The organism is Ruthenibacterium lactatiformans, from assembly GCF_000949455.1.
GTDB lineage: Bacteria > Bacillota > Clostridia > Oscillospirales > Ruminococcaceae > Ruthenibacterium > Ruthenibacterium lactatiformans.
In genome coordinates, this window is record NZ_JXXK01000032.1 from 1 (window position 1) to 42,205 (window position 42,205).

49 protein-coding genes, 1 tRNA gene and 2 pseudogenes are annotated in these 42,205 nt (G+C 48.0%); 6 read left to right on the top strand and 46 right to left on the bottom strand.

From position 1 onward, the window contains the following. The 39 genes and pseudogenes from TQ39_RS16125 to TQ39_RS16320 all read right to left on the bottom strand — a co-directional run. Nucleotides 1-1,070: ArdC family protein (locus tag TQ39_RS16125; protein WP_242853525.1), on the bottom strand; the 1,070-nt coding region annotated here is incomplete at its 3' end. A gap of 55 nt (nucleotides 1,071-1,125) precedes the next feature. Further along, a complete protein-coding gene (locus TQ39_RS16130; RefSeq protein WP_050006297.1) occupies nucleotides 1,126-1,818 on the bottom strand; it encodes a hypothetical protein in 693 nt (230 codons plus the stop codon). After that, complete coding sequence (locus tag TQ39_RS16135; RefSeq protein WP_050006298.1) at nucleotides 1,805-2,113, bottom strand: hypothetical protein; 309 nt, start codon at nucleotides 2,111-2,113, stop codon at nucleotides 1,805-1,807. Before TQ39_RS16135 ends, TQ39_RS16130 begins: the two co-directional genes overlap by 14 nt. A gap of 7 nt (nucleotides 2,114-2,120) precedes the next feature. After that, nucleotides 2,121-2,801: pseudogene (locus tag TQ39_RS16140) on the bottom strand (DNA topoisomerase); the annotation flags it as partial. A 32-nt stretch (nucleotides 2,802-2,833) separates the two neighbouring features. After that, on the bottom strand, nucleotides 2,834-3,031 hold the full coding sequence (locus TQ39_RS16145; RefSeq protein WP_003864557.1) for a hypothetical protein: 198 nt from the start codon (nucleotides 3,029-3,031) through the stop codon (nucleotides 2,834-2,836). Between the two features lie 248 nt (nucleotides 3,032-3,279). Next, nucleotides 3,280-4,644, bottom strand: a complete 1,365-nt coding sequence (locus TQ39_RS16150; protein WP_029677266.1) for a virulence-associated E family protein — start codon at nucleotides 4,642-4,644, stop codon at nucleotides 3,280-3,282. Next, a complete protein-coding gene (locus TQ39_RS20505; protein ID WP_003864559.1) occupies nucleotides 4,568-5,206 on the bottom strand; it encodes a CHC2 zinc finger domain-containing protein in 639 nt (212 codons plus the stop codon). Before TQ39_RS20505 ends, TQ39_RS16150 begins: the two co-directional genes overlap by 77 nt. Before the next feature lie 197 nt (nucleotides 5,207-5,403). Further along, nucleotides 5,404-5,874 (bottom strand): hypothetical protein, encoded by a 471-nt coding sequence (locus TQ39_RS16160; protein WP_008394496.1) that lies wholly within the window; start codon nucleotides 5,872-5,874, stop codon nucleotides 5,404-5,406. Nucleotides 5,875-6,147: 273 nt separating this feature from the next. Then, entirely contained in the window at nucleotides 6,148-6,297 is a 150-nt protein-coding gene (locus tag TQ39_RS21735) for a hypothetical protein (RefSeq protein ID WP_242853526.1), read from the bottom strand. 50 nt (nucleotides 6,298-6,347) lie between these two features. Continuing rightward, on the bottom strand, nucleotides 6,348-6,605 hold the full coding sequence (locus TQ39_RS21740) for a DUF5104 domain-containing protein (protein WP_242853527.1): 258 nt from the start codon (nucleotides 6,603-6,605) through the stop codon (nucleotides 6,348-6,350). Nucleotides 6,606-6,765: 160 nt separating this feature from the next. Beyond that, complete coding sequence (locus TQ39_RS16170; protein ID WP_050006300.1) at nucleotides 6,766-7,230, bottom strand: hypothetical protein; 465 nt, start codon at nucleotides 7,228-7,230, stop codon at nucleotides 6,766-6,768. A gap of 319 nt (nucleotides 7,231-7,549) precedes the next feature. Continuing rightward, nucleotides 7,550-8,782 (bottom strand): plasmid recombination protein, encoded by a 1,233-nt coding sequence (locus tag TQ39_RS16180; RefSeq protein ID WP_050006302.1) that lies wholly within the window; start codon nucleotides 8,780-8,782, stop codon nucleotides 7,550-7,552. A 387-nt stretch (nucleotides 8,783-9,169) separates the two neighbouring features. Beyond that, on the bottom strand, nucleotides 9,170-9,919 hold the full coding sequence (locus TQ39_RS16185) for a hypothetical protein (RefSeq protein ID WP_050006303.1): 750 nt from the start codon (nucleotides 9,917-9,919) through the stop codon (nucleotides 9,170-9,172). Nucleotides 9,920-10,135: 216 nt separating this feature from the next. Further along, the gene (locus tag TQ39_RS16190) at nucleotides 10,136-10,426 is read right to left on the bottom strand and encodes a hypothetical protein (protein ID WP_007488503.1); all 291 of its coding nucleotides are present in this window, start codon (nucleotides 10,424-10,426) and stop codon (nucleotides 10,136-10,138) included. Then, complete coding sequence (locus TQ39_RS16195) at nucleotides 10,404-10,652, bottom strand: hypothetical protein (RefSeq protein WP_007488504.1); 249 nt, start codon at nucleotides 10,650-10,652, stop codon at nucleotides 10,404-10,406. Before TQ39_RS16195 ends, TQ39_RS16190 begins: the two co-directional genes overlap by 23 nt. Nucleotides 10,653-10,761: 109 nt before the next feature. Continuing rightward, complete coding sequence (locus TQ39_RS16200; RefSeq protein ID WP_007488505.1) at nucleotides 10,762-11,145, bottom strand: TnpV protein; 384 nt, start codon at nucleotides 11,143-11,145, stop codon at nucleotides 10,762-10,764. Further along, nucleotides 11,142-13,064 (bottom strand): recombinase family protein, encoded by a 1,923-nt coding sequence (locus TQ39_RS16205; RefSeq protein WP_050006304.1) that lies wholly within the window; start codon nucleotides 13,062-13,064, stop codon nucleotides 11,142-11,144. Before TQ39_RS16205 ends, TQ39_RS16200 begins: the two co-directional genes overlap by 4 nt. Further along, nucleotides 13,061-14,536 (bottom strand): DNA topoisomerase, encoded by a 1,476-nt coding sequence (locus TQ39_RS16210; protein ID WP_050006305.1) that lies wholly within the window; start codon nucleotides 14,534-14,536, stop codon nucleotides 13,061-13,063. The genes TQ39_RS16205 and TQ39_RS16210 overlap by 4 nt, the downstream gene beginning before the upstream one ends. Nucleotides 14,537-14,538: 2 nt before the next feature. Beyond that, complete coding sequence (locus tag TQ39_RS21005; protein ID WP_050006306.1) at nucleotides 14,539-14,718, bottom strand: hypothetical protein; 180 nt, start codon at nucleotides 14,716-14,718, stop codon at nucleotides 14,539-14,541. A gap of 3 nt (nucleotides 14,719-14,721) precedes the next feature. Beyond that, nucleotides 14,722-15,465 carry a DUF4366 domain-containing protein gene (locus TQ39_RS16220; protein WP_050006307.1) on the bottom strand — a complete coding sequence of 248 codons (744 nt, stop codon included), beginning with the start codon at nucleotides 15,463-15,465 and terminating at the stop codon, nucleotides 14,722-14,724. Continuing rightward, on the bottom strand, nucleotides 15,458-15,739 hold the full coding sequence (locus tag TQ39_RS16225; protein WP_050006308.1) for a DUF4315 family protein: 282 nt from the start codon (nucleotides 15,737-15,739) through the stop codon (nucleotides 15,458-15,460). The genes TQ39_RS16220 and TQ39_RS16225 overlap by 8 nt, the downstream gene beginning before the upstream one ends. A 20-nt stretch (nucleotides 15,740-15,759) precedes the next feature. Further along, nucleotides 15,760-17,979, bottom strand: coding sequence for a CD1108 family mobile element protein (locus TQ39_RS16230; RefSeq protein ID WP_050006309.1), 2,220 nt, complete (start codon nucleotides 17,977-17,979; stop codon nucleotides 15,760-15,762). A 35-nt stretch (nucleotides 17,980-18,014) separates the two neighbouring features. After that, nucleotides 18,015-18,644, bottom strand: coding sequence for a hypothetical protein (locus TQ39_RS16235; protein WP_050006310.1), 630 nt, complete (start codon nucleotides 18,642-18,644; stop codon nucleotides 18,015-18,017). A gap of 1 nt (nucleotide 18,645) precedes the next feature. Next, nucleotides 18,646-21,096 carry a VirB4-like conjugal transfer ATPase, CD1110 family gene (locus TQ39_RS16240; RefSeq protein ID WP_050006311.1) on the bottom strand — a complete coding sequence of 817 codons (2,451 nt, stop codon included), beginning with the start codon at nucleotides 21,094-21,096 and terminating at the stop codon, nucleotides 18,646-18,648. Beyond that, on the bottom strand, nucleotides 21,038-21,463 hold the full coding sequence (locus TQ39_RS16245; protein ID WP_050006312.1) for a PrgI family protein: 426 nt from the start codon (nucleotides 21,461-21,463) through the stop codon (nucleotides 21,038-21,040). Before TQ39_RS16245 ends, TQ39_RS16240 begins: the two co-directional genes overlap by 59 nt. Beyond that, nucleotides 21,405-22,031: an MT-A70 family methyltransferase gene (locus tag TQ39_RS16250; RefSeq protein WP_050006313.1), complete on the bottom strand. Its 627-nt coding sequence runs from the start codon at nucleotides 22,029-22,031 to the stop codon at nucleotides 21,405-21,407. The genes TQ39_RS16245 and TQ39_RS16250 overlap by 59 nt, the downstream gene beginning before the upstream one ends. A gap of 12 nt (nucleotides 22,032-22,043) precedes the next feature. Further along, on the bottom strand, nucleotides 22,044-22,913 hold the full coding sequence (locus TQ39_RS16255; protein ID WP_050006314.1) for a VirB6/TrbL-like conjugal transfer protein, CD1112 family: 870 nt from the start codon (nucleotides 22,911-22,913) through the stop codon (nucleotides 22,044-22,046). 21 nt (nucleotides 22,914-22,934) lie between these two features. Next, nucleotides 22,935-23,150 (bottom strand): Maff2 family mobile element protein, encoded by a 216-nt coding sequence (locus tag TQ39_RS16260; RefSeq protein WP_050006315.1) that lies wholly within the window; start codon nucleotides 23,148-23,150, stop codon nucleotides 22,935-22,937. Between the two features lie 103 nt (nucleotides 23,151-23,253). Continuing rightward, complete coding sequence (locus TQ39_RS16265) at nucleotides 23,254-23,469, bottom strand: Maff2 family mobile element protein (protein ID WP_050006316.1); 216 nt, start codon at nucleotides 23,467-23,469, stop codon at nucleotides 23,254-23,256. Nucleotides 23,470-23,562: 93 nt separating this feature from the next. After that, nucleotides 23,563-25,335 carry a VirD4-like conjugal transfer protein, CD1115 family gene (locus tag TQ39_RS16270; protein ID WP_050006317.1) on the bottom strand — a complete coding sequence of 591 codons (1,773 nt, stop codon included), beginning with the start codon at nucleotides 25,333-25,335 and terminating at the stop codon, nucleotides 23,563-23,565. Beyond that, nucleotides 25,332-25,823 (bottom strand): PcfB family protein, encoded by a 492-nt coding sequence (locus TQ39_RS16275; RefSeq protein WP_050006318.1) that lies wholly within the window; start codon nucleotides 25,821-25,823, stop codon nucleotides 25,332-25,334. Before TQ39_RS16275 ends, TQ39_RS16270 begins: the two co-directional genes overlap by 4 nt. Nucleotides 25,824-25,956: 133 nt before the next feature. Further along, on the bottom strand, nucleotides 25,957-26,817 hold the full coding sequence (locus TQ39_RS16280; protein WP_050006319.1) for an ATP-binding protein: 861 nt from the start codon (nucleotides 26,815-26,817) through the stop codon (nucleotides 25,957-25,959). Next, the gene (locus TQ39_RS16285; RefSeq protein ID WP_050006320.1) at nucleotides 26,814-27,584 is read right to left on the bottom strand and encodes a replication initiator protein A; all 771 of its coding nucleotides are present in this window, start codon (nucleotides 27,582-27,584) and stop codon (nucleotides 26,814-26,816) included. Before TQ39_RS16285 ends, TQ39_RS16280 begins: the two co-directional genes overlap by 4 nt. 353 nt (nucleotides 27,585-27,937) lie before the next feature. After that, nucleotides 27,938-28,918, bottom strand: a complete 981-nt coding sequence (locus TQ39_RS16295; RefSeq protein WP_050006322.1) for a ParB/RepB/Spo0J family partition protein — start codon at nucleotides 28,916-28,918, stop codon at nucleotides 27,938-27,940. Further along, complete coding sequence (locus TQ39_RS16300; RefSeq protein ID WP_050006323.1) at nucleotides 28,915-29,694, bottom strand: ParA family protein; 780 nt, start codon at nucleotides 29,692-29,694, stop codon at nucleotides 28,915-28,917. The genes TQ39_RS16295 and TQ39_RS16300 overlap by 4 nt, the downstream gene beginning before the upstream one ends. Nucleotides 29,695-29,712: 18 nt before the next feature. Then, nucleotides 29,713-30,021, bottom strand: coding sequence for a DUF6050 family protein (locus tag TQ39_RS16305; protein ID WP_050006324.1), 309 nt, complete (start codon nucleotides 30,019-30,021; stop codon nucleotides 29,713-29,715). 109 nt (nucleotides 30,022-30,130) lie between these two features. Continuing rightward, nucleotides 30,131-31,465, bottom strand: a pseudogene (locus TQ39_RS16310) (DEAD/DEAH box helicase family protein); the annotation flags it as partial. A 42-nt stretch (nucleotides 31,466-31,507) separates the two neighbouring features. Continuing rightward, on the bottom strand, nucleotides 31,508-32,401 hold the full coding sequence (locus tag TQ39_RS16315; RefSeq protein WP_050006325.1) for a DUF5655 domain-containing protein: 894 nt from the start codon (nucleotides 32,399-32,401) through the stop codon (nucleotides 31,508-31,510). After that, nucleotides 32,394-32,621 carry a helix-turn-helix domain-containing protein gene (locus tag TQ39_RS16320; RefSeq protein ID WP_050006326.1) on the bottom strand — a complete coding sequence of 76 codons (228 nt, stop codon included), beginning with the start codon at nucleotides 32,619-32,621 and terminating at the stop codon, nucleotides 32,394-32,396. Before TQ39_RS16320 ends, TQ39_RS16315 begins: the two co-directional genes overlap by 8 nt. 350 nt (nucleotides 32,622-32,971) lie before the next feature. On the opposite strand from TQ39_RS16320, the gene TQ39_RS16325 reads away from it, so the two are divergent. From TQ39_RS16325 to TQ39_RS21010, 6 genes are all read left to right on the top strand, one after another. Continuing rightward, entirely contained in the window at nucleotides 32,972-33,715 is a 744-nt protein-coding gene (locus TQ39_RS16325; protein WP_050006327.1) for a hypothetical protein, read from the top strand. Between the two features lie 478 nt (nucleotides 33,716-34,193). Next, nucleotides 34,194-34,454 (top strand): hypothetical protein, encoded by a 261-nt coding sequence (locus TQ39_RS16330; RefSeq protein ID WP_050006328.1) that lies wholly within the window; start codon nucleotides 34,194-34,196, stop codon nucleotides 34,452-34,454. 5 nt (nucleotides 34,455-34,459) lie between these two features. Then, nucleotides 34,460-34,789: a plasmid mobilization protein gene (locus TQ39_RS16335; RefSeq protein ID WP_050006329.1), complete on the top strand. Its 330-nt coding sequence runs from the start codon at nucleotides 34,460-34,462 to the stop codon at nucleotides 34,787-34,789. 229 nt (nucleotides 34,790-35,018) lie between these two features. Further along, nucleotides 35,019-35,405 (top strand): replication initiator protein A, encoded by a 387-nt coding sequence (locus tag TQ39_RS16340; RefSeq protein ID WP_050006330.1) that lies wholly within the window; start codon nucleotides 35,019-35,021, stop codon nucleotides 35,403-35,405. Next, nucleotides 35,392-35,793 carry a cysteine-rich VLP protein gene (locus tag TQ39_RS16345; RefSeq protein ID WP_050006331.1) on the top strand — a complete coding sequence of 134 codons (402 nt, stop codon included), beginning with the start codon at nucleotides 35,392-35,394 and terminating at the stop codon, nucleotides 35,791-35,793. Before TQ39_RS16340 ends, TQ39_RS16345 begins: the two co-directional genes overlap by 14 nt. Before the next feature lie 142 nt (nucleotides 35,794-35,935). Further along, nucleotides 35,936-36,112: a hypothetical protein gene (locus TQ39_RS21010; protein WP_156146376.1), complete on the top strand. Its 177-nt coding sequence runs from the start codon at nucleotides 35,936-35,938 to the stop codon at nucleotides 36,110-36,112. 54 nt (nucleotides 36,113-36,166) lie between these two features. Here TQ39_RS21010 and TQ39_RS21475 read toward each other — a convergent pair whose 3' ends face one another. The 7 genes from TQ39_RS21475 to TQ39_RS21295 form a co-directional block, all read right to left on the bottom strand. Continuing rightward, on the bottom strand, nucleotides 36,167-36,742 hold the full coding sequence (locus TQ39_RS21475) for a helix-turn-helix domain-containing protein (protein ID WP_207641409.1): 576 nt from the start codon (nucleotides 36,740-36,742) through the stop codon (nucleotides 36,167-36,169). After that, nucleotides 36,691-37,107, bottom strand: a complete 417-nt coding sequence (locus tag TQ39_RS16355; RefSeq protein ID WP_050006333.1) for a sigma-70 family RNA polymerase sigma factor — start codon at nucleotides 37,105-37,107, stop codon at nucleotides 36,691-36,693. The genes TQ39_RS21475 and TQ39_RS16355 overlap by 52 nt, the downstream gene beginning before the upstream one ends. 132 nt (nucleotides 37,108-37,239) lie before the next feature. Beyond that, complete coding sequence (locus TQ39_RS16360; RefSeq protein ID WP_338092840.1) at nucleotides 37,240-38,856, bottom strand: amidohydrolase; 1,617 nt, start codon at nucleotides 38,854-38,856, stop codon at nucleotides 37,240-37,242. 165 nt (nucleotides 38,857-39,021) lie between these two features. Next, nucleotides 39,022-39,112: transfer RNA gene (locus TQ39_RS16365), tRNA-Ser, on the bottom strand. Between the two features lie 97 nt (nucleotides 39,113-39,209). Then, on the bottom strand, nucleotides 39,210-40,337 hold the full coding sequence (locus TQ39_RS16370) for an anaerobic sulfatase maturase (protein WP_050006335.1): 1,128 nt from the start codon (nucleotides 40,335-40,337) through the stop codon (nucleotides 39,210-39,212). A 128-nt stretch (nucleotides 40,338-40,465) separates the two neighbouring features. After that, on the bottom strand, nucleotides 40,466-41,443 hold the full coding sequence (gene bsh, locus TQ39_RS16375; protein ID WP_050006336.1) for a choloylglycine hydrolase: 978 nt from the start codon (nucleotides 41,441-41,443) through the stop codon (nucleotides 40,466-40,468). Continuing rightward, on the bottom strand, nucleotides 41,389-41,667 hold the full coding sequence (locus tag TQ39_RS21295) for a hypothetical protein (RefSeq protein ID WP_167541545.1): 279 nt from the start codon (nucleotides 41,665-41,667) through the stop codon (nucleotides 41,389-41,391). Before TQ39_RS21295 ends, bsh begins: the two co-directional genes overlap by 55 nt. Nucleotides 41,668-42,205: the final 538 nt, after the last annotated feature.

Genomic DNA, 42,205 nt, shown 5'->3' on the forward strand with positions numbered 1-42,205 from the left:
CAGGCCGGATCCCGACTCAGCAGCTGTTCTTTGATTTCCGTGATGTGCTGCTCCATTTCAGCTTCACCACCGACACGATCCCGGTATTCATACGGGTCAGCCAGCTCTGCAAACCGATCAAGGTCAACTGCAAGCTGCTCCGCCCTGTTTTCTCTGACTGCTTCCTTCTCCACCACGATTTCCTGCACATGGCTGTCAATCTCTGTGATCATTTCATGAGCGGCCTGCCGGATGGTGCCAAGTGAGGCTTTCAGCTCTGGTGTTTCTTTTCCTGCCGACCAACCGGCAATATAGGAAAAGCTATAATCCGAAGTGTCAATCCCGTAATGCTGGCAGATGGTATAGGCCACGCTTTCAGCCTCTACCTCCTTTGCGTTCCGGGAGAGCTTCGGATCGCCCTCTTTCTGGTTCTCCATTGCATGGAGCTTTTGATGTGCCATCTCATGAATGGCTGTTTTGATGGTCTGCACTTGACTCATATCTGACTGGATGGCAATGCGGTGTTCCAGCTGATGATAATAGCCTTTCGCTCCGCTTGCGATCTCTTCAAAGTCCATCGGCACCGGGCAGGTGCGTTTCAAGGCCTCAAAGAAGTTGTCGTATTCCGCCACAGTGCCTGTCAGCTCGTCCACTCCAATGGAAGGAATCTCCCGGCCTTCGGTCTGACTTACATCAAACACATTGGTGATCCGGAAGGAGAGATGGGTCACTTCCTTGCGCTCTTTAATGGGATTTCCCTGTGCATCCAAAACCGGCCTGTTGGTGTTTGGATCAATCTTATCCATCTCCACCTGTCTCTTGTAGGGAGCCGGTGCAAGGATTTTGATTGCCTTCTCGCCCTTTTGAACCTGACGGCCAAATTCTTTCTGCCACGTGGTATATCCAGCCACCAGTGTGGCATCCGGGCGCTGCTGGGCAATCAAAAGGGTATTATTCAGAGAGTAATTGTGGAACTTAGACATAGTACGCAGATATTCCATATACCGTTCACTCTCGAACAACTCCTGAATGCCCTGTTCAAGCTGATCTGTGATTTCCTTGATCTTATCCTGCTTTACATTTTGCGGCATGTCTGCCTCCTTTCCGAAAAGAAGCGCCCTCCATTTTCAGGAGAGCGCCGTTTTCTTAGATTTCCATTGCTTTTGCCTTTACCGCCTGCTTGGGTGCCTTGTGAGCCTTAACTTCGGCCTGTTTCTGGTGCAGATGCTCCAATACTGACTTCTTTTCCAGACTGCCAAGGAGTTTATTCAAGTCCCCCTTGGGCAGCCGTTCATGGAGCCTTGCTTCCTTCTGCATAATCAGAGAAAGGGCTTCCGGATCCTTTGGCAGGTCAGTCACCTTGAATACCTGTGCAAAGTCAAAATCCACACGTCCGTGGGCATAATCCTCAAAAGGAACCTTTACCGCCGAACCATCCTTAAATGTGACTTCGCAAAATTCAGCAGGAATCGCAGCATCCTTGACGTGAAGGCTGTGTTCCCGGTAGTCCAGCTCATACAAATTGCCCATGAGCTTTCCGTCTTCAATACCGGTGAGCTTCACTGCAAATGCTTTGATGGGATCACGGGTCTGTTCCTCATAGAAGCGCCATGTATTGAACCCTCTGGTATCTTTCAGGAAGATGTTCTGCTCCGGGAAGCAGTAAGTACCGGAAGGACGGGACATCCAAACCAGCCGTTTATCTTCGGGAGAAGTGCTTTTGGCTGCCGCCTGCAGAACCTCCTTATCGATCTCAAAATCCGACTGGTAATGCACCGTATGACTCTTCATCACGGCTTCCAGCGCCTTGATGACATCCACATGCTCATACTTTTTCATCTACTTCACCATCCTTTCTGCTGGGCGGGCGGCGGTTGGCAGCCAACGCCCGTTCCCGGTCTTTCTTTCTGCGCTCTTCACTGTAGGGAGTGCGGATGGAAATTAACTTCTTTTCCACCATATACGTTTCACCACCTTCCCGGTTCCTCTTCACGAACTGGCACTGATCCGGATAGGACTTTGCAAGTTCGGCCAGACGCTTTTTCCAGCGGACATTATGGGTATACACATCCGCCTTTGTATCTCCTTCATTGAAGAGGATTATGGATTCCTGTTCATAGCTTGACAGTCTCATTGGCACCTCACTTTCTCGGAAATTCCAGTTTATAATTCACATACTGGCCGGTATCGTCCAGCACGAGAGTAGCATCAAAGGTCTTGCCGGTACGCTGGGAATAAAGACCTGTCACCGCAACCTTACCGTCTTTCAGCAGGGAGACGGCCATCTTCTTAGTGAGCTTTTTCTTCATGCCGGTCAGAAACTTGCTGTCTTTCCAGAGCGCAAATTTGCACTCCCGATTGGAGCAATAGTAATTTTTCTGGCCTTCATAAACAGGCTTGCCGCAGCGTGGACAAATGCCGATCTGCTCCTTCTCCGGTCTGGAACCGGCAAACCGGTTCTTTTCATCCTCTGAGATGAAATGATAGGTCTTTACCAGCTCCGTAATCATGGAGACGATCCCTGCCATGAAGTCATCCGCAGAGGCCTGCCCACGCTCGATCTGCATCAGCGTATTCTCCCAGTCTGCTGTGAGTTTTGGTGACTTCACCACGTCCGGCATAACTACTGCCAGATTGATCCCATCCTTTGTGGGAAGGAGCTGCTTGCCTTTGCGCTCCACAAAACCGCTTCCAACCAGCTTTTCCAGAATGGCTGCACGGGTAGCCGGAGTACCGAGACCTTTCTTTTCCGTGTCCTCGTCAAATTCCTGATTTCCGGCGGTCTCCATAGCGGAAAGAAGTGTGTCTTCTGAAAGCTTTTGTCAAGGGGGTGCGTGGATATTTTTCATATTACTTACGCAGATTCTCTCTCTGCTTCTGCCTGAATAATGCGTTTCAACCTGTCCTCCGCAGTCAAACCGCTACTATGGTCAAAAAACACTTTGACTTTATAATTTGTTTTGCCTTGCTTAATCACAAAAACTCCATCCGGTTTGTTTTTCTCCGAATGGTTATTTTGGGTGGGTAGTGTACTGTTCACAATATTTGTCATACGATATTCCTCCTTAAATGAAAAAAGCCCGACAAGGAAAGGTCTGACAACGAAGTTCCGACAACGGACATCAGAAAACCTTTTTTCTTTATCGGGCGATACTATCTTTTTACTATTTCCTTTTTCTTTATAATATTGGTTGTCATGGTTGTCAGAGAGGGAAAAGTGCCGCAATATCAAGGCTTTCGGGATTTTTACCCGACAACCAGACCGACAACCGGCTCGACAACCGAAGCGACAACTGGCTTTTATTTTTGCTTCAACCATTCTTCCGGAAGCCCTAACTGTTCCATTTCCTCTGTCGGGATTTCTTGAAAACCATCCATGCTGTTGTCAGGCTCGTTGTCGTTCCTGATACGCTCCCAGCCTTTTTGTCTGCGGTAAGGCTCTGGAAAATACCTCGGATTGCTGAACGCCCTCCAGCCTGTGACAGCGTTATTCATAATGTCATTGATCTCTCGCAGTTCCCATTGTTTCGGTTCGTCATAATCATGCCCCAGTGCTTCTTTGTAAAGCTGTTTGGAGCAGACTATGCTGCCGGAATAGCGTTCCAGATAATCTAAAATCTGTCCTGCCTTTGTGTCCTCCGGCATAAAGTCCTTTTGGTGGGCTTTCAGATAAGCGTTCATAGCCGGACTGAATCTCAGACGGAAATTGCCGCTTCTGTAAATCTCCATAGCTTCTGCCCACATCTGATTGATATACTCTCTGGAAGCCTGTTCATCCGCCAAAATATGAACCTCAGCCCTTTCAGGATAGACCATAACCGGAACGAAGCGGCGGTTGCCTGTTCGGTCAAGGGGAAGAAAGTCAAGGGTATTAGAAGAACCTCCAAACACACATTGTCGTTTTCTGTCTGCCGGATGTGTTTCATAGGGTATCTTATAGGTTTCCTTTTGTCGGCTCAGAAAGGACTTGATTTCTTCAATGCTCTTAGCGTTGGCAGTTGCAATCATTTCCGACATTTCAATAATCCAATGCCCCTGCATTTTGCGGTACACATTTTCATCATCCAGCTTTTTCAAATCATCAGAGAACCAGTCATCATTGACCGCAAGCAAACGGAAGAAAGAGGACTTTCCGGCTCCCTGACCGCCTACAAGACAGAGCATTACCTCAAATTTACACCCCGGCTTAAAGGCTCGTGAGATAGCACCCAACAGAAACAACTTCAATGCTTCATAGGTGTAATCATCTGTATCAGAACCGAGAAAGCGGTGCAGACAGAAGCGTATGCGTTCCGTTCCGTCCCATTGCAAGGCATTGAGAAAATCACAGACAGGGTGGTAACGGTTTTCATTGGCAATAACCGCAACTGCGTCTATGATTTTCTTCTCTACGGTCAATCCATAGTTTTCTTCAAAATATAGGAGCAGATATTTCACATCCACATCCGTCAATGTCGGGCTGTCACGATACCAACCGAGGGGCTTCACAATGTCGATTCTTTCGGTCAGAAGATTTTTTCGGATAGCCCCTTTCAAAAGCGGGTCATATTGCAGAACACGCTTATAATTTGCGGCAGTATTATAAACCTTACCTTTCTCGCTCTGCTCTAAGCTGTTTCGGATTTCTTCTACTGTGCATGGTTCTGTCTGCTGACAGTTCTGCAATTCGCTGTTCAAGTTTTAACACCTCCTTTCTCTGTTCTGCCACAAGTGCTTTTCGTTCCTCCAATGAACCATACAGAAGAATATCAAGCAGATATTCGATATAGTTCTTCTTATGCAGTGCTTCTGCAAACAGGGGATTCCATTCCTCATCCGGCTGTTTAGGAGCGTATTTCTTTTCCCATTCTCTAAGAAGATGAAAATAATCCGTCAGCACCTTGTAGCAATGATTTTCTCCTTTTTGATACTTCTGTTCCGGTGTCGGCTCACGAATACGAGGGCGGACACTGGGCTTTTGTCGGCTGTCATAGTTAAGACCAAAATCTTCAGCAAGTTTGACAGCAGCTTCCCTCAGCCCGATACCGAATAGCTTCGCTGTGAGATCAACAGCGTCTCCGGTTGCTCCGCAGCCAAAACAGTAATAGCGTTCATCCAGCTTCATACTGGGGGACTTATCTGAGTGAAACGGACAGCACGCCATACCTGTGCGACCCACTTTCAAGCCATAGGCTTCTGCGGCTTGTCGGGCAGTAACATTTTCTTTTACAACTTCAAATACATTCATGTGACTCCTTTCCTGAAACGAAAAAAGCACCTGTCATTTTCAAAACGAAAACAGCAAGTGCCTTAGAGTTCCATATTTAATTTTAGGTGCAAAAAAGCAGGAGACCTTTTCAGATTTCCTGCTTAGCAAAGCTGTGAAGATTTAATTGTGGTTGGGTTGCCAGTTATACAAACTGGAAATTTTCTTTTTAGAATGAATTATTTAATTTCTACAATAGCACCATATTTCGTATGCGGAAGATATTGTACCTTTAAATAAGTATTTTTATCAATATACCTTGAAAATACTGTGATTTCGATTTCATCATCTTTAACTTTATCATATAGAAAAACACTTCTTCTTTCAGAAGATATATCTGCACCACCATGAGATTGTTCAGTTACATATCCTTCTGCATAACTATACTGTTTGTTTATGATGTAAGGCATATCTAAAACAAAATCTTTCAAATATAAGATTAAAAGAATAGCTACTATAACAAGAATGGTATTAGCCAATCGAAGAAATATTATATCATTTTTTCCAGTATATTCTTTTTTTATCGCTTCTTTATCAAAAAATATCGAATAGATAAGTTTTCTTTTTTTAATTAGATAGATAATGCAAGCAATTAACGCTATAACAAATAATGAAACTCTTATAAACAATCTAAATATAGCAAAATCCATAATATCATCCCCTTAAACTTCAAGTTTGTTGCTTACATTATACTTCATCAACCTAAAGAATGGAAGATTTTTTCTTACCTCTCAAAGCAAAAGCACCTATCATTTTCAAAGTGAAAACAGCAAGTGCTTTAGAGTTCCATATTCAATTTGGGGTGCAAAAAAGCAGGAGACCTTTTCGGATCTCCTGCTTAGTAAAGCTGTGAAGATTTAATTGTAGTCAGTTTTTCTTATACCATCCGAAATTTATACTTTAATGTTCTCTCATAACAAAAATCAATTTTGTCCTCCAACAAAAATACCGTTTGGGGGATTATCCCATATAAAATTATCCTCAGCCACTTCGCTCTCCAATGCAATTTCAATTTTATACAAACCTACTGCCTTACTATCACTATCATTTTGACTATACATATAGAAATTCATGTGATACTTTTCGCTTGATGTAGATATATTATACATTCCGTCAAGTTCAATTATTTTTTTCCGTGATCACTGTCACTTGAAGAGGCACAATCTCCTTCAAATGTTTGTATATCTCCTTTTAAATACTGAAACAATTCATTGATTTTCACATCAATATTTTTGATATTTTTTCTACTATTTTCTGAAAATAGTTCTTTCAGTTTCTGCGTATCCTGTTTTCTACATGCTTCTATTATTTGCTCCATCATTTTATCTGCTTCCTCTTGTTCTGATGTAAACCAATCAGACATATATTTCTCTCTATTCATACATCCTCCTATACTAAAAATTATAATACAACAACTAATTATCGTTATAACCTTTTTCATAAAAATCTCTCCTCTTACCAAGTATATATTACCACTTTATTTAGTGTATCAAACTCAAACATTACAAAAAACACCAAGAAAACTAAGTGTTTAAACCATTTCATCTTATCCGCTCCTTTACTATTCCATATTTTGAATGAGGGAGATACTCAACTACTAAGTGTTCTCCTTGATGAATACCTGTACTATATACTATTACAGATTTTTCCTGTCCAGTATCATCCTTTATTGATATACTTCGCTCTTCTAGCCTTTCCTCATCACTATAATTCCAAGACTCTACTATTCCTTCTGTAACTGTATACTCTTGCTTGACTAACGTCGGAATATCTAATATAGCAGGAATAACTATGCAATAAACCATAAATATCAAACCTATCCCAGAAATAATTTTAATAATTTTATTAATATTTTTTTCGTGATTTCGTATCCAATCTCTGGTGTCACCAGGTGCCTGCTCCCATTTTATAAGTCTAACCTTCTTCCATATCCAATATAGGTATATTATTAAAAAGATAACTATAACTGTAACTTTTCCATACAAGCAAAGTAAAATTATTTCCATGAGAATTCCTCCTTCTACATTATCGGACACTCTATCATTTCATTTAATTTTTCCTCTCTTAGTAACTCCGAAAGCTTTTGTAAATATTCTGTAACATAAGAGATTTCTGTTTTTTCTAATGGTTTCTCTTTATCTTTTAGCCTTGATTTAGTAATAGGAATTAATGTATTCGTAACAAAATCCGGAAATGCAGAAATAGCTTCTAACGCAAAAAATTTCTTACTATCATTATACTTCATCAACCTAAAGAATGGAAGATATTTTCCTGCTCCCTAAAGCAAAAGCACCTGTCATTTTCAAAACGAAAATAGCAAGTGCCTTAAAGTTCCATATCCTGTTTTTTGCTTTTCGCCGGAATTGTCCGGCTGACTTCACGCTCTGCCATTTCCTTCTTCTTGCGGCTCAACTGCTCTATAATGGAACTTTTGGCTTTCTTCTTGATTTGCTCCGTTCCGGCTTTTTTGACCTCCGGTTTCATCAGCGTAGTTTGGATTTTCTGAATAGTTGATTTCATAGCATTTGTGATTCTGGCAATCACGCCATCCAATCGTTTCACTGCATACTCAACTTCTTTCTTTGAAGCCTTACGCTCAGGGGAGAGAACCCACGCCTTAGACTGCTCCACCAGCTTAATATCCTCCTTGTGCGTTTCCAGTTTTACAGTATCAGCAACGACCTCAACCGCCTTGTCATAGGCAATATCGGCAACCTCGTCCACCAAAGCTTCCACATCTTCAATCTTCATCGTGAGTTCTTCCAACTTTTGCTCCTGTGCTGCCAGTTGCTCCTTTTGCTTGAAAAGAATATAGTCCTGTTTTTCCAGATATGCACGACCACCATATTCCGGTTCTTCTTCCAGTTGTAAGCCATGCTTTTTCGCCACATCAAACAGCAGCACTCGGCAAGCTGAATCGAAAGTCATCTTGCGGTTGTTTTTTCTTCCGACTGGCTTCTCCGGTTCCGGCAGTTCAAACCCCAATGCTTCCAAAGCCTTTTCCTGTTGTGGGGCAATCTCTCCATATTGATTTTCACAGTCGAACACATGACGCTCGTGAATATGAGGGGTGCTTTCATCCAAGTGCAGCGCCCAATTCAGGATATGGACATGAGAGCCGAAACGCTCATTTACGATTTCCATAAATTCTGTGACAATCTCAATGAGCAGTTCCGGTGGAACATGATTATCAAGTGTTCCAATCTGATAGACCGTTTCCTCTGGACAGGTCTTTTTGCTTTTGAGTAAATCACCGGTTTCCTTATTCCTTTCAGGGTGTCGGTTCTTCACATTTCTTTCGTTTTGTCCGGTTACAAAATCACGATACCGCTGACGATAAAAAAGCTGTTCCACATCTTCAAAAGTGGCAGACAGCTCATTTTCCTTATCGGGATTTTTGAAATTGCGGAAGCCATTGTAACAGTCCCAATAGAGATTTTGTTTGGCTCGTTCTTCGTCAATGTGTTCGCTGTTGGCAATGTCAAAACTGCGGTCATTGTGCTTCGGATTATAAACGCCATTCTTTCCAGCTCGTCCATTGTGCCTTGTTAATTTCACATGAGTTCCTCCTTTTCTTTTTGATTTCCCCGACAGGGGAGAAGGGCAGCGAAGCTGATTCCTTGCGGCTTTCTGCGTCAAGTAATACCCAGTACTAAGTGGCGAAACGCCACTTAACTGGGCAAGGCTGCCGCCCTTGACCTGCACAGGGGTATTGCATTCCCTGTACCCATGCACAAAGGGTTGCACCCTCTGTACTCCCGCCCGAACAAACTGACTTCGCCCCGTCCCAAGCTCTGTCAGTTCCTTCGGTTTTACAAAACAGTCCACCGGACTATTTTGCAAAAAGAAAAACCGACGCATGATCGCTTTACGCTCAATACATCGGTTTCTTCATCTGACCTTAACGGTCATATTCAGTTGTGGCAGATTAGACAATTTGAAAAATTACTCTGGCATATCTACTGAATAACTTAGATTGTTTCCTCTCTTGTCGCTCTTTAAATCATCATAATACCATAGATACATCGTTCTGTCATATACATTGATTTCAATAACACCATCTGGCTTTTGACCTTCTACTTCTAATGAGTAAATTTCCTTATCATGTGCATAGCCAAAAACAAATCTGGTATCTGGATAATTTGGATTCAAGTCCTGTTGAAAATCACTTAATTTTAAAGATGAATGAATTAGTTCTGTAATATCAGATATAAGAATGCTATCCGCTTTAGTTGTAACCGGTGTAGCATTCATAAACGCATATTGTACAGTTGCTTCCTCCACCTGTTTTTTGCAGCGTGCCATCACAAAACCTTGAACGGGATCATTATCGCTTCCTGCCCGATAGAAAATCGTATCATACTGTTTGCCATTCCATATATGCAATATTTCATCAACATGATTAAGAAAATCTTCTGGAACAGAAAATTCTTCATTTTCAGTATTCAAAGGAGAATTCAAAATAGCTTCTTCGACAGAACTATAATATATGAGTTCAGAATCCTTTTTATCGTAATCGCTCAAATTGAATTCGACATATGCATTGTCTTTATTGTCATCTTCCGGAACATAAGTATAGCGACCATTTTCAATATGGTCATCATAATCAACAAACAGTCCAATACATATCAGTGCTGCAAAAATCAAAAAGACTATTCCTATAATGATTAGCAATATTTTCAAAAATTTTTTCATACAAAAGTCCACCTTCTTGCTTCATTTCAGTAAATTATATCATACCGATATGAACAATTCAATTTACACTCTATCAAGTAGTTTTTTTACTTACCTGTAACGCACATTTCTGCAAAATCCATAGTCCCCGATACTTTCCTCACAGGCGATAGGCAACGGTCAAAACATCAGGTCTGCACCTGACATTTTAACCGCATATCAGCCCTGATTATCACATTATCCCTGCTGGCTGTTCAGCCCATGCTTTTTCGCATATTCGCTGGCTTTCTGTCTGCGTTCCTCACTGTAAGGCGGCAAGAAACGGATAGACAGACGGGACTTTGCCAGCTCATAAGAAACACCGCCTTGAACATTGGATTTTTCCAGTCGGCAAAGGTCAGGGTACTTCTTAGCAAAAGCAGCCAACCTCTTTTTCAATCCGGCGTTGTGGGTGTAGATATTTGCCTTGTCCTCGCCCTCATTAAAGAGAACGATTGTTTCTTTCTCAATCTTCGTCAGTCTCGCCATAGCAGCCCTCCCTATGGTTTTTCAACACACGCAGCTTGCAGTAAAAGCAGCGATACCACCTTTCAACACCCTCAGCACTCAGCTTGACGGAAAGCATATAAAACAGCTTCTTCGCCACTGGATCGGGTGCAAGGGCAGCCACCATACGCAAACGCTCAACAGTTGCTTTCAGGTTCGGACAGCCAAAGGCATAAAGGGCTTCCATTTCATTCCGGTTCATCTTCATTGTGTTTTCCTCCTTAAAGTTTGATAAATGAAAAGCGACAGACACTTCATAAGGAAATACCTGTCGCTTCGTTTACGATATAAATTTGTTGGTTTTGGACTTGATAAAATCAGCAGTAAATCATTTCCTGTCTGATGATTTCTTCGGCTCGGTTACGGATAGAGTTCATGGACTGTACCCACAATATCTGATTGTCTGCTTTCATGGTTTCGGTCACACCCTCGGCTTGTTTCATCTGCTCAATGATAAGGCTGCACCTTTCCGTTGCCTGTTCGTTCAGGTCAGCAAGGTAAGTATGCAGTTCGCCGGATAAACAGAGGGCAGAGAACCTTGCAGGGTGGTACTGCTCTAAATATGTCCTGTGCAGTCTGCCCCACATACCGATAGGGCGGTGTTCCTCCGGCAGCTTCAAGTCCGGCACATAGTAATCGCCCACAAGAACATAGTCCAGACCGTTGCTTTCGTCATGGATTCGTGGTTTCAATTCTGTCATGCTATTTTTTCTCCTTTCACTTTTTGCCGATTTGATTTGCTTGTGGCGTTCTGTTCAGCACACAGCTTGCTATCAGAATTATTTTCTTCTGCTATACGCTCATGCTCCGCAAATTTTTTTGATTTCTCACGAATCTTTTTCATATACTTACGATTGGATTCTCGTTTTCTGCGAAGTCGATCTGCTTCTTTTTCAGCAGCAATCCTTTCTTCCTCTGTTGGTTCATGCTGCTCCACAGGTACTTGAAATTGCCCGACATAGTTAAGATATATCTCCACCTCTGTGGTGCGGTCTGCACCTTTTCCCTGTGGCTCGTGAACCAGTATTTTATCTATAAATTCATTTATCATGGCAGGAGTAAGCTCTGTAATGTTCTCATACTTTTTAACCAGCTTTAGAAAACGCTCCACATTATTTTGACCGCCTATAATTCGTTGCATATCAGCGGTGTCAGTCTCAATAATCTTGTTTAGCTCGTTCTGCTCATTTTCATAATCAGTAAGCATACTCTGAAAAAGCCTGTCCGGCAATCTTCCAATTACGTTATCTTCATAGATTTTCCTGATAAGCATATCCAGTTCGTGAACTCGCTTCTGATTTCTTTCAATGCGTTTTTTTACAGTTTCAGAAACAGCAATATCTTTCATCGCCGATTCTTCTTGCAGAGAATAGACAAACTCCTGCTCATTCAAAGAAACATAATGGCAAGTCTCTTGTATGGTTTTCAGAATGATGCTTTTAAGTGCTTTTGTTGAAATATGGTGGCAAGTACAATGCCGGTCATACTTCTGATAAGCAAGATTATAAGTGGAACATTCATAACAATCTGCCGGATTTGAATGGCTTATCCGCTTTTCGCCTTTGGTAGTATAGTATATTCTTTCACGCCCTTTTCGTTGCCTGTGATTATACATCGGCGCACCACAGTCAGCACAGTAAATCTTTCCGGTTAGAACATTAGGCTCACCCATAGGGTCTGCTTTTCTTACATTCTGTCTTAACTTTTGAGCAAGCATCCATGTTTCTTCATCGACAATAGGCTCTTGTGTATCATCAAAAACCACCCAATCTTCCTTATCTGCCCTTTTCGTCTTTTTGTCCTTATAGGAATTTTTGAATGTCCTGAAGTTGACAGTCTTTCCGATATACTCTGGTCGGGCAATCAGAGTAGTAACCTGATTTCCTCGCCACATATACGGATTTTCTTTGTCATAGTTGCTTGCATGATTTCCAAGTCCCTTTTTGCCAAGATAATAAGATGGTCTTTCAATTTTTTCTTCTGAAAGTTCTCTTGCTATCTGATAAGGTCCTTTTCCCTCAATAGTCATGCGATAAATTCTGCGGACTACTTCAGCAGCTTCTTCATCAATAATCCAATGGTCGGGGTTTTCGGGGTCTTTCAAATAGCCGTATGGTGGGATATTACTTGTATGAGCGTTGCCGGAAGAACCTCTGGATTTCAGTACAGCTTTAATTTTCTTACTTGTGTCCCTGACAAACCACTCATTCATGATATTCAGAAAAGGGGCAAACTCACTGGTTTCTTGACGGTCACTGTCAATACCATTATTGATTGCTATAAATCGAACTTCCTTTTCTCTAAACAGAATGTCAGTGAAAAAACCTACTTGCAAATGGTCTCTGCCGATTCTGGACATATCTTTGCAGATACAGGCAGTGATTTCTCCGTTTTTAACACCTTCAACAAGTCTGTTCCATGAAGGTCTGTCAAAGGTCGCTCCACTCCAACCATCATCGGTAAAATGAACAAGATTCGTAAAACCATGTTTCATAGCATAATCTTCAAGCATTTGCTTTTGATGAACTATACTGTTACTCTCTCCAGCATTATCATCATCACGAGACAGTCTTTCATACAAAGCAGTAATGCCATTGCTTTTATCTTTTTTTCTTCTCATGCTGAACTCCTTTCTTCAATTCCTATCCACTCCTTACGCTCACAAAATATCACATCTGTGTATGCTTTGGGTGGGGAGGTGAAATGCTCGCTGAGCTTGGCGGAAACAGAAGAAAACGCCTGTCCTTCCGTCACAGCAGGAAGAACCGGCGCAGCGTCTTCTTTTCCATTTTTCTCTTTGAGCGTAGCCTTAAAAGCAGACTCAATCGCTTTCCACCCTTCGCTCAGCACAGTCTTACCGTTGGCTGAAAAACTCTCTCCGGCACATTCCACCGTAATAGCCGTTTCTGAATAAACCTGTTTCAGAGCCGTAGCGCACAGAAGCCGCATGGATGCCAGCATCAAGATGTCACGCTCTCCAGCAGGCAATCCCTGCAACTCCTGTTTGCTGATCTCTGCTGTAGGGATGATAGCGTGATGATCAGAAACTTTGCTGTTGTTGATGACACGAGAAATATCAGGCTCATAGTCCAGTCCAGTTGCAAATGATACCTTCTCATTCACCAACTGAATCAAATTTGCCGCTGTCTCTGCCATATCTTCCGTCAGAAACTGGCTGTCCGTGCGTGGATACGTAACCAGCTTTTTCTCATACAGGCTCTGGGTATAATCCAGTGTCTTCTGTGCTGTATAGCCGTAATAGCGGTTGGCCTCTCTCTGTAGAGTGGTCAAATCGTAGAGTTTCGGAGGACTGACACTCTTTTCAGCCTGCTTAACCGACACGGCGGTTGCGGTCTGTCCCTGACAAGAATTCCGGATCCGTTCTGCCTCTTTCTGGTCAAAAATCTTATCCTTGGTCACATCCAGACCATCACAATCCAGATGAACATTGAAGTATTTCTGCTTCTGGAACCCGTCAATCTGAGCGCTCCGCTCCACTAACATAGCAAGCGTAGGTGTCTGTACCCGGCCAACCGTCAGTTTCTGATTATACAGTGTTGTAAATAACCGGGTGCCATTCATGCCGACCAGCCAATCCGCCCAAGACCGGCACAGCGCCGACTGATAGAGAGCATCATACTGGCTGCCGTCTTTCAGGTTGGCAAAGCCGTCCCGGATAGCCGCATCCTCCATTGAACTGATCCAAAGACGCTTGAAGGGCTTCTTACACCCGGCTTTATGATAGACCAGCCGAAAGATCAGCTCGCCCTCACGTCCAGCATCGGTTGCTTCAATCAGCTCGTCCACATCGTCACGGAACATCAGCTGTTTCAGAATCTCAAACTGCTTTTTCTTATCACCCGCCACTTCATACTTCCAGTCTTCCGGAACAATGGGCAGATCATCATAGCTCCATTTCTTATAGCGTTCATCATAGGCATCCGGCTGAACAAGGCCGACCAAATGGCCGACACACCAACTCACCAGATACCCGCTGCCTTCCATGTAGCCGTCCTGCCGTTTATAGGCACCGATCACCTTAGCAATGGACTGGGCAACACTGGGCTTTTCTGCGATCACAAGTTTTGGCAAAGTTATTCCTCCTTCTTTTTCATGAGCTTTTTCAGGCAGTAACCGATACATGGTCTCGGCACCGCATAGGGACAGCCATAGCAGGGATGATCGGAGGGCAGGCTGTCTGTATACCTGCCCTCCGTTTTCTCCCGTCCCGGCTCCCGCATCATATATTCATAAGTGCTGCCGGTCAGGTTCAAGGATTACTCACCGTCCTTCGGTTCGGCCTCATCCTCTTCAAATTCCGGTTCAGTATCCTCTGTGGCCGCAGCTTCGTCTTCGTTTACGTAGTCTTCATCATCGTAGAATTCCATGTCATCCTCCACGGAATTGCCCTCCTTCTTAGGCTTCACGATTTTGATATAGTAGAACGCACCAATCACACCGCCGCCAATCACCAGCAGGATCACGTAAAGAATGGTGTTGCTGCCTTTCTCAGGTTCAGGCTCCACCTCAGCGTTCGGCTCTTCGGAAGGCTCCGGTTCTGCTGTACCGCTGCTATCTACCGGTTCCTCGTCTTTCAGACCAATATCCGTACTGGTGGAAGTTCCCGTACCGGTGCTTTCCGTACCATCCGCCTCAGCAATCGCTTTCAGCAGGTCTTCCTCGTCAATCAAATTCAGCATGTACACATTCTCAGAAGTGCTGGCCTGATCAATGACCAGATAGAAATAGTTACCGTTGCTGGTCTGGAAGGTATAAAAGAGTTTGCCATCTTCCTCCGTTACTTCATCCACCAGCGTGGCGTTTCCATCCGGCGTAAGAGGTGTCTGTTCCTCAACCGTGACCGGTTCCTCAGCAGTCTCCGTTTCCGTAAAAATGGGATCCGTGATTGGCTCCTGCGTGGGATCCGTGCCATCCGCAAATGCAGTCACGCTCATGCTCATACACAGCGCTCCGGCCACCGCCAAGCTGCCCAGAACCTTTCTCCATCTTTTCTTATTCATTCTCGTCTACCTCGCTTTCCTTGTCCTCAGCCTGATCCGGCTGGTTTACCTCAGAAACAAAAGAAGCGGGGATACCCCCGCCACTCTGCATCTTTTCAATCAGCGCCATGACATCCATATCTGGTTTTTTCATGGAACGGATTGCCTTCACGATCTCCAGATCCTCCAGCATTTTCTTTTCTGCCCGAAGGTCTTTCAAGGCTGCCTGCGTCTCCGCCAGTCTGGCCTCCATCTTCTGGATGCTTGCATCCACTTTCTTGATTTTCGGATTCATACAAATACCTCCATTTTTCATCAGTTTATACGGCCAAAGCACAGGAAGTGCTGCTGCCAGTAGTTGGTTTCAATGCTGGCATACTGGATGGGATTTCCACAATGAATCATCATATTGTTTCCCACATAAATGCCAACATGGCTGGCACCCGAAGTGTTATAAGTGCCTTGGAAAAAGATCAGATCTCCCGGTTTTGCATCACTGGGAGAAACGTAGGTGCAGCATCCCATCAGACCATTTGCCGTCTGTCTGCCAACATTGCCAACAGAGTGATTGATTACCCAGCTGACAAAGCCGGAGCAGTCAAAAGATGTAGACGGGGAAGAACCGCCCCAGACGTAGGGATAACCCAAATACTTCTCCGCCTCCGTGATCATGGCTCTAAAATCAGCATCCTCCAACGCTTCCGGAGGAATTTCATAGCTGATGCCACCACCAGCCACATTACCGGCCACGATGTTCTCACCAAAAAGATAGGAACGATTGCCAAGGCTTGCCTGATAGGTCTGGTAATATCCTTTTTGTTCCTCCGTCATCAGCGGCTGCACCACTGAATCCAGCCCCTTATTGGTAAGCGTGATATTCAGGATGTAGTAATTGTACGGAACCTCCACCTCATAGGTGTAAGTTTCCGTTGATGTGGTGCCGTCTGGTTCATGTACGGTATGATGGCCTGTCCGTGTCTCCGTTCGATACCGGACTTCCACAGTCTCCGAAACGGACAGGGTATACTGGCTTTCAAACAGTGTCTGCAACTCACTTTGCACCTGCGCATAGGTGAAATTCCCATACTTTGCGGTCAGATATGAAACCAGAGCATAGGGATCATGGGTGATCTCGTCCACCGTATAGCGGTATTCATCATAGCCCGGATAGGTGCTTTCAATGTTATCCAGTTGATTTTGCAGCGCATTCTCCAGACTGGTGTACTGGTTGTCGGTACTGGTGATTTCATCATCAGAGCTGAGATACGTGGAGGAAACCACACCACCGCCACTTTCACCGATGATAGCTGTGCAAGATCCAAGGCCGCTGATCATCAGCACTAAGAGAAGCAGGATCGCAATGACCGCCACGATGACACTCTTATTCTTCCTGATGACAGAAATCACAACATCTTTGACTTTGGTTGTGCCAGAAGAAACTGCCTTACCCGCAGCGTCCACAGCAGCACCGTTCTTGGTTGACCGGTATGCAGCCTGATACTGTTTTTTGATTTTGTGTTTCTGATAAAGCTGCTTCCATCCCTTTTTGCGAAGCTCCGGCTGTTTCTCCGCAGCCTGCTCAAACAGGAGCCGGGTATTGGCTTTCTCTGCCTTCATCTCCAGCTTGGACACCTTCTGATAGGGCTTGGCCTTGTGCTTCTCCAGCTTGTGATTGACTGTCCGGACAGTGCCTTCCGCCGTAAGCTCCGCTTTATGGGCAGCTTCAACTGCGGAATTGTCCTGCTCTGCATCATGGATTTTTCCATGAATCACTGTCCCCGCAGCAGCAACGGCCTTGCCGCCAACTGCCTTTCCAGAGGAAGAGAGCTTGCTTCCGCCAAGCGGCTTCACTTCATCATCGAAAGAGAGCCTATGCTTGACCTTTCCAGTCTCTTCCTCAAACAGGCGCTGATGGCGCACTACCTTCCTTTTTGGCAGAGCATCCTGTGCCTGCTCCAATTTTTCATTGACCGCCTGAGATTTCTCTTCCAGCTTCTGCATCCGTCTGGACTTCATGGTTTTCGCTGAACCAGTCTTGGCTTCTTTGGCATTGCTTCCAGTTTTGGACGCTTCCCCGGCCTTCGTGCCTTCCACAGAATCCACTGGGATTTCAATGGCCGTACCCGAAACGTGACCACGACCAATCTGACTCTCTACTGCCGCCACGGCAAGGCCACCCTTACGGGTAGCCTCACCGGCAACAATTTCTCTGGAAGAAGGGATCGGTGTTGCATCTGTACTCTCCGCAATCGGTTCTTGGGTACTCTGCTGTTCCGCAGCTTTTCCCGGTTCCATCTTTTTCCCCGCTGAGTGCTTTTGATACAGCTTTGGATTTTTGCCCTCGCCAGTCACTGCCTCTCTGCGATCCGCAGAAAAGTCCAACTCGGTTTCCCGGTGTTGTTCCAAATCTGCATCCAGCAGCCGGTCACTGATTCGGCTTTCTGTTCCCTTGGTCAGATTTTCCTCCACGAGACCGTCACGAGTCATCCGCTGCACCTTTTTATCACGGGAATGCAATTCAAAATTGTCACTCAATCGTCCTCACCTCCCATCTGAGTGACCACAGGCAATCAGCGCTCCATTTCACTCCAGCGCTCACAGATTTCATCCGCCATACACTGGATCATGGACATCAGCTGCTCTACAGCCTGCTTCGTGACCGGTTCTCCGGAGAAGACTGCCTTCATAACTTCCATCATGATGTCAATACCTTCGCACAGGCAGAGCATGTCATCCACTGCCTTGTCGTAGGCATTCATGGTGAAGATCACGCCACCGCCAGACTTCTCCAGCTTTTCCAGAGTGCGAAGCATTGCCAGCTGGTGTTCCGGCAGGATCTCCTTCAAGAGATCATCAAAGCAGGAACCACAGCACTCCGTACAACCGGCACAGGGATTCTCCATCGTCTGAGCTACATCCATCTTGTTCTTATCCATCTTCATTGCATCCTCCTTCATTTCCTTGTTGCGCTCGTCCATCATCTGGATGGCTGCGGTAAACATGTCGCACATCTCTTCGGCCTCTTCCCGGATATGGAGATAGGCCTTGTGATGCTTTTTCAGTGCGCTTTCCATGTGGTACATGTCAATCAGCGCCTCCAACATCTGGCGCAGCAGCTGATTGTCCTCTTCCAGCACCCGCAGAGGGGCGCTGGAGGAAGGCATGGTGTTAGTCAGGTTCTTGTTGTTAGTCACGTTCATGTCAGATACCTCCGTTTTCTTTGTTGATTTCATCCGGCTTCGTGGTCATGATGGCATACAACGCTGTATCCTTCGGGAATTTATCCTTGAAGGGAATGATGGTGTTGCCATAAAAAAGCAGCCCTTCACCTTCATTGCTGTTCGTCACATAGGACAGCTGGTGAGGACTGATGTTGAGCTGCTTGGCGAGGATCTGCCGGTCTCCGCCTGCCTGATTCAGCATGTAGATAAAGTCTGAATTCTCGAAGATGTTCTCAATCTCACGGGAAGACAGCAGATCCTTGACATTTTGCGTAATACCGGTCGGAATACCGCCCCATTTTCTGAAACGCTTCCAAATCTCCACGCTATAAGCGGCGGTCTGCTCGTCTTTCAGGAGCAGATGGAACTCGTCCATGTAGTATCGGGTGGATTTATGCTCGGCACGGTTGACCGTCACTCGGTTCCAGACTTGATCCTGTACCACCAGCATCCCAATCTTTTTCAGCTGCTTGCCCAACTCTTTGATGTCAAAGCAAACCAGCCGGTTGGTGATGTCCACATTCGTGCGGTGATTAAAGACGTTCAAGGAACCCTTCACGTAAATTTCCAATGCTGTAGCAATCCGCTTTGCCTCTGCCTCTTCCTGAGAGAGGATGCAGTTATACAGATCCTCCAGAATCGGCATGTTCTCCTTTGTGGGATTTTGCAGGTATTCCCGATACACCAGCCTCACGCAACGGTCAATGATGGTCTTTTCCACTGGCTCCAGACCGTTCTTTCCACCCACGATCAGCTCACACAGGGACAGGATAAAGTCCGCTTTCAGGCTGATAGGGCTTTCATCTTCCGAATAATTCAGGTTGATGTCCATAGGATTCACGTAATCGGTGCTGTTGGGGGAGACCTTGATCACCTGTCCATGCAGCGCCTTTACGAGGGGATAATACTCACCCTCCGGATCGCAGATAATGACATCATCCTGCGTAATCAGGAACGCATTGGTCATCTCACGCTTGGCCGAGAAGGACTTGCCGGAACCGGGTGTGCCAAGGATCAGGCCGTTGGGATTTTTGAGCTTTTTCCGGTCTACCATGATCATGTTGCTGCTGACCGCATTGATCCCGTAGTACAGAGCCTCACCGCCTTGAAACAGTTCCTGTGTGGTAAACGGAACAAAGATGGCTGTGGCCGATGTAGTCAGCCCTCGCTGAATCTCAATCTGGTTGATACCGATAGGGAGGCTGCTCATAAGTCCCTGCTCCTGCTGGAAGTCCAGACGTTTCAAAGCACAGTTATATTTCTGAGCCACACCGGCAGTCTGAAAGATGATGTTATCCAGCTTCTGTTTACTCCTTGCCGTGTTCATCACCAGCACCGTGACAAGGAACATACGCTCATTGCGGGACTGGAGGTCTTCCAAGAGTTTCTTGGCCTCGCCGCCATAGGTCACAATGTCAGAAGGCAGCACATCCATGTCATACCCGGAGCGTACCGCCTTCTTCTGTTCCTCAATCTTCATTTTGTCAATGTCGGTAATCTTCATCTTGATCTGCTTGATGGCTTTGGCCTGATCGATGCTTTGAACATGCAACGTCAGCATGATGCTGTTATCCATGTCAAGGAAGTCTGCCAGCATCTTATCGGACAGCTCCGGCGCAAGGATCTGGAGAAAGGACACTGCGCCGATGGTCTTTCCCATGCGGAAATACTTACCGTCACGGAAGTCAAAAGAGGTCGGTGCAACAAAATCCTTTGTGGAGAGGCCGGTACGGGCAACCATATCAAAGTTGAAGATGAAGGGATTCTCCAGCTCTGGGTTCAAGGTCTCATACAGGAGCTTCAAACGCTCATACCCGCTAAGGGAATGGGTTTCCACGCCCATATTTTTCAGGTTGCTGATGATGTCGGCCTCAATCCGCTCCAGCTTGGGCTTTGCCACCCGGATGCTCTCTGCCTCCACACCAAAGGTCACGTATTTATAGCGCATGAGACCGTTATTGCCCTTCGCCAGCTGGTTTTTAAGCATCGAGGCATATTCCTCCCGGATCCCGTCAAACTCGTCCTTCTGAGAAGGAATGTCGATGGTCTCCGCCATTTCAGCTACATTGGCGTACTGGCTAATGCAGCTGAGCTGCAAATGAATACTGGCATCAAAGTAATTGTAAAAATCGCACCAGTATTCAAAGGCAGCAGTCTTATCCTCATTCTGTGCCAGCTGATAATTGATGTCGAAGAACTGGATGCACTTGGTATAGTAGTGATTATTCACCCGGCAAATGCCGTCCTTAAACATCTCCTGATAGGGCAAGGTCTGCTGGGCGCTCTTCGGCACCTTTTTGGCCTTTTTCTCTTTCAGCTTAGCCTTCACCAGTGCTTTCTTCTGTTCACCGGAAAGGATATTGCCATATTCCTTACCGTCTCTTACCTTTGTCCTTGCGGACGTGACGGGTGCCGGACTTTTGACCGGCATTTTCTGTTTCTTTCCCAAGTCCTAATACCTCCTGTTCGTAGATTTCCTCTTGGATTTTGGCGTAAAAGTTTTCCGTCTTGTACGGCCTCACACCCGGAACCATCATCTTGCACCGGATCACATCCATGATGATTTTCTCCAGCGGTCTGCCGTCCTTCTCGTAAATTGCAAACATGAAGAACGGCAAAACCATCAACACCATGATCGATGCTGCGGTTGTCGTTCCCAGAGAGTCCTTTGTCAGAAGATAGAACAGCACGCCCAAGCCGCCACCGCAGCCAAAGCAGATAAGCTGCCGCTTCGTCAGGTTAAACAGCACTTTGTTCTTGACTTTCGTCAGATCCTTCGGAACCTGCACATAAGCCATTTTCATCACCCCTTTCTTGGAGAAGTGCCACATCACACTCCACTTCATTGCCCCAGACATCCCAGCCTTCCGGCTTCTGTCTGGCGAACAGCTCAATGCGGGGAACATCCCCCATCAGCTGCTCAATGCGGTCACGGGCTTCCTGTGGCTTTTTGCTGTGTTCCTCAATATGGCTGAGAATCACCTGATGCACTCCGGCTGATACCCGCTTAGGGCTGCCTTTGGTTGCCAAGATGCAAAGCTCAGCATTTGCCCGTGTCCAATAGCCCATTCCCCAAAAGAGGGAATCACTCTTCTTGTTCTGCTTGATCCACACAAAGGCTACCGTCTTAAAGGAAAATCCCCATGCTTCCAGCACTGACAGTCCTTCCAAAAGACAAGGGAACGTCACCCACAAAAACAGGGCGCAGTCTTTCGCTGCCAGCTGTTCCACCGGCAAAGCACGGATGTCCTCAATGCTCATGGTTGGGTAATGACTGTCAGCACTACGCCCAGCCCCTTTCTTGGAATAAACCTGATAGTGCCAAGGTGGATCCGCATAAATCACGTTGTACTTTTTTTCTTCCATCCGACTGCCTCCTTAATGTGCGTTCAGGATCGACTTACTGAGTGAGCCGGTCTTGAAAAGTGCAAAGCACAAAACCACTGTATAGGCCGCAATGGAGAACAGCGCCGAGTGGATGTTACTGGATACCGTCATGCTGTTGACCAGCACGGCATAGATACCTACGCAGACCATGATGAAAAAGCCCTGAATTGCCAGAGCTAAAAGGCCTCTTGCGTAATTGTTTCCGATGGAACCCCATTCACGGTTTGCGAATGTGGCAAACGGAACCGGTGCCACAGACGTGTAGAGATAAATTTCAATCATACGCCCGTATAGGATCACCGTAATGAGTATCGAGATAATCTTCATACACATACTCACGAGCATCGTTTCCAATGCCAGCTGCAACAACTCTCCCAATTCCAATGCTTCCATGGAAGATTCCATTGTTGCAATCGTTGATGCAATATCAATATTTGTCTGTCCGTTGATCACCCCCGCAGCAGCACTGACGAGGTGTTGCCCCACGTCAAAGAATGCCATCGTGATGTCAAAGGTATGGGAGACCAAATAAACGGCCACCCATGCCTTGAAAAACCACTTGAAGAACATCCAAGTGTCCATATCGTGCATGTTGTTCTTTTCCGTAATCATGGAAATCAGCTCATAACACAGCACGAATGTGATGATCAGCCCCGCAATGGGGATAATCACGGAATCAGACAAATTTCTGATCATTGAGAAGATACTTCCGTTCCATGCCTGCGGTGTCTGTCCGACCTGCGAGGCAATGGTGGAAGTCTTGTCATTGACATCGGTGAACATGGTAGTCAGATTACTCTTAATGAACGCAATCAGAAGCTCTTTTAAGGCTTCCTCTATCTGTCCAAAAAGATCAAACATCTGCTACGTCCTCCTTTTTTCTTAGCCAAACAAACTGGTCAACATCGGCACCAGCGTGGTTCCGATCAGCGCTACGCCACCACCGGCCATCAACTGTTTCATAGCCTGACTTTTGGCTCCGGGATTGTCATTGCCATATCCTTCCATCAGATTGACCACTCCCCAGATACCGAGACCTGCCCCAAGGGCGATTACCAAGGTCTGCAAAACACCGACTGCGCTCTGAAAAAATGCCATAATTCATATCCTCCTTAATGTGTTGGTTGATTGGTTGTATCAGAGAAGGGCGCAACTTCCGGTCAATTTGACCAGAAGTCCGCCCCAACTCACGAGTGAGTAATTAGCCAAACAGGCTGGTCAGCATCGGCACCAGTGTGGTGCCGATCAGCGCCACGCCACCACCGGCCATCAGCTGCTTCATACCCTGACTTTTGGCTCCGGGATTGTCATTGCCATATCCTTCCATGAGGTTGACCACCCCCCAGATACCGAGACCTGCGCCAAGGGCGATTACCAAGGTCTGCAAAACACCGACTGCGCTTTGAAAAAATGCCATAATTCATATCCTCCTTGTTGTGTTGGCCTGAAACAAAAAAAGAGGGGAATGTTCCGTATCGTCAGAACATTCCCCTCAACTGAGTCAGGCAAGTTATGCGGTTTCTTCTTCGGGAAGCACAATTTCATGCACCTCCACCGGTTCATCCTTGCGGAGAACCAACTTGTGGCTCAGATACTTTTCAATATCAAACGCCAGCTTAGGGTTACTATCAGAAAGCTCCTTGTACCGCTTATGAGCGGTAATGTCAAACTTGCTGCTGAGGAATGGCCTCACGCCTCTCAGCTGCAAGATACACTTGGAACCATCCATGACTGCAAGTTCATCTTTTGACATAAGGTCTTTTCCAGTTTTTTGATAATTTATGCCGTAGGAACGGCTCTGGCCTCTTGTGTCAGAAGTGTTGTACAGATCGATGGTCTCTTTCCCAAGGATCTCTGATATTTCTTTCAGGGTGGAGCTTTCTTTGCCACCCAAAAACAGTGTGGTATCACAGTTTCCCACAATGGTGTCGCAGTTATCTTTGTAGATGGCCTTCAACTGGCTCTGTGACTGCAAGATAATAGAGGCCGATATTTCACGGCTTCGGATTGTGGCAATCAGCTTTTCAAACTGCGGGATCTGGCCGATGTTTGCAAACTCGTCTAAGAGGCACCGCACATGTACCGGCAGGCGGCCTCCATAGACATCATCTGCCCGGTCACACAGCAGGTTGAACAGCTGCGTGTACATGATACTGACGATGAAATTGAAGGTGCTGTCTGTATCAGAAATGATAACGAACAAGGCCGTCTTCCTGTCACCGATTAAATCCAGCTCCAGTTCATCGTAGCTCATGATCTCACGAAGCTCCGCAATGTCAAAGGGAGCAAGTCTTGCACCACAGCTAATCAAGATCGATTTTGCTGTTTTGCCCGCCGCCAATTTGTACTTGCGGTATTGCTTCACGGCAAAGTGTTCCGGATCCCTCTGTTCCAGCTCTTCAAACATCAGGTCTACCGCATTTTTGAAGTTTTCGTCATCTTCCCGTGCTTCGGAAGCGTTGATCATCTCCAGCAGCGTGGTGAAATTCTTTTCTTCATCCGGTGCTTCATACCAGATATACCCGATGTACGCCTGATACAGCAATTTCTCCGCCTTCACCCAGAAATCTTCTCCGGATTTATCCCCCTCACCCTTGGTATTGGTGATGATGGTATTCACCAGTTTCAGAATATCCTTCTCTGAGCGGATATACATGAGCGGATTGTAGTGCATCGACTTTTTGAAGTTGATGGTATTCAGGACTTTGATTTTGTAGCCGCCTCTTCTCAGCATGTGGCCGACCTCAACAAGGACAGTGCCTTTCGGATCAGTAACCACGTAGGAGCTGTGCATTTGCATGAGATTGGGCTTAACGAAAAAGCGAGTTTTGCCGGAACCTGAACCACCGATGACGAGGACGTTTTTGTTCCGTGCATACTTGGGAGCCTTTGGGCGGCTGTTCATGGTGAGCTTTTCTGTAGCTGTCAGGATAATGTTGTTCTCTGGGACAGGATCGATATAGGGCTTGATGTCTTCTGCCGTACCCCAACGGGCGGAACCGTACTCCATACCTTGCCGGTACTTTTTCTTGTTTTTTCCCTTAAAGTAAACCACTGCCCGGAATAGAGCCGCACCGGTAAAGCCGATCAGCAGATCCACCGGATGAAAGCTGGGAAGTATATTGGAGAAGGCGTGACTAAAATGCAGCATCACGCCATAGAGCTTCATGCCGATCTCCGTAGCATCCACCATCCGGTAAAGCCATGCGATCTTATCTATCACATACCAGACCACCACATAGGGCAAATTCAAGATTAGGAGCTTTTTTACATCCAGTTTCACAGTTCCTGCCCCCGATCTTTTGTTTTTGCCCGCTCACGCTGCTTCTGACCACGGACTTTCGCCAGAGCCTTGGCAAGCGTCTTTCGGATGGAAGGCTTCTTGCTTTTGACCATCTCCTTGGCGCTGTACTCCTTGAATGCAGCTGTCATTACGTCCACATCCCTTGCCTTGAAAAACACAAGGTACTTAGGCGGAGACTGAGTAGCATCCTTTTTCAGCGCAAAGTCGATCCCGTACTTTTTGGCCGTTCTCTCAAAGGACTTGATGTTGCCATCCGTCACTTCGATATTGGTCAAACCGGTATTCTGCTTCATCAGCTGGGCAATGGTCTGTTCCCCTTGAACGGTCTTATTGCCATTCAGGAACTCCAGCATTGCCTTTTTGAGTGCTTCCCCGGTCATCTTGCCTGCACGGACAGAGAGAGCAATCACCTTCATGCCCACCTGCGTTCCTTGCTGCACCATTCTTTCATTGATTTCATCCTGCATCCGTTTCCCTCCTTCCGTTCAGATTTGCAGAAATGCTTTGAATAAAAAAATCCGCCATAGCCGGGACATACCGGTTTCTGACGGATTTTTCTGCCAAGGCGGATACACCCGCTGCCATAGCCAAAGTTTCATACTATTTTTCACCTCCCATGCTGTCAGCAAAAAGGCCAACCAGAAGCTCCCGGTTGGTCTGTGCGATTTCGGTTCTATAGTTTTTTCCAGTAAAGGCAATCGGCTGGCAGCGTTCCAGTATCCGGTCATAGATACGGGCATGAGCCACATCCGACGGATCCGGATGCTTCATCTGCTGGAGGCCAAGATTGGTTGTAATAATCATGGGCTTCCCGCTGCGGTATCGGCTGTCAATCACATTGAAGACCTGTTCCAAGGCATACTCCGTGTTGCGTTCAATTCCAAGGTCATCTATGATCAGCAGCGAATACTGGTTAAAGCTGTCGATATACTTGTTCCTGTCTTCATTGAACATTCCGGAAAGGCTATTCAAAATCTTAGAGAAATTGGTCATCAGCACTGGGATCCCTTGATCCAGCAGAGCATTTGCAATGCACCCGGCAAAGAAAGACTTGCCGGTTCCCACCTTACCGAAGAGAAGTAGACCAATATTCTGCGCATAAAACTCCGGCCAATGCTCTACATACGCCCGTGCCTTCTCCATAGCGGGATTGTCTCCTTTGTCGTTGGCAAAGGTATATGACCTGAGCGCCGGATCCTGTAATCCAGCCGCTTTCATCCTCTGAATTTGTTGGATACGCTCCAAGCGTTTGCGCTCTTCCTCTTCCAGCCGGTGTTGCTCTGCTTCACAGGCGCACATGCAATGAACCGTATGGCTTTTCCCAAACAGCTCAACCCGAACCTGCTTTTTCGTATGGCACTTTCCACAATAGAGAAGTCCATCCTCTGGATTTTGGTAATCTCCCGGTTCTGCCGGGATATTTTCATTCTGAGCGATCAGGCGCTCAACCTCGCTTCTCATACACAATCACCTTCCTCATAGCTGTAATCAATACCTCCCTTCACTGGCTGCTTCTTTTTCTGATCCTGTCTCGCCCAGCGGCGTATGGTAGCCAGATAGTCCTTGTAGCTCTTACCTGTGGAAGCCATGTATTCTGAGACACGTTCAATACGTTCCTGATAATCAGCAGGGAACTCCACCTTTAGCTTTTCCATATCCGTATCCGACAAAAGGACATTATGATACCGGCCATATTGGTGGCGCTGCTCTCTCTTCTCAGTCTTATTTATCTCAGTATTGTTTATCTCAGTATTATTAGTGCCGGAAAAACCGGTCTCTGGATCCCGTTTTTTGCGGCCTCCAGAAACCGTTTTTTCCGGTGTCAAGAGTCCGCTGCTTAGCGGAGTCTGGTATCCGCCGCTCGACAGGAAGTGTTTGACATAGATCATATCGGGTTTTCCAAAGCCCTGACGTACACGATGAATCAGTCCAATTCCTTTATTGGTATCCAATTCCGAGAGCATCTTGGTACACTTATCTGCACTGCATTGGAAGCATTCACACATGCTCGCCACAGTAAAGTAAATGAAAACCCGGCCTTGCTCGTCTATCCAGCCATTCTTGCAGGACAGCGCCATACGATCCAACATCATGCCATAGAGCAACTTGGCATCGGTCGAGACATCCTTGAATTCCGGCTGTTCAAAGAGTGCCTTGGGTATCCGATAGAAAGCATATTGTTCCGCCTCCATGCCATAGTGGAACGGAAATCGGTTCTCCGCATTCATCTCAATCCTCCTTCCTCAAAACTCATGCCGGTTCATATTGCTGCACCCACCGGTCTCAGCGTGGAGATAGCCTGCTTACCTGAATAGGGGCAGACCGAATACACACAGCACTGGTGCTTCCATTGTGGCCGATGGAATCGGCAGCTCTTACACTCCGGGCATACCCCTGTATTCTTCTTGGTCTCGAAGTGGTCGAAGCCGGGGACATCCTTCATCATCCTCTCGAAGGCTCTTGTAGAGCCACTTGTAAACGTCATGATCGTTTCCTCCTTCTGAAAATTGGCAAAAAAATAAGCCGTCCACTTCGTACTGCTACGAAATGAACGGCTCTGTGTCTTTGTGACTTATTGAGTTTATTGGGCTACTGCATAGTATCGCTCCAGTGCTTCCACGATGACCTGCTGGATATGCTCCGCTTTATCCTCCGGTTTGAAATACTTGGAGAACAACGTGACATCCATTTTGATGGTCTGAAACTTGGGAACCGGTGCTTTGTCTTCCAGCCACCCCAGCATCATTTGCTGGATCGTCTCTTCGGTCAGACTGTCTCTTTCGCTCCGAAGTACCGCTGAGGTTTTACCATTCAGACGGTATCCCAGCTTTTCGGCGGAATCAAACACCCAGTTCTGTGCGGCACTGCTCAGGTAGGAAAGGTTGATTGCCACCTGCATGGTGATTTCCTTGTTGTCCATCATGCGCTTATATGGCTCAATCAGCTGATTTACCCGGATTAGCCTTGCAATGGAGCTGTCAGAGAGGCCGTATTCCTTGGCAAGCCTGCCCCGGCTGTCCAACTTCTGTTCAATTTGACCGGAAGTTGCTTCTCCATTCTCCAGAAGCTCCAGTTCTCTGCGAATGTCGTTCCTGCTGCCTTGGGAAATAATCTGGTTGTACTGAACCGCAAGGACAGCTGCCTGCTCCGAAGGGTACATATCAGAGAAAGAACGCTGCTTCAAATTAGTCTCGACAACATAAACCAAAGCATCTTGATCTGTCAGACCTTCTTTGATGATAGCTGGTATCCGGTCAAGTCCAGCCAGCTTAGCAGCTGCCATCCGGTTATGACCGGCCAGCATTTCATACTTGTCATCCGCTAGTTTGCGGACAATGACCGGAGTAAGTACACCGTTCTCCCGAATACTCTCCACCATGTCATCCAAGCGTTCACCCTCATAGAGATAGAACAAATGCTCATGATAGGGAGCAATCAGCTCCATATTCAGGTTCACAACCCGGTTGGGGGAAATGCTAACCGGCTCCTGCTCTTCATAATCAGCGGTCAACAGGTCAACCGCATCTGTGACAATTCTTCTTCTCGGAGCATCTTTCTTCATAAGGCCACCAGCTCCTTTGCAAATTCCCGATAAGCTATGCCAGCAGTTGCTTTGGGGCTGTACTGCTGAATGCTCATGCCATAGTAAATAGATTCTCCAACTTTCACCGTTGCCGGTATTGTGGTGTTGAAGATGGGAACCACTTTGTTGTATTCATCGTAGACCTGATCCTTCAAGACCTTGCACAGGTTCGTGCGAGAATCACACATGGTCAGGAGAATTCCGGAGACCTCCAAGCGGGTGTTTATCCGCTTCTTGATTTTTCTTACGGTCTTCATGAAATCCTGCAACCCCATCATGGCAAGAAGCTGAGGATTAACAGTGATGATCACCTTATCCGCAGCGGCCAGCGCATTGATGGTCAGAGAGCCAAGGGAAGGGCAGGTATCAATCAGAATATAATCGTAGTCATCCCGAAGGCCTTCCAGAATTCCGGCCAGCATCATCTCACTGCCCATCTCCAGCCGGAGGGACGCATCCACCACGGAAAGAGAAATGCTGGAAGGAATGAAATCAACACCATTGGCCGTTTTGATGTAGGCCGCTTTATCTGGCAGCTCGTCTTCTTCCATTCGTGCCATCATCAGATGGGATATGTTCGGTTCAATAGCATTGGGATTTTCAATCCCATAGCAGCTGGTCAGATTTGCCTGACTGTCAAAATCCACAGTGAGAACTCTCTTTCCAAGCTGATGCAGGCTATAAGCCAGATTGAGGGTAGTAGTGGTTTTACCCACACCGCCTTTTTGATTTGCGATTGCAATTATTTCAGCCATGAGCGGCCTCCTTTCACATCAGAAAAAGCATTGAATCAGATTGACAATTCCTTTCAACACTGTGAACACCAGCACGAACCCTCCGATGATTCCACCGATGATCAGATTGAACGCAAACACGCCAACCGTACCGGCAAGACCAAAGTTGAAGGGAACCAGCCACATGCACATCCGGCGGATACCGAAAGGACAACCAATCAAAATCCACATCAGAAAGAAATCGCATTGCCCGTCACTCATATAGACTGGGCGAAACAGTAAAGCCAAGAGTGCAGCCAGCACAACCGGCAGCACCAGATTACGCAGCACTTTTGCGCCTTTGCTCATAAAACCTCCTTATTGACATTTTCATTGCCTCTTTTTGGGTCAAAAAAATAGGCCTAAGCCAGTCAAGCCCTTGATTTATCAGGCTTTTCTGATTTAGTCCTATTATCTCATAGGCATCCACGATGATGTAATCGTAAAAATCGGGACTCGTCTTTTCCGTGAAGCTCTGTGAGTTGAAAGTCTGGATGGACAGAAACAGGTTGTCGATGCTCTCCGGCTTATAGTTGCCTACAAATAGCTCACCAAAGTTTGCGTCCTTGAGCACGGCGCGGAAGGTGTACAAGCTCTGCTTGAGGATTTCCTCCCGGTGCGCCACAAAGAGCAGGCGGCAGGGTCGATCCGGATTCTGCTTGCGGAAGCGCTTGTAATCCAGCGCAGAGATGACCGTCTTGCCGGTACCGGTGGCCGCCACCACCAGATTGCGCGTATAGCCACGAACAGTGCGCTCTGCCTCCAGTTTGTCCAAAATCTCCTGCTGGTAGGAATAGGGGTTGATGTCCATGGTGTAGACATCGGCGTTGTTGGTGTCGAAATATTTTTCCGCCTTCAGTGCCCGTGCCAAGCGCTCTCGCTGATCCTCCGCGTAGTATTCAAATTCGCGGTCATTCCAGTAATACTCAAAGGTAGCGGCGATCTTGTCGATGGTTTCGGGCAAGTCGCGTTTCGTTACCTTGGTGTTCCATTCAAGACCGCTGGTCAGTGCCGCATTGGACAGGTTGGACGAGCCCACATAAGCCGTCGTGAAGCCGGTTTCGCGGTAAAAGATATATGCCTTGGCGTGGAGCCGGGTCGTCTTGGTGTTGTAGCTGACCTTGATGTGTGTATTGGGCAGTTTTCGAAGCTCCTCAATGGCTTTTACATCGGTAGCGCCCATATAGGAGGTGGTGATGATGCGGAGCTCGCCGCCGCTATGCGTAAACTCCCGCAGCTCGTCCATGATGAGCCGCAGACCGCTCCATTTGATGAAGGACACCAGCATGTCAATTCTGTCAGCAGAGACGATCTCCTTTTTGAGCTCTGTGAACATCTGCGGCTCATGCACAGCCCCAGTGAAAAGTGAGCTTTGTGCGATGGAGGTTTCCGGGCGCTCTATGTCCGCCGCAGTTTTCCCCACCGCCAGCCGCGGGTCGGTCTCCCGTAAAAGCGAAAGAAGCTGCTCTGCCCGCTGGTCAACGCCCAGCGCGGCAAAGTCAGCTTCTTTCGTTGTACTTTGAATGAGGTCAACGATCTGGTTGGTCAGCCCGATCTGGGCAGAAATATCCCCGCCGTTGTCCAGCACGTTATCCAAGCCCTTTTGAACCACATCCGCCAGATACTGCGCCAGCACTTTAGAAGCTTCTGCTTTGTCAATAGGCGCAACAGACTTGCGGGCCTCCGGAATCTCCGCAAGCTCGCCCGTCAGGGCATTGTTGATGACTTGTTCATAAAGACCGGGGTGTAACATAGTAAAATCCTCAATTTCTTCGATCGTTAGGAATTCTCAAATTTAGTTTTCATCAAATGCTCGGTCGATTAGAAGCTTTGCCTTCTCGAAATCCGCACCACTTTGCAAATAGAGCTCAACCGCACCGCAGCCCCAGTGACCGATGTTTGTAACATCTCTTGAAAAGCCTTCTTCAAATGATACAGTAGACACATCAAGCGGCAAATTCAGAATTAGCTTTTTCTTTTGGGCGACTACCGTGACCACATTTCTGATTTTCTTAAATGCCGCATATAGTTTCAGATGACTTTCGCTAATATCATCACCAAGGCTAAGAATATAGTTGGAAAGGTTTTCGTACAACACTCTAATGTTCTCGTCAGCATTTCTGATCTGCTCATCGAACGTTTTATCAGTAGCTTTTGTTTTGCTGACGGGTTCATTATCAGGAATAGCGGAGACAACATTCTCATTGACTTGCTCGAACATAAGCAGGTCCTCTCCGAATTTCTTATATCGGATCAAGCTAATATTGCGGTTCATCTGTTTGATTGCAGACTCATCATATTTTGTGAAGTCACCCGCGACACATACAACTCGCGGCATGCTCCAATCAATGTTATTTGCCGCTTTCAAACCCAGCTTTTCAATTACAAGCACTTTGAAACTGTCTTTATGATCCAAAAGCCAGTTCAAATAAAATAGACCTTGGTTAATCACATTCTCCTTCACAGACCGCTTGTATTCAAAGATGACAGGGCAATGGTTTTCGTCAATGCCAATGCTGTCCATGCGTCCACCATCCGTTGTGCGATACTCAGAGGCAAGAAATGTTACCCCGAAGAAGATATTCATATTATTTTCAATCACTGTCTGAAGTTCTTTCTCAAGTGTGACAGTGCCACTTTGATATTCTTTTACTGCGCCCTTTATGTTAAAAAGTTTTGTGTCAGCCATCGTATTCTCCATCCCTTTCGTCATTGGTAAACTCCATCACATCTCCGATATTGACATCTAACGCAACGCAGATCCGATTGAGCACGGACAGCGTGACTTCCTCATCCCGCCGCAGCCGGGTCATGGTGTTCGGCGCGATGCCTGCCGCTTTGCGCAGATCAGCTTTGCTCATCTTCTTATCGACGAGCAGCTTCCAAAGCTTGTTATACGAAATAGCCATTTCCGTTCGACCTCCGGCTACAAATATCGTTCTAATTATACATCTTTCCCGATCACAAGGCAAGAGAGCTTCGCATCATGTTGCGAAACTCTCTAATTCCAAAAACAGCTTGCACGAAAGACTCTCACGCATAGATCGTTCGTATATTTTGGCAGCAGTTTTGCTTTACGTTTTCCGCTCGGCGTCAATATCATAAGGGCTTGGGATTATCCCAAAATCGCCGCGTGTCCGGACAGCGGCTGTGCTTGCTATTCTCTCAAATCCCAGTTTTCTCTGTCCCAACGCCGCTCTTTCTCTCCGCCGAAATCTGTGCTATACTGTAAGAAAATCAGCAGAAGGAGGGCTTATTCATGGCGCTCAAACGGGTATTTGCCGGGTTTTACGAGCGGTACGACGGAAAGCCCATCTTCGTTGTCCGGGTGCTCAAGGACATCGACACCGGCGAGTCCATCGTGGTCTGCAAGGATGCCAGTTTTTCCAAAGAAGACAACGAGCATTACTACCTCATCCGGTACACCTCCTTCTGCGAGCAGGTCGAAGTCGATGGTGTGCTGCGGGATAAATACGTCCGCCAGACCCGGCGCGAGATCGACGAAGGCACCGTCCGCGAAGTGTATGAGGACGGCTTTCCGGAGCCCAAAAGCAAGCCATTCACTTATGTTGATGACGAGTACGTGGAGCGCGCCATCCGTTGCAGCAGAACCTACTACGAATACGCCAAGGATATCTGTGAAAACTACCGGATGGATTTGCGGCGATACAAACTCATCCGGGAGCGGAAACAGTACATCGGCATATCCAACCGCGAGGCATATCAGGCCATGTGTGAGGATCTCGCGTTTGCCCAGCAGTCGTTCAAAACGGTGCTCAACGACTACGCCGATCTCTTCCGGAAACGCTTTTCCGAGGGGCTGTCCATCCGCAAAGCGGCGAATGCCATGCAGCAGAATCGAGGTGCGATCGAGCGGCGGCAAACCGCACTCTATCGGTCGTTCGCCCAGCTCTTGCAGCAGCGGGACGTGGCAGATGGTGTCTGTCGGCTGATGCAGAAAACTGAATACGATCAAAGAGATATAGAGGATTTGCTCGAATAATTGATGCAAAATCAAAGCGCTTGTCGTAGTGGCAGGCGCTTCTTTTTTGCCCTTGTTATGACAAAACCGTGACTCTCCGCATCATTTTGTCCGTTGGAAAGTAGAAAGGGCAATTTGGAGCAGCGCACAGAATTTATTTCACCGTCCTCGAAACTTTTTTGAGAAATCTGGGACAAAACCGGTCTCTGATTCACTTAGCTAAGTAGAGGGCGGATCAGGGGCAAGAAAAGTTTTTTGAAAAAGGGTGCCAAGTTTTTGAGGAAAAATGTCCGTTGTAAAGTAGAGAGGAAAACGTCTGTGAGACAAAATCGTGACACTCCGATTCATTCTGTCCGTTGGTTATATAGAAGGGGAAAACAATTTTCTCTCGACCCCTGTTTTTCTTTTGAAAATTGTCCGTTGTAAAGTGAAAGGCAAACAGCTTCGCTTCCAAGCCGCCCTTCAAACAAAGTTTTTCAAAATTGAAAGGAGAAACATTATGATCACTTACCACAACCACCCCCACATGACCGCTGTACCCACCCGCCTCCTGCTGGATACGAACCTCTCCGCAGAAGCCAAGCTCACCGGCGCGCTCTTGTATACCTTCAAAGACGGCGGTCTGAGTGCGCAGGAACTTGTAAATGTTCTGAGCCTCCCGCCTGAAAAAGTCGCTCCGGTTTTTGCTGAACTCACCGGCAACGGCTATCTGGAAATTCTGGAAGAAAACGGTGCCTTCGGGCTGCACCTGAAGGGGTGAGCCTCATGCCGGATCGCACACGACCCATCCGCAAGGAAATCTGCCTGAACGAGCAGGAACTGAATCTCATCCAGCACAAAATGCGCCAGTTGGGGACACACAACTTCGGCGCTTACGCCCGCAAGATGCTGATCGACGGCTACATCATCAAGGTGGACTACACCGAGCAGAAGAAGCTGGCCGCTGCCGTCAGCCGTGCCGCCTCGAACATCAACCAGATCTGCCGCCGCATCAACAGTACCGGGCACGTTTATGAAGATGACGTTGTCGAGCTGAAAGCGCGGCAGGCCGAGATCTGGGAGCTGCTGAAAGCGCGGCAAAAGGACGAGCTTTGACCACAACGGGATTTTCCATGTGTGGGTTTTCCGTCACCGGTTTTCCGGACGGTGGACAAGCTGACGCTCCGGAGTGTACCGCAGCCGGATTTCAGGACGACGGTTTTTGTGCCCTCCATCGGGGCTGAAATTCATCCTCTAACCAATAAGAAATAAATCAAGATACAAGAGAATCAATCTATCAATCAACACAAAAATGGATGGATTGATGGATGGGACAGGAGGTCAGATGAAAACTTTTTGCAAGCTCACGGCGCAGAGCCCGGCGGCGTCCTATGTACCGCTTCCAAGGTTCCTTCTCCAAGACGAAGCCCTGCGGGACATCAGCAACGACGCCAAAGTGCTCTACGCGCTGCTGCTGGACAGAGCCAGCATCTCACGTCAGAACGGCTACGTCGAGCCGGACGGCACGATCCGGCTGTACTTCACCTTGGAACAGGCGCAAACCAAACTCCACCGCAGCCGCCAGAGCGCCACGCGAATCTTCCGCGAGTTGGAGTACAGTGGCCTGATTATCCGCCGCAAACAGGGCTTGGGCAAGCCCGCCCTCATCACGCTGAACTACCCAGCGGACGCAAAGCTCATCGCAAAGGAGGGTGAAGATGCACAAGCTTGACCCCATCGAGCGCCTGCCAGACGGCTCGCTCTTTCGTCTGACGCCGGGACAGCTACGCAGCGTGCGCGGCCTTACAAAGCGCTGCTGCAACTTCTTGGATGGCGACTGCCTGCTGCTGGACGGTGTTTGCCCGCAGTACATCTCCCGCAGCCTGCTTTGCCGCTGGTTTCGCCGCGCCGTACTGCCCCAGCAGCCAAAGCTGGAACAGGCCATTCTCAGCCCGAAAAAACTCCGCCGCTGCAAAGTCTGCGGCACGGGCATCCTCGCCCGCTCCGGCAGGGCAAAATACTGCCCCGCCTGCGCCAAGGAGGTTCATCGCCAGCAGAAGGCGAAATCCGACCGCAAACGGCGGTCCGGTGTAGACAATTCAGGGTCGAAAAGCCCTTGAATTGCAAGCATTCCCGCACCGCCAAAGCCACGCGGCAATACGATTTCCCTCGCAGCCGTGAAATCGAGTTCTATTTGTCTACATAAGCACCGGAACACACGCATAGATTGAAGAAGAAAACGCTCTGGAAAGGAGGGCAGCCATGGAAGTATTTCTGATCTTCCCGAAATCAAAGCAGGCTCGGCAGGAGCTTTGGCAGGAGCTGGCGAAGTTCCAGTCCGAGCAGGCGCTGAAATCCATCCAGAAGCTGCCCTGCTCCACGGAGCAGAAGCTGGAGCTGGTAGACGCCGCCGTGAAGCATCTGAAAGCGCAGCAATAATACATAGCAAACGAGCAGACCAGCCTCAATAGCCGGTCTGCTCGTCTGCTATGGTTATGTCTGTTTGAAATACTTCTCCCATGTAGATTTGATAATCTGCACGCTTCCCTGTTCCCATCGCTTGAACTTTTGCAGCGGGACGCCAAGCTGCGCTGCATATGCCTTCTGCGTCAAGCCGAGCCGCTGACGTATGGCTTTGATTTGCTCCCCCTGTCCCCGCAGCAGAAACAGGTTATAGTCATCCAGCAAATCCTTCAGCGGCACTTCAAACAGCTCCGCCAGCTTCTCCATATGCTCCTTCGGATAAAAGTCCCGCCCTGGCTCTTCGTAATGGATGTAGGTACTGCGGTCGATACCGATATAGTCTGCAACATCGCGTTGGCGAAGCCCCTTCTGATAGCGATACCACCGCAGCTTGTCCGCAATTTCCGTGATCTCGGATGCGTCCGAAAACCGCAGATTGAACTTCTCGGCATCCAAAAACTTATGTGGAAGGACGACCGGAAACTTGAGAATTTGAAGCGGCGCAACTTTTAACGTACCTGCAACATTCGCAGCCAATACATAGCTGCGGACTTTCAGGCGGCAGAACATAGACCATTTTGCCCCAAAAGGTTCATGGTTTTCCACCTCAACCGCCGATTGTTCCGCTGCGATAGTATAGCATTTTCAATGCAGCGCGCTGCATATGTGGCAAATCGTGCGCCTTTGGTATTGTCAAAGCTGTTCACCGCCTTGATAAGGCCGATGGTTCCGATGCTGATCAGGTCCTCCTGGTCTGTGGAAGAAGCGTAGTATTTTTTTACGATGTGCGCCACGAGGCGCAGATTGTGCCGGATGAGCTTATCCCGCGCCGCCATGTCGCCGTTCTTCATCGCCTCGAATGCTGCGATCTCGTCCCGCGCGGAAAGAGGCTTCGGGAAACTGCTGCTTTCCAGGTGCAGTGCGAAATATAAAATCTGGCTTGCGACAAAGCTGAATATGATACCAAACATCTGTATGCCCTCCTTGTATGCGATACTACATTGTATGGCAGGGGACACGGCGGCATGCCGCGGGACAGGCGCGTTCGCTATGTTTTGCCCATTGGAAAGCGGCCCGCATATTGCGGGCCGCTTGTGCTGCATTCAGATGTCTGTACGGTAGATCGTCTTTCCGTCCTTGACCGTCTCCAGAATACGGATATCACGAAGATGCATGGGAAGCGCCTTCAATGGGTCCTCCTCCAGAATCACCAAATCCGCACGTTTTCCCGGACGCAGGCTTCCTTTGCTTCCTTCCTCAAAATACTGGTATGCCGCATTGATGGTCACGGCGCGCAGAGCATCCAGGACCGGAACGCGCTCCTGCGGCCCCAGCACCGTCCCCTGCTTTGTAACGCGGTTCACTGCGCACCATACAGTCTCCAGCATGTCCGGCTGGATAACGGGTGCATCCTGATGGAACGTATAACGGAGGCCCTGTGCGCCCGCAGAGGCCGCGGGGCTGATGCGCGCCGCGCGTTCCGGTCCGAGATTCTCGAGATGCACGTCGCCCCAATGGTATACATGAGCCACAAAAAAAGACGGTATCATCCCGTTCTGTGCCGCCCGGGACAGTTGGTCCGGCGCAAGCATCTGCGCATGGATGATAACGGGACGTATTGCCCGGCAAGGCTTACCGGACGCAGCGCGAGCCCTGAGGCGTTCCCCATACACGCGCAGATACTGTTCGCAGGCGGCGTCTCCGTTGCAATGCACCAGCAACTGCATATTTTCGTCCAGCGCTCGGTCCACATACCCGGCCAGTTCTTCGTTGCTCATACGCGGATAACCGCGATAATTTTCCTCTGCACCGCAGTACGGCTCCCGCAGCCACGCGGTGCGTGCCTGAGGTGAGCCGTCCAAAAAAGTTTTGTAGCCTCCCACCTTAAAACGGCCGCTGTACTGTCCGATGTGTTCGGACAGCGCCGTTCGCATGCCGTCCGCCTGTGTGATATCCAGATATCCCACCACGTCCAGCTTCAGCAGGCCCGCCGCGCACAGCTGCCTGTACAGCGGTTCCATCGCCGGTATCATCATCCCTTCCTGCACCGTGGTGACGCCACGCCGCGCATAGCCGTCCTGCGCGCGCAGATATGCGCCCATCAGGTCCTCCGGCGCCGGCATTGGAACGCGGCTCTGGCAATTCAGAAAAGCGGTCTCTTCCATGTAGCCCGTCACCTTTCCGTCCGCGACCTCCATCACGCCGCCCTCCGGCACAGGTGTATCCGGCGTGATTCCCAGCCGTTCCAGCGCAAGCGTGTTCAAAACACCCGTATGGCCGGACTGGTGAGCCATAATCACCGGATTGTCGGGAGCGGCACGGTCCAGCACTTCTCTGCGCGGCGGACGTTTTTCCCGAAGAACGTTATGGTCGAAACCCTGAGCGGCGACCCATTGCCCCTTTGAAATATGGTTATCGCGGATAAACGCCGCGATACGTTCTTCGATCTCGTCAAAGCTGACGGCCTCGCCCAGGGGCACCTGCAAAAGTGCGTTGGCACAGCCGGAAAAATGGCTGTGCGCGTCAATGAACGCCGGCATCAGCGTATGGCCTTTCAAATCGACCATCTCACAATCCCGTCCCGCCGCCGCGCGCACCTCTGCCTCGCTTCCCACGGCGCGGATCACGCCGTCCTCCACCAAAAGCGCCTGCGCATACAAAATGTCCTCCATTGTAAGCACAGTCCCGCCGTAATACATCCGCTTTGCCAAAGCGAGCACATCCTTTCCTTTTCGCACCCTACCGGCGCTTTATGATTTACTATACATCGAATAGTTTTCCAATTTTACTGTAAATCATGAATAATGCGTAAACAAGGCCCAGCCTTTTGTCCAAAGACAAAACAAAACGCACCGGAAGCATTTTCAGCTTCCAGTGCGTTTTTCTGGCGGAGAGTTAGGGATTTGAACCCTAGGTACCTTTAAAGGGTACACACGATTTCCAGTCGTGCGCCTTAGACCACTCAGCCAACTCTCCAAGCAAATGGTGCTTTACTATATTACCCAAATATCGGAAAATTGTCAAGTGTTTTTTTGCCGTTCTGGATTTTTCTGCATTTTTGCGGGAGAAACGCTTACCGCATTCTGCTCCGGCGCTCCTGCCAGGCGATCTCACCTATGCGATCTGCGGCATATTCAAAAAAGCGCCGAAACGATTCGCAATAATAATTTTCCGTATCGTCCGCCCCGCCTGTCCAGTCGCGCCTGCATCCCCCATTGCACAGCGGCACCCATCTGCAGCTTGCACACCGGGACGGGCGAAGCCGCCCCTGCCGTAAAAATTCGGAAGCCGTCTCATCGTTCGCCAATTGTTTCAGACTGTCTGTATGTACGTCGCCCATCCGCCATCGGTCCAGCACATAAAAATCGCAGGGATAAACACCTCCGTCCGCTTCCACGACAAAATAGCTGCCACAGCCGCCCGAAGCCGCACAGGTGCTTGCCGGCTCCCCCATTGCAAGATGAACATAGTCATCGAACAAGCGCACGCTGGTATAGTGTCCTTCCGCCCAGTCGCGGTACCATTGGTCAAATAACCCGCACAAAAAATCTCCATACAGTTTTGGCGTCAATGAATATACTGCGCGGCCCCGCTGTTCCTCCAAGGGATCAAGACATGGAATAAACTGCAGATAGCGCACTCCCAGCTTTTTCATTGAGGCATATGTTTTCTGCGGATGCTTCGCGCATTGCCCCGTCACGACGCATAACAGGTTTGTCTCCACTTCAAATTTTTGCAGCAATGCCAGCGCCTTAGCCACACGCCCGTATGTGCCTTCCCCTTTTGTGTCCACGCGGTAATGGTCGTGCAGCTCCCGATACCCGTCCACAGAGAGGCCCACCAGAAACTGGTTTTCCTTTAAAAAGTGCGTCCATTCCTCATTCAGCGCCATGCCGTTTGTCTGAAGCGCATAACTCACCTGCCGGTCCAGCGGCCGAAACGCGCTTACCATCGCTACGAAATCCCGAAAAAAGTCCAGCCCGGCCACCGTAGGCTCGCCGCCCTGAAACGCAAAACTCACCGCTCCGTGCTCATCCGCTGTTGCAAAAGCTGCTTTAATTAAAGCCCCGGCGGTTTCACGGGACATCACGCCCATGCTCTTCACTTCCCTGTTGTCCGAAACATCCGCATAAAAACAGTAACGGCATCTCAGATTACACAGGCTGGAGGCGGGTTTGATCAAAAGATTGACGTTCTTCACCGCGCATTCTCGCTCCTCTCTTATCGTGCGAACTCAAAACACCCCGGAAACCAGTATAGCAAATCGCTGTTTCATACACAACAAGAACGGCCTCATCATACATTTTCCGAGTTATCCGCCTGAGAAAATCAATTTTGCATTTTGACTTGCTGCTCCTGAATCAGAGGATAGCGCACCAACCCCGTACTGGCCAGGGCTTCATGGTGCATATCCACAGCAGTGATCTGACGGTTTTCATAAGTCGTATAATAATAAATGCCTTTGCTTGCATTGCAGCAAGAAGTATAAAGCGTTATTTCATATTTTCCATCTCCCACATCGCAGCAGCCGCGCTGCTGCTCGACCGAGCCGAGAATGTGGAAAAACTGGCTGACGCTCTCCTTTTCCGTACAGCCGGAAACGGAATTCATCCTAGTGAAAGCGGCCCGGACAAAACGGGACTGAGAGGATAAATCGCCCGGCAGCCCGAGCCCGCCCATCCCGCGGCTGTATGCGGATAACGGCAATTCGGAAGAAAATAAATTTTCCGGTGTTTTCGGAGACAGACGCATATAATTGTTGAGCCCAAACATTTGTTGTTCAAAAGGAGGGTTGTTGGTGAGGACGCCAACCGGATTTTCATAAATCCTGAGCCCCTCCCGAACCGATTCGACCGTAATGGCCCCTTCCCGGTCGGCGATCAGCCAATGAAGCTGTGCTGCCGGCATCTGCTCATTGAACGGAAGTCCCACAAGATTGGCTTTTGCAAGGAGCGCGCCGGCCTCCTTCACAGTGGCGCACTGTCCCAGGACCCAAGGAATAAACTCGAATACAGCGATATTATCCTTTCCCTTCGCCGGAGACGCCGCATAACAAGCATTCCCCACGAAGTTCAGCCCTGCCATACCCAGCCCTTTTTCGTTGACCGCGTCGTAATACAGCGGATACTCCTGTGCAACACAAGCCATACCGATAACAGCAAAATGGTGCGGCATCTCCGCCATATACCGAAAAGGAAACGGCTCGTTGCGCGGCGTTATTACGACTTCTTCCCCATACGAAAATTCGTAGTCTAATGTGCGTCCAAAATAAAAATCCTTCGTTTTATAGGTCGCTGCCGTACACATGTGTTATCCTCCTGCTGCAAAAGTTGGGTTTTTCCGCGATAACTGCCATGCCTCAAACCTGTTCGCGCTTCAGGGCCCATTTTTGGGGTATTTTCAAAAACTTTCCATTTCCAGCGCCGCATTTCTGCCGAAAACTCTGCTGCTTTTGAGGCACCAAATTCTTTACCTTTATATTTTACAATATCTGTCCTGTTTTTGCACGCGGACGATAAATATTTTTTCATATGCTATTTTTTTATCCATCTGCTTTTCCTCGCTCAGATTATGCGGCCCCCATCGCCTGCGACAGTAATTCTTTGTCTTTTGCCGCATTTCTATTTTTTAATCGTAAGTCATACGGCGGGTTTCTCAACAATTCTATATGACAGCCTGTCAAGAAAAAATAATGATGAATATCGGCCCCGACGCCGGTGCATGCCTACATCCGTTCATCCACCGCCATAAGTTTATGGCTCAGGAACTCGTTGCGTTCATGCAAAATCTGCCGCAAGAAAAAAGCCATCCCTAAGGGATGGCTTCGGCAATATGCGTCCAAGGACTCAATCCCCGGGGCCCGCTGATTAAAGGTCAGCTACTCTAACAACAGCAACAGGCTAAAAGAAAAGTCTAACCGTTAATACAATTCGCAGGATTCCGCCTCAAATCGACTCCCAATATCCATACATTCGCGTTACGAATTTGTAGCGTCTTATCCTTCGCTTTATTTATTGATGGTCTTCCAGCCAGCGGACCGCGCAGTGCGCCAGACAAGCGGAGCCGATT

Excerpts from the sequence above, each read along its gene's own strand:
- TQ39_RS16130 (WP_050006297.1), bottom strand. The coding sequence starts at position 1,818 with ATGAAAAAGTATGAGCATGTGGATGTCATCAAGGCGCTGGAAGCCGTG.
- TQ39_RS16135 (WP_050006298.1), bottom strand. The coding sequence starts at position 2,113 with ATGAGACTGTCAAGCTATGAACAGGAATCCATAATCCTCTTCAATGAA.
- TQ39_RS16145 (WP_003864557.1), bottom strand. The coding sequence starts at position 3,031 with ATGACAAATATTGTGAACAGTACACTACCCACCCAAAATAACCATTCG.
- TQ39_RS20505 (WP_003864559.1), bottom strand. The coding sequence starts at position 5,206 with ATGAATGTATTTGAAGTTGTAAAAGAAAATGTTACTGCCCGACAAGCC.
- TQ39_RS16160 (WP_008394496.1), bottom strand. The coding sequence starts at position 5,874 with ATGGATTTTGCTATATTTAGATTGTTTATAAGAGTTTCATTATTTGTT.
- TQ39_RS21735 (WP_242853526.1), bottom strand. The coding sequence starts at position 6,297 with ATGAATTTCTATATGTATAGTCAAAATGATAGTGATAGTAAGGCAGTA.
- TQ39_RS21740 (WP_242853527.1), bottom strand. The coding sequence starts at position 6,605 with ATGAATAGAGAGAAATATATGTCTGATTGGTTTACATCAGAACAAGAG.
- TQ39_RS16170 (WP_050006300.1), bottom strand. The coding sequence starts at position 7,230 with ATGGAAATAATTTTACTTTGCTTGTATGGAAAAGTTACAGTTATAGTT.
- TQ39_RS16185 (WP_050006303.1), bottom strand. The coding sequence starts at position 9,919 with ATGAAAAAATTTTTGAAAATATTGCTAATCATTATAGGAATAGTCTTT.
- TQ39_RS16190 (WP_007488503.1), bottom strand. The coding sequence starts at position 10,426 with ATGGCGAGACTGACGAAGATTGAGAAAGAAACAATCGTTCTCTTTAAT.
- TQ39_RS16195 (WP_007488504.1), bottom strand. The coding sequence starts at position 10,652 with ATGAAGATGAACCGGAATGAAATGGAAGCCCTTTATGCCTTTGGCTGT.
- TQ39_RS16200 (WP_007488505.1), bottom strand. The coding sequence starts at position 11,145 with ATGACAGAATTGAAACCACGAATCCATGACGAAAGCAACGGTCTGGAC.
- TQ39_RS16205 (WP_050006304.1), bottom strand. The coding sequence starts at position 13,064 with ATGAGAAGAAAAAAAGATAAAAGCAATGGCATTACTGCTTTGTATGAA.
- TQ39_RS16220 (WP_050006307.1), bottom strand. The coding sequence starts at position 15,465 with ATGAATAAGAAAAGATGGAGAAAGGTTCTGGGCAGCTTGGCGGTGGCC.
- TQ39_RS16225 (WP_050006308.1), bottom strand. The coding sequence starts at position 15,739 with ATGAATCCGAAAATCAAGAAAGTGGATGCAAGCATCCAGAAGATGGAG.
- TQ39_RS16235 (WP_050006310.1), bottom strand. The coding sequence starts at position 18,644 with ATGAACGTGACTAACAACAAGAACCTGACTAACACCATGCCTTCCTCC.
- TQ39_RS16240 (WP_050006311.1), bottom strand. The coding sequence starts at position 21,096 with ATGCCGGTCAAAAGTCCGGCACCCGTCACGTCCGCAAGGACAAAGGTA.
- TQ39_RS16245 (WP_050006312.1), bottom strand. The coding sequence starts at position 21,463 with ATGGCTTATGTGCAGGTTCCGAAGGATCTGACGAAAGTCAAGAACAAA.
- TQ39_RS16250 (WP_050006313.1), bottom strand. The coding sequence starts at position 22,031 with ATGGAAGAAAAAAAGTACAACGTGATTTATGCGGATCCACCTTGGCAC.
- TQ39_RS16255 (WP_050006314.1), bottom strand. The coding sequence starts at position 22,913 with ATGTTTGATCTTTTTGGACAGATAGAGGAAGCCTTAAAAGAGCTTCTG.
- TQ39_RS16260 (WP_050006315.1), bottom strand. The coding sequence starts at position 23,150 with ATGGCATTTTTTCAGAGCGCAGTCGGTGTTTTGCAGACCTTGGTAATC.
- TQ39_RS16265 (WP_050006316.1), bottom strand. The coding sequence starts at position 23,469 with ATGGCATTTTTTCAAAGCGCAGTCGGTGTTTTGCAGACCTTGGTAATC.
- TQ39_RS16275 (WP_050006318.1), bottom strand. The coding sequence starts at position 25,823 with ATGCAGGATGAAATCAATGAAAGAATGGTGCAGCAAGGAACGCAGGTG.
- TQ39_RS16280 (WP_050006319.1), bottom strand. The coding sequence starts at position 26,817 with ATGAGAAGCGAGGTTGAGCGCCTGATCGCTCAGAATGAAAATATCCCG.
- TQ39_RS16285 (WP_050006320.1), bottom strand. The coding sequence starts at position 27,584 with ATGAATGCGGAGAACCGATTTCCGTTCCACTATGGCATGGAGGCGGAA.
- TQ39_RS16295 (WP_050006322.1), bottom strand. The coding sequence starts at position 28,918 with ATGAAGAAAGATGCTCCGAGAAGAAGAATTGTCACAGATGCGGTTGAC.
- TQ39_RS16300 (WP_050006323.1), bottom strand. The coding sequence starts at position 29,694 with ATGGCTGAAATAATTGCAATCGCAAATCAAAAAGGCGGTGTGGGTAAA.
- TQ39_RS16305 (WP_050006324.1), bottom strand. The coding sequence starts at position 30,021 with ATGAGCAAAGGCGCAAAAGTGCTGCGTAATCTGGTGCTGCCGGTTGTG.
- TQ39_RS16315 (WP_050006325.1), bottom strand. The coding sequence starts at position 32,401 with ATGGCTGACACAAAACTTTTTAACATAAAGGGCGCAGTAAAAGAATAT.
- TQ39_RS16320 (WP_050006326.1), bottom strand. The coding sequence starts at position 32,621 with ATGGCTATTTCGTATAACAAGCTTTGGAAGCTGCTCGTCGATAAGAAG.
- TQ39_RS16325 (WP_050006327.1), top strand. The coding sequence starts at position 32,972 with ATGGCGCTCAAACGGGTATTTGCCGGGTTTTACGAGCGGTACGACGGA.
- TQ39_RS16330 (WP_050006328.1), top strand. The coding sequence starts at position 34,194 with ATGATCACTTACCACAACCACCCCCACATGACCGCTGTACCCACCCGC.
- TQ39_RS16335 (WP_050006329.1), top strand. The coding sequence starts at position 34,460 with ATGCCGGATCGCACACGACCCATCCGCAAGGAAATCTGCCTGAACGAG.
- TQ39_RS16340 (WP_050006330.1), top strand. The coding sequence starts at position 35,019 with ATGAAAACTTTTTGCAAGCTCACGGCGCAGAGCCCGGCGGCGTCCTAT.
- TQ39_RS16345 (WP_050006331.1), top strand. The coding sequence starts at position 35,392 with ATGCACAAGCTTGACCCCATCGAGCGCCTGCCAGACGGCTCGCTCTTT.
- TQ39_RS21010 (WP_156146376.1), top strand. The coding sequence starts at position 35,936 with ATGGAAGTATTTCTGATCTTCCCGAAATCAAAGCAGGCTCGGCAGGAG.
- TQ39_RS16355 (WP_050006333.1), bottom strand. The coding sequence starts at position 37,107 with ATGTTTGGTATCATATTCAGCTTTGTCGCAAGCCAGATTTTATATTTC.
- bsh (WP_050006336.1), bottom strand. The coding sequence starts at position 41,443 with ATGTGTACGGCAGCGACCTATAAAACGAAGGATTTTTATTTTGGACGC.
- TQ39_RS21295 (WP_167541545.1), bottom strand. The coding sequence starts at position 41,667 with ATGAAAAAATATTTATCGTCCGCGTGCAAAAACAGGACAGATATTGTA.